Source organism: Sphaerisporangium flaviroseum (genome assembly GCF_039537005.1).
GTDB lineage: Bacteria > Actinomycetota > Actinomycetes > Streptosporangiales > Streptosporangiaceae > Sphaerisporangium > Sphaerisporangium flaviroseum.
This window is the reverse complement of record NZ_BAAAZR010000008.1, coordinates 375084-432754: the sequence shown is the minus strand read 5'-3', so window position 1 is coordinate 432754 and position 57671 is coordinate 375084. Positions and strand designations below refer to the sequence as shown.

At 70.4% G+C, this 57671-nt stretch carries 53 protein-coding genes (1 of these 53 only partly in view); 32 read left to right on the top strand and 21 right to left on the bottom strand.

The features are described from left to right. The 10 genes from ABD810_RS18330 to ABD810_RS18285 all read right to left on the bottom strand — a co-directional run. A protein-coding gene (locus ABD810_RS18330) for an NAD-dependent succinate-semialdehyde dehydrogenase (protein WP_344941142.1) crosses the window boundary here: on the bottom strand, nucleotides 1-247 show its start. The gene continues 1169 nt to the left of window position 1, outside the view; only the first 247 of its 1416 coding nucleotides appear in the window; it begins with the start codon at nucleotides 245-247; its stop codon lies off the left edge, out of view. A 219-nt stretch (nucleotides 248-466) separates the two neighbouring features. After that, nucleotides 467-1609 (bottom strand): iron-containing alcohol dehydrogenase, encoded by a 1143-nt coding sequence (locus ABD810_RS18325; RefSeq protein ID WP_344941138.1) that lies wholly within the window; start codon nucleotides 1607-1609, stop codon nucleotides 467-469. Continuing rightward, nucleotides 1606-2508 carry an NAD(P)-dependent oxidoreductase gene (locus ABD810_RS18320; RefSeq protein WP_344941135.1) on the bottom strand — a complete coding sequence of 301 codons (903 nt, stop codon included), beginning with the start codon at nucleotides 2506-2508 and terminating at the stop codon, nucleotides 1606-1608. Before ABD810_RS18320 ends, ABD810_RS18325 begins: the two co-directional genes overlap by 4 nt. After that, entirely contained in the window at nucleotides 2505-3986 is a 1482-nt protein-coding gene (locus ABD810_RS18315) for an aldehyde dehydrogenase (RefSeq protein ID WP_344941132.1), read from the bottom strand. Before ABD810_RS18315 ends, ABD810_RS18320 begins: the two co-directional genes overlap by 4 nt. A gap of 33 nt (nucleotides 3987-4019) precedes the next feature. Then, on the bottom strand, nucleotides 4020-5129 hold the full coding sequence (locus ABD810_RS18310; protein ID WP_344941130.1) for a mandelate racemase/muconate lactonizing enzyme family protein: 1110 nt from the start codon (nucleotides 5127-5129) through the stop codon (nucleotides 4020-4022). Beyond that, a complete protein-coding gene (gene fae, locus ABD810_RS18305) occupies nucleotides 5126-5629 on the bottom strand; it encodes a formaldehyde-activating enzyme (RefSeq protein ID WP_344941127.1) in 504 nt (167 codons plus the stop codon). Before fae ends, ABD810_RS18310 begins: the two co-directional genes overlap by 4 nt. A gap of 85 nt (nucleotides 5630-5714) precedes the next feature. Beyond that, entirely contained in the window at nucleotides 5715-6686 is a 972-nt protein-coding gene (locus ABD810_RS18300; RefSeq protein WP_344941124.1) for a glycine betaine ABC transporter substrate-binding protein, read from the bottom strand. A gap of 46 nt (nucleotides 6687-6732) precedes the next feature. After that, the gene (locus ABD810_RS18295) at nucleotides 6733-7539 is read right to left on the bottom strand and encodes an ABC transporter permease (RefSeq protein WP_344941121.1); all 807 of its coding nucleotides are present in this window, start codon (nucleotides 7537-7539) and stop codon (nucleotides 6733-6735) included. Further along, entirely contained in the window at nucleotides 7529-8578 is a 1050-nt protein-coding gene (locus ABD810_RS18290) for an ABC transporter ATP-binding protein (protein WP_344941118.1), read from the bottom strand. The genes ABD810_RS18295 and ABD810_RS18290 overlap by 11 nt, the downstream gene beginning before the upstream one ends. Further along, nucleotides 8571-9218, bottom strand: coding sequence for an ABC transporter permease (locus ABD810_RS18285; RefSeq protein WP_425566912.1), 648 nt, complete (start codon nucleotides 9216-9218; stop codon nucleotides 8571-8573). The genes ABD810_RS18290 and ABD810_RS18285 overlap by 8 nt, the downstream gene beginning before the upstream one ends. Nucleotides 9219-9378: 160 nt before the next feature. Here ABD810_RS18285 and ABD810_RS18280 point away from each other — a divergent pair, with 160 nt between their 5' ends. The 4 genes from ABD810_RS18280 to ABD810_RS18265 all read left to right on the top strand — a co-directional run bounded on the left by ABD810_RS18280 (nucleotide 9379) and on the right by ABD810_RS18265 (nucleotide 14761). Next, nucleotides 9379-10173, top strand: coding sequence for an IclR family transcriptional regulator (locus ABD810_RS18280; RefSeq protein WP_344941116.1), 795 nt, complete (start codon nucleotides 9379-9381; stop codon nucleotides 10171-10173). 401 nt (nucleotides 10174-10574) lie between these two features. Continuing rightward, a complete protein-coding gene (locus ABD810_RS18275) occupies nucleotides 10575-11246 on the top strand; it encodes a DUF4352 domain-containing protein (RefSeq protein ID WP_344941113.1) in 672 nt (223 codons plus the stop codon). Nucleotides 11247-11336: 90 nt separating this feature from the next. Further along, nucleotides 11337-12647 carry a vWA domain-containing protein gene (locus ABD810_RS18270; RefSeq protein ID WP_344941110.1) on the top strand — a complete coding sequence of 437 codons (1311 nt, stop codon included), beginning with the start codon at nucleotides 11337-11339 and terminating at the stop codon, nucleotides 12645-12647. Nucleotides 12648-12955: 308 nt separating this feature from the next. Beyond that, nucleotides 12956-14761 carry an N-6 DNA methylase gene (locus tag ABD810_RS18265; protein ID WP_344941107.1) on the top strand — a complete coding sequence of 602 codons (1806 nt, stop codon included), beginning with the start codon at nucleotides 12956-12958 and terminating at the stop codon, nucleotides 14759-14761. A 33-nt stretch (nucleotides 14762-14794) separates the two neighbouring features. Here ABD810_RS18265 and ABD810_RS18260 read toward each other — a convergent pair whose 3' ends face one another. Beyond that, nucleotides 14795-15709, bottom strand: coding sequence for a superoxide dismutase (locus tag ABD810_RS18260; RefSeq protein WP_344941105.1), 915 nt, complete (start codon nucleotides 15707-15709; stop codon nucleotides 14795-14797). A 220-nt stretch (nucleotides 15710-15929) separates the two neighbouring features. Between ABD810_RS18260 and ABD810_RS18255 the strand changes: the two genes are divergently transcribed. After that, on the top strand, nucleotides 15930-16118 hold the full coding sequence (locus ABD810_RS18255; RefSeq protein WP_344941103.1) for a hypothetical protein: 189 nt from the start codon (nucleotides 15930-15932) through the stop codon (nucleotides 16116-16118). Here the strand turns inward: ABD810_RS18255 and ABD810_RS18250 are convergent. Next, nucleotides 16096-16473 (bottom strand): VOC family protein, encoded by a 378-nt coding sequence (locus tag ABD810_RS18250; RefSeq protein WP_344941101.1) that lies wholly within the window; start codon nucleotides 16471-16473, stop codon nucleotides 16096-16098. The genes ABD810_RS18255 and ABD810_RS18250 overlap by 23 nt on opposite strands. Nucleotides 16474-16664: 191 nt before the next feature. Further along, complete coding sequence (locus tag ABD810_RS18245) at nucleotides 16665-17015, bottom strand: winged helix-turn-helix transcriptional regulator (protein WP_344941099.1); 351 nt, start codon at nucleotides 17013-17015, stop codon at nucleotides 16665-16667. Between the two features lie 53 nt (nucleotides 17016-17068). On the opposite strand from ABD810_RS18245, the gene ABD810_RS18240 reads away from it, so the two are divergent. After that, on the top strand, nucleotides 17069-17983 hold the full coding sequence (locus ABD810_RS18240) for an NAD(P)-dependent oxidoreductase (protein ID WP_344941097.1): 915 nt from the start codon (nucleotides 17069-17071) through the stop codon (nucleotides 17981-17983). Nucleotides 17984-18022: 39 nt separating this feature from the next. Continuing rightward, the gene (locus ABD810_RS18235) at nucleotides 18023-18250 is read left to right on the top strand and encodes a hypothetical protein (protein ID WP_344941095.1); all 228 of its coding nucleotides are present in this window, start codon (nucleotides 18023-18025) and stop codon (nucleotides 18248-18250) included. A gap of 48 nt (nucleotides 18251-18298) precedes the next feature. Here the strand turns inward: ABD810_RS18235 and ABD810_RS18230 are convergent, their stop codons facing one another. The 3 genes from ABD810_RS18230 to ABD810_RS18220 form a co-directional block, all read right to left on the bottom strand. Beyond that, a complete protein-coding gene (locus tag ABD810_RS18230) occupies nucleotides 18299-19612 on the bottom strand; it encodes an aspartate aminotransferase family protein (protein WP_344941093.1) in 1314 nt (437 codons plus the stop codon). Between the two features lie 186 nt (nucleotides 19613-19798). Continuing rightward, nucleotides 19799-22630 (bottom strand): ATP-binding protein, encoded by a 2832-nt coding sequence (locus tag ABD810_RS18225; RefSeq protein WP_344941092.1) that lies wholly within the window; start codon nucleotides 22628-22630, stop codon nucleotides 19799-19801. Between the two features lie 1101 nt (nucleotides 22631-23731). Next, on the bottom strand, nucleotides 23732-24592 hold the full coding sequence (locus ABD810_RS18220; RefSeq protein ID WP_344941090.1) for an aldo/keto reductase: 861 nt from the start codon (nucleotides 24590-24592) through the stop codon (nucleotides 23732-23734). A 107-nt stretch (nucleotides 24593-24699) separates the two neighbouring features. Between ABD810_RS18220 and ABD810_RS18215 the strand changes: the two genes are divergently transcribed. The 5 genes from ABD810_RS18215 to ABD810_RS18195 all read left to right on the top strand — a co-directional run bounded on the left by ABD810_RS18215 (nucleotide 24700) and on the right by ABD810_RS18195 (nucleotide 31231). After that, complete coding sequence (locus ABD810_RS18215; protein ID WP_344941088.1) at nucleotides 24700-25599, top strand: LysR family transcriptional regulator; 900 nt, start codon at nucleotides 24700-24702, stop codon at nucleotides 25597-25599. A 189-nt stretch (nucleotides 25600-25788) separates the two neighbouring features. After that, nucleotides 25789-26268: a Fur family transcriptional regulator gene (locus ABD810_RS18210; protein WP_344941086.1), complete on the top strand. Its 480-nt coding sequence runs from the start codon at nucleotides 25789-25791 to the stop codon at nucleotides 26266-26268. Between the two features lie 162 nt (nucleotides 26269-26430). Continuing rightward, complete coding sequence (locus ABD810_RS18205) at nucleotides 26431-27603, top strand: VIT1/CCC1 transporter family protein (protein WP_344941083.1); 1173 nt, start codon at nucleotides 26431-26433, stop codon at nucleotides 27601-27603. A 359-nt stretch (nucleotides 27604-27962) separates the two neighbouring features. Continuing rightward, nucleotides 27963-28982 carry an AfsR/SARP family transcriptional regulator gene (locus ABD810_RS18200; RefSeq protein WP_344941080.1) on the top strand — a complete coding sequence of 340 codons (1020 nt, stop codon included), beginning with the start codon at nucleotides 27963-27965 and terminating at the stop codon, nucleotides 28980-28982. A 47-nt stretch (nucleotides 28983-29029) separates the two neighbouring features. Continuing rightward, nucleotides 29030-31231: an AAA family ATPase gene (locus ABD810_RS18195; RefSeq protein ID WP_344941077.1), complete on the top strand. Its 2202-nt coding sequence runs from the start codon at nucleotides 29030-29032 to the stop codon at nucleotides 31229-31231. A 28-nt stretch (nucleotides 31232-31259) separates the two neighbouring features. Here the strand turns inward: ABD810_RS18195 and ABD810_RS18190 are convergent, their stop codons facing one another. Both ABD810_RS18190 and ABD810_RS18185 read right to left on the bottom strand, forming a co-directional pair. Continuing rightward, nucleotides 31260-32738 carry an eCIS core domain-containing protein gene (locus ABD810_RS18190; RefSeq protein WP_344941074.1) on the bottom strand — a complete coding sequence of 493 codons (1479 nt, stop codon included), beginning with the start codon at nucleotides 32736-32738 and terminating at the stop codon, nucleotides 31260-31262. A 213-nt stretch (nucleotides 32739-32951) separates the two neighbouring features. Beyond that, a complete protein-coding gene (locus ABD810_RS18185; protein WP_344941071.1) occupies nucleotides 32952-34319 on the bottom strand; it encodes an eCIS core domain-containing protein in 1368 nt (455 codons plus the stop codon). A gap of 300 nt (nucleotides 34320-34619) precedes the next feature. On the opposite strand from ABD810_RS18185, the gene ABD810_RS18180 reads away from it, so the two are divergent. The 18 genes from ABD810_RS18180 (at nucleotide 34620) to ABD810_RS18095 (ending at nucleotide 51503) form a co-directional block, all read left to right on the top strand. Then, nucleotides 34620-35231 (top strand): Pvc16 family protein, encoded by a 612-nt coding sequence (locus ABD810_RS18180; RefSeq protein WP_344941068.1) that lies wholly within the window; start codon nucleotides 34620-34622, stop codon nucleotides 35229-35231. A 21-nt stretch (nucleotides 35232-35252) separates the two neighbouring features. Continuing rightward, nucleotides 35253-36491 carry a phage tail sheath family protein gene (locus ABD810_RS18175; RefSeq protein WP_344941065.1) on the top strand — a complete coding sequence of 413 codons (1239 nt, stop codon included), beginning with the start codon at nucleotides 35253-35255 and terminating at the stop codon, nucleotides 36489-36491. A gap of 73 nt (nucleotides 36492-36564) precedes the next feature. Next, nucleotides 36565-37722: a phage tail sheath family protein gene (locus tag ABD810_RS18170; RefSeq protein ID WP_344941062.1), complete on the top strand. Its 1158-nt coding sequence runs from the start codon at nucleotides 36565-36567 to the stop codon at nucleotides 37720-37722. 28 nt (nucleotides 37723-37750) lie between these two features. After that, nucleotides 37751-38194, top strand: a complete 444-nt coding sequence (locus ABD810_RS18165) for a phage tail protein (protein ID WP_344941057.1) — start codon at nucleotides 37751-37753, stop codon at nucleotides 38192-38194. Beyond that, on the top strand, nucleotides 38185-38568 hold the full coding sequence (locus ABD810_RS18160) for a hypothetical protein (RefSeq protein ID WP_344941052.1): 384 nt from the start codon (nucleotides 38185-38187) through the stop codon (nucleotides 38566-38568). Before ABD810_RS18165 ends, ABD810_RS18160 begins: the two co-directional genes overlap by 10 nt. Continuing rightward, nucleotides 38565-38738, top strand: coding sequence for a DUF6760 family protein (locus ABD810_RS18155; RefSeq protein WP_344941047.1), 174 nt, complete (start codon nucleotides 38565-38567; stop codon nucleotides 38736-38738). The genes ABD810_RS18160 and ABD810_RS18155 overlap by 4 nt, the downstream gene beginning before the upstream one ends. After that, on the top strand, nucleotides 38735-39298 hold the full coding sequence (locus ABD810_RS18150; RefSeq protein WP_344941042.1) for a phage tail protein: 564 nt from the start codon (nucleotides 38735-38737) through the stop codon (nucleotides 39296-39298). Before ABD810_RS18155 ends, ABD810_RS18150 begins: the two co-directional genes overlap by 4 nt. Continuing rightward, complete coding sequence (locus tag ABD810_RS18145) at nucleotides 39288-40493, top strand: hypothetical protein (protein ID WP_344941037.1); 1206 nt, start codon at nucleotides 39288-39290, stop codon at nucleotides 40491-40493. Before ABD810_RS18150 ends, ABD810_RS18145 begins: the two co-directional genes overlap by 11 nt. After that, a complete protein-coding gene (locus ABD810_RS18140; RefSeq protein WP_344941032.1) occupies nucleotides 40493-41275 on the top strand; it encodes a CIS tube protein in 783 nt (260 codons plus the stop codon). The genes ABD810_RS18145 and ABD810_RS18140 overlap by 1 nt, the downstream gene beginning before the upstream one ends. A gap of 53 nt (nucleotides 41276-41328) precedes the next feature. Further along, entirely contained in the window at nucleotides 41329-42387 is a 1059-nt protein-coding gene (locus ABD810_RS18135; RefSeq protein ID WP_344941028.1) for a phage late control D family protein, read from the top strand. Further along, nucleotides 42384-43022, top strand: coding sequence for a phage baseplate assembly protein V (locus ABD810_RS18130; RefSeq protein ID WP_344941023.1), 639 nt, complete (start codon nucleotides 42384-42386; stop codon nucleotides 43020-43022). Before ABD810_RS18135 ends, ABD810_RS18130 begins: the two co-directional genes overlap by 4 nt. Nucleotides 43023-43034: 12 nt before the next feature. Then, nucleotides 43035-43436: a PAAR domain-containing protein gene (locus ABD810_RS18125; protein WP_344941018.1), complete on the top strand. Its 402-nt coding sequence runs from the start codon at nucleotides 43035-43037 to the stop codon at nucleotides 43434-43436. Between the two features lie 8 nt (nucleotides 43437-43444). Continuing rightward, nucleotides 43445-43834 carry a GPW/gp25 family protein gene (locus ABD810_RS18120; RefSeq protein ID WP_344941014.1) on the top strand — a complete coding sequence of 130 codons (390 nt, stop codon included), beginning with the start codon at nucleotides 43445-43447 and terminating at the stop codon, nucleotides 43832-43834. After that, the gene (locus ABD810_RS18115) at nucleotides 43831-47385 is read left to right on the top strand and encodes a putative baseplate assembly protein (protein ID WP_344941010.1); all 3555 of its coding nucleotides are present in this window, start codon (nucleotides 43831-43833) and stop codon (nucleotides 47383-47385) included. Before ABD810_RS18120 ends, ABD810_RS18115 begins: the two co-directional genes overlap by 4 nt. A 15-nt stretch (nucleotides 47386-47400) precedes the next feature. Continuing rightward, a complete protein-coding gene (locus ABD810_RS18110) occupies nucleotides 47401-48414 on the top strand; it encodes a baseplate J/gp47 family protein (RefSeq protein ID WP_344941007.1) in 1014 nt (337 codons plus the stop codon). Then, nucleotides 48411-49061: a phage tail protein I gene (locus ABD810_RS18105; protein ID WP_344941003.1), complete on the top strand. Its 651-nt coding sequence runs from the start codon at nucleotides 48411-48413 to the stop codon at nucleotides 49059-49061. The genes ABD810_RS18110 and ABD810_RS18105 overlap by 4 nt, the downstream gene beginning before the upstream one ends. A gap of 10 nt (nucleotides 49062-49071) precedes the next feature. Then, complete coding sequence (locus ABD810_RS18100; protein WP_344941000.1) at nucleotides 49072-51216, top strand: tail fiber domain-containing protein; 2145 nt, start codon at nucleotides 49072-49074, stop codon at nucleotides 51214-51216. 65 nt (nucleotides 51217-51281) lie between these two features. After that, nucleotides 51282-51503 (top strand): hypothetical protein, encoded by a 222-nt coding sequence (locus ABD810_RS18095; protein WP_344940997.1) that lies wholly within the window; start codon nucleotides 51282-51284, stop codon nucleotides 51501-51503. On the opposite strand, the gene ABD810_RS18090 is transcribed toward ABD810_RS18095, so the two are convergent. From ABD810_RS18090 to ABD810_RS18080, 3 genes are all read right to left on the bottom strand, one after another. Next, nucleotides 51497-52234: a sulfite exporter TauE/SafE family protein gene (locus ABD810_RS18090; protein WP_344940994.1), complete on the bottom strand. Its 738-nt coding sequence runs from the start codon at nucleotides 52232-52234 to the stop codon at nucleotides 51497-51499. The two genes, ABD810_RS18095 and ABD810_RS18090, sit on opposite strands and share 7 nt — an antisense overlap. 124 nt (nucleotides 52235-52358) lie before the next feature. After that, on the bottom strand, nucleotides 52359-53201 hold the full coding sequence (locus ABD810_RS18085; protein WP_344940990.1) for a response regulator: 843 nt from the start codon (nucleotides 53199-53201) through the stop codon (nucleotides 52359-52361). Then, the gene (locus ABD810_RS18080) at nucleotides 53198-54469 is read right to left on the bottom strand and encodes a sensor histidine kinase (protein ID WP_344940987.1); all 1272 of its coding nucleotides are present in this window, start codon (nucleotides 54467-54469) and stop codon (nucleotides 53198-53200) included. Before ABD810_RS18080 ends, ABD810_RS18085 begins: the two co-directional genes overlap by 4 nt. A 227-nt stretch (nucleotides 54470-54696) precedes the next feature. On the opposite strand from ABD810_RS18080, the gene ABD810_RS18075 reads away from it, so the two are divergent. Continuing rightward, nucleotides 54697-55299: a hypothetical protein gene (locus ABD810_RS18075; protein WP_344940984.1), complete on the top strand. Its 603-nt coding sequence runs from the start codon at nucleotides 54697-54699 to the stop codon at nucleotides 55297-55299. Between the two features lie 370 nt (nucleotides 55300-55669). Further along, on the top strand, nucleotides 55670-57637 hold the full coding sequence (locus tag ABD810_RS18070) for an N-acetylmuramoyl-L-alanine amidase (protein ID WP_344940981.1): 1968 nt from the start codon (nucleotides 55670-55672) through the stop codon (nucleotides 57635-57637). Nucleotides 57638-57671: the final 34 nt, after the last annotated feature.

Genomic DNA, 57671 nt, shown 5'->3' with positions numbered 1-57671 from the left:
TCGCGAGCCGGGCGAGTTCGTCGGTGCGCTGGACCATCAGCTCGTACGCCCGGTGCAGGATCTCCGAGCGGACCCGGGGCGCCGTCGCCGCCCACGACTCCTGCACGGCTTCGGCGGCGTCGAGGGCGCGGATCGCGTCCGCCGGGCCCGCGTCGGCGACCAGGGCGAGTCGCTCGCCGGTCGCCGGATCGACGACACCGAACGTCGCGGCCCGCCCGGACGCCCCCTCAGAGCGAGGTTCATGCACCGCATCGGACCCGGACGCCCCCTCGGAGCAAGCGCCGGACACCGCCTCAGAGCCAGGTCCGGACACCCCCACGGACCGAGGACCGGACGCCCCCTCGGCTTCCAACCCCTGGCCGGACGCCTCAGACGAGGGCCCGGATGCCGCCTCGGACCAGGAGCCGCCGATGAACACGCCGCGCGGTACGTCCGCCGGGACTGTGTGGGACATGTGCGCTCCTGGTCAGTGGGCGGCGGTGAGGATGGCGTGGACGTCGTCCGCGCTGGGCGGGCGCGGCGTGTTCGCCATCACCTCGTCGTCGAGCGCGTCCCGGGCGAGCAGCGCGAAGTCCATCTCGGAGATGCCGTGGTCGGCCAGGCGGCCGGTGAGGCCGACCCGGGCGCCGAGCGCGGCGACCGCGTCGATGGCGGCGTCCGCGTTCCACTCGTCCGTCCTGGCGGTGTCGCCGACCCCCAGCGCGAAGGCGACATGGGCGGTGCGGGCGAGCCGTACGGGAAGGTTGAACCTGAGCACGTGCGGGAGCAGCATGGTCAGCGCGACCCCGTGCGCGATGTCGAACCGGCCCCCGAGCGGGTGCCCGATCCCGTGGCAAATGCCGAGGCCGGTGGCGGCCATGCCGACCCCGGCCATGTGCGCGGCGAGCAGCATCTGGGCGCGCGCCTGCAGGTCGCCGCCGTCGTCGTACGCCTGGGGCAGGTGCCGGGAGACCATCCTGATGACTTGCAGCGCGATCCCGTCCGACCAGGGGTTCGCCCGGATGGACGAGAACGACTCCAGCGCGTGGGTGAGCGCGTCCATCCCGGTGGCTGCCGTCGGGCCCTTGGGGAGGCCGATGGTCAGTTCGGGGTCGAGTACGGCCGCGCGGGGCAGCGAGGTGGCGTGGCCGACATAGAACTTGCGGTGGGTCTCCACGTCGGTGATCACACCGAAGGCGTTGGTCTCCGCGCCGGTTCCCGCCGTCGTCGGGACCGCGATGATCGGCAGTGCGGGAACGGCGAAGCTGGTGCGGTAGTCCAGGTCGCGGCCGCGTTGCGGGTTCACCGCCGCGACCGCGATCCCCTTGGCCGCGTCCATGGCCGAGCCTCCGCCGAGCGCGATGATCAGCTGTGAGGCCGCCTGCTCGGCGATGTCGGCGCCTACGGCGATGTCCTGGGTGGTGGGGTTGGCGTGCACGCCGGCGTACACGGCGGTCTCCAGGCCGGACAGCGCGTTCCGCACCGTGTCCAGGACGAGGGTGGCCGCGATGCCGGGGTCGGTGACGATCAGCACGCGCTCGGCGCCGGCCTCCCGGGCCAGCACGCCGAGCGTTCCGGCCGCGCCCTCGGCGAGGTGGGCGGCCGGCATCGGGGTGAGGTTCAGGTTCATGCCGTCTCCTTCAGTCGCAGAGGGGTGCCGGTGAGGTCTTCCCACAGCTTGACGGGGGTCATCTCGCCCGCCAGGTCGCCGTAGGCGGCGCGGGCGCGGCGGTACACCTGCTCGACGACGGCGGAAAGCTCGACGGGTACGCCCGTGGCGCGGGCGAGGTCGACGGCCAGCCCGAGATCCTTGCAGGCGAGGGCGATCGCGAACGACTCGTCGTAGTCCCCGTCGCGCAGGACCGACAGCACGTCGCTCTCCAGGAAGTTGCTGTTCGCGGGGCTCGCGATCAGCGCGCGGCGCAGGACGTCCAGGTCGACGCCTGCCTTGACGCCGACCGTGAGCACCTCGGTGGTCGCGACCAGGTGGGCGAACCAGAGCAGGTTGATCATGAGTTTGACCGCGTACCCCGCGCCGTTCGGGCCGACGTGCAGGACGCGTTCCGGGTCGCCCATGACGTCCAGGACCGGGCGTACCCGGTCGAATACGGCCTCATCGCCGCCGGCGAAGATCTGGAGCGTTCCGGCGCGGGCGCCCTTGGCCATCCCGGAGACCGGCGCGTCCAGTACGTGTACGCCGTGCGCGACGGCGGCCGCGCGGACCTTGTCGTCCGGGACGCTGGTCGACATGTCGATCCAGACGGCGCCGGGCACGAGGCCGTCGAGGAGGCCGTCCGGGCCGCCGAGCAGCACTGACTCCACGTGCCGAGGCGTGGGGAGCATGGTGATCACCACCTCGCGGTCCGCCCCGGTCGCCCGGGGGGTCGCCCGCCAGGTCGCGCCCAGGCTCACCAGTTCCGCGGCCGTCTCCTGCCGTAGGTCGTGCACCGCCACGTCGTGGCCGGCGGCGAGCAGATTGCGGCTCATCGGGCCGCCCATGTTGCCGAGGCCGATGAATCCGATCTTCACAGGTTGATCCAAGTCGTCTTGAGAGCCGAGTAGGCGTCGAGCGCGTGCAGGGACTTGTCGCGGCCGTGCCCGGAGTCTTTGAAGCCGCCGAAGGGGGTCATCACGTCGCTGGCGTCGAAGGTGTTGACCCATACGGTGCCGGCGCGCAGGGAGCGGGCGACGCGGTGCGCGGTGGAGAGCCGCGACGTCCAGACGGCGGCCGCGAGGCCGTACCTCGACTCGTTGGCCAGGCGGACGCCCTCCTCCTCGCCGGTGAAGGTGATGGTGGACAGCACCGGGCCGAAGATCTCCTCCTGGCCGACCCGGCCGTCGTTGCGCACGCCGTCCAGGATGGTCGGGGCGACGAAGTAGCCGCCGGACTCCTGCCTGATCCGCCCGCCGCCGGTGACGACCTCGGCTCCTTCGCCACGGCCGATGTCGAGGTAGCCGAGCACGCGGTCGAGCTGGGCGGCGTCGACGATGGCGCCCATCTCGGTGGCGGGGTCGAGCGGGTCGCCGACGGTGATGCCCTCGGCGACCTTGACGACTTCGGCCAGCAGTTCGTCGTGGATCCGGGCGTCCACCACGAGGCGGGATCCGGCGTTGCAGGTCTGCCCCGCGTTGTAGAAGATCCCCCAGGCGATCGCGGACGCGACCGCGGGCAGGTCCTCGGCGTCGGCGAGCACGAGCTGCGGGGACTTGCCGCCGAGCTCGAGGGAGACCTGCTTGCCGTTGGACTCCGCCGAGTAGGCGAGGAAGCGGCGGCCGACCTCGGTGGACCCCGTGAAGGCGATCTTGTCGATGTCGGGGTGGCGGCCGAGCGCGGCTCCGGCTACCGGCCCGAGCCCCGGCACGACGTTCAGCACGCCGTCGGGGACGCCCGCCTCGGCGGCCAGTTCGGCGAGGCGCAGCGCCGACAGCGACGATTGCTCGGCCGGCTTGAGCACGACCGAGTTGCCCATGGCCAGCGCGGGAGCGATCTTCCACGAGGTGATGATGAGCGGATAGTTCCACGGTACGACCGCACCGACCACGCCCAGCGGTTCCCGGGTGATCATCGCGAGTGTGTCTCTGGAGGTGGGCGCGATCTCGTCGTAGGTCTTGTCGAGCGCTTCGGCGTACCACTGGAAGCAGCCGGCGGCGCTCGGCACATCGACCCGTAGTGACTCGCCGATCGGCTTGCCGACGTCGAGCGTCTCCAGCAGCGCGAGCTCCTCCAGGTTCTCCCTGATCAGCTCGGCGAGACGCAGCAGCACGGCCTTCCGGTGGCGGGGCGCGGCGTTCGCCCACCCGCCGTCGTCGAAGGCCGTCCTGGCGGCCGCCACGGCCCGGTCCACGTCGTGGGCCCCCGCCGCGGACACCTCGGCGATGACCGTACCGTCACGCGGGCTCACCGTGGTGAAGGTGGCTCCATCGGCGGCGCCGGTGAACGCGCCGCCGATGAACAACTCGGTTCGCGGCGCGATCGTCGCCGCACTCTCATGCCACTGTCCGGACATGTCCATCCTCTTCTGGAAGCATCCTCATGCGACTCAGGTCAGGGACCAGCGGCGTACCGCGTCGTGGTCGATCCCGACGCCGAGTCCCGGAGCGTCGGGCACGTTCAGGTAACCGTCCGCGTCGACCTCCAGCGAGCGCGTGAGAAAGAAGTCACGGCGCTGCGGGGTCCACCCCGGCGGGTCATAGGGGAACTCGACGTACGGCCCGCCACCCACGCCGGCGACGACGTGCAGGTTGGCGAGCACGCCAAGGCCGTTGCTCCACGTGTGGGGCGTGAACCAGCGGTGCTTGGAGAAGGCGAGCTCCGCCACCGTACGGGCGCGCAGCATGCCGACCGACAGCACCACGTCCGGCTGGTACACATCCAGCGCGTCCGATTCGAGCAGGTGCAGCAGCTCGGGCATCGTGCGTACCATCTCGCCGCCCGCCACCCGGATGCCGGTCTGGGCGCGGACCATGCGCATGCCCGGGATGTCGTACTGGGGAAGCGGCTCCTCCAGCCAGAGCACGCCGAGTTCGGACAGCTCCTCAGCGAGCCGCCGCACGGAGGCGAGGTCGAGCGCCGCGTCGATGTCACCGGCCATCCGCCAGAGCTGGTTGAGGTCCACCATGATCTCGATGTCGTCGCCGACGGCCTCGCGGGTGGCCCGTACCGCGGCGACCCCCTCACCGGTCCGCTCGCGGGCGATACGGATCTTCATGGCCTTGAAGCCCGCCTCTTTGGCGGCGAGCGCGGCCTCCACCCGGGCACCCGGCGGTTTGAGCTCGCCGAACGACGCGTAGGCGGGCAACCGGCGTGCGGCGCCGCCGAACAGCGTGGCCACCGGCTGGCCGCACACCTTGCCGAAGATGTCCCAGAGCGCCGCCTCCAGCGGCCAGTAACGTCCCGCGTGGAAGTTCACGGTCTCCAGCGTCTTGACGTGGTTGACGATCGCGAGGGGGTCACGGCCCACGAACAGGTGCTCGTAGGCCGCGAAACCGTCCATCGTGTCGCCCGACCCGTAGCCGGTGATGCCCTCGTCGGTCTCCACGGTGACCAGGGTCGCGTCGAACCAGGTGCGGGGCACGGGATCCCAGGCCGCGTTGAACGGCGGGTCCAGTGGTAACCGCATCCGGTCCAGGCGGATCTCGGTGATCTTCACATGCTCCCCGAAGCCGTGTAGAAGGGGTTGGCCGGCGCGTGCCGGGCGGCCAGCACCTCGTCGAGCGAGGGTGTACGGCTCGCGCCCGCGCGCAGCGCGGCATGAGTCGCCTCCCGGTTGTTGGCGTAGACGGTGTCGGCGTCGGCGGCCTTGGGATTGACCCACACCGCGGCGACGATTACGAGATCGTCGACCTCGGCCGGCGGGATGACCCCCTCGGCCACCGCGTCCATGACGCCGGCGGCCACGCCTGCCTGTGCGGCGCCCCACGTCAGGTCGGCGTGGGTTTCGGAGTCCACGGCCGCCTTGTTGACGAAGAGCGTCATCGGCTTGGCGGGCAGGCCCGGCCGCAACACGGCGACGAACGGCACGTGGCCGGCCGAGGGGGTGGCGAGGGCGGTGGCCCACGCCGTGCCGGCGGGGCCGTCCCGGTGGCCGATGACCGTGTTGACGTGCGCCGCTTCGGCCCCGTCGCCGATGAAGCTCTCCCCGATGTTCACTTGATCAGCACCTGCCGCTTCTCTCGATGAGACCCTGACGCTTCACTTGATCAGGCCCTGGGCACTTCACTTGATGAGGCTCTGGCTACTTCTTGATGAGGCCCTGCTCGGCGAGCCAGTCGTGGGCGACCGTCCGCGGCTCGAGACCATCGGCGTCGACCTTGGCGTTCAGGCTCTGCATCACCTGGTCGGTGAGCTTCTGTGCCACCGGGGCCATGATCGTCTCAACCTGCGGGTACTTGGCGTTGGTCTCCTGGCGCATGGTCAGGGCCGCGTTGTAGACGGGGAAGAAATGCTCGTCGTCCTCCAGCACGGTGAGGCCGAGGGAGGCGATACGGCCGTCGGTCGCGAAGACCTCGCCGAAGTTGCAGGTGGAACCCTTCTTCGTCTCGGTGTAGATCAGGCCCGTGTCGACGGACTTGACGTTGTCCTTGGGCACGTCGAGCCCGTACGCGGCGGCCACGCCGGGCCAGCCGTCGTCCCGGGTGGAGAACTCACTCTCGATGCAGAACGTCGCCTCGGCCGGCTTGGACTTCACCAGTCCGGCCAGGTCGGAGAGCTTGGTGACGCCGAGCTCGGCCGCCTTCTCCTTGCGGATGGCGAAGGCGTAGGTGTTGTTGAGCGGAGCTCTGGTCCCCCAGAAGACCTTGTTCTGCGCCAGGTCGTCCTTGGCGACCGCGGCGTACTGCTGCTCGGGGTCCGCAAGCGGCTTGGTCTGCTTGAGGTAGGTGACCCAGCCCGTGCCGGTGTACTCCCAGTACATGTCGATCTGGCTCGACGTCAGGGCGGTGCGCGTGTTGGTCGAGCCCTTGATGTTCGTCTTGTCGACGACCTCCGCGCCGTGCGCGCGCAGCATCTCCATGGTGATCTGGCCGAGGATGATCGACTCGGAGAAGTCCTTGGAGCCGACGATGAATTTGGCGTCCTTCAGTTCCTGGCCGAGGCTGCCCTGCTCGGACGCGGACGCGGACGTGCCGCCGCCGCATCCGGCGAGTGCCGTGACCGCGGTGATCGCCGCGATCCCGGCCAGGATCGTGCGCCGGGTGGGTGTGTGCATGGTGAGCCTTCCAGGGGGATCAGGGGGGTTGTGCGGATGTCTTGGGTCAGATGCCTCTGGGGCGCAGGGCATTCTCGGTGACGCTGCCGAGCCAGTCCACGAAGAACGCGATGACCGCGGTCAGGACGCCACCGGTGACCAGCACCGGAGTTCGCTGCAGCTTGATGCCGTTGACGATGATGTCGCCCAGGCCGCCCGCGTTCACGAAGGTCGCCAGCGTGGCCACGCCCACCGCCATCACGAGCGCGGTGCGCAGACCTGCGAGGATCACCGGCACCGCCAGCTTGATCTCGACCCGCCGTAGCACCTGACCGCGGGTCATGCCCATGCCGCGTGCGGCCTCGATCAGCGCCGGGTCCACCTGCTGGATGCCGATGATCGTGTTCCGGAGCACCGGAAGCACCGCGTACGCGATCAGGCCCACCAGCGCGATCGTGAATCCGATGCCGAACTGGATCGTCAGCAGCGCGAGCAGGCCGATCGCCGGAGTCGCCTGGCCGAGGTTGGCGAGGCCGAGCACGACCGGGCTGAGCCACCGCGCTCCCGGCCGGGAGAGGAGTATCCCGACGGGGATCGCGATGATGACGACGAGAAGCGTCGCGACCGCCGTGAGCCGGAGATGTTCCAGGACCCGGGTGTGGATGTACTCCCAGTTCAGGGTCCGCTGCTCGATGCTGTCGAGGGCCAGGCCCGACACCCACAGGTAGAGGACGAGCAGGACGGCCGCGAGCGCGAGCGGGGTGCCGAGGTACCGGAGCACCGGCCGCCGCCGGCCGCCGGGCTCGGCCGCCGTGGCGCCCGGAGAGGAGATGGCCAAGGGGGGAGCGGACGCCGTCCGCGTTTCACCGGACACCGGACACCGGCCATTCCCCGGCGGCGCCGGCCTGCTCCCCGGTGAGGCCGGCCTGCTCGCCGGTGACCGACGCGCAGATCTGGGCGAACGTCACCACTTTCCCGTCGACCGCGATCTCCTGACGGCCGTGGGCGACCATCGCGTCCAGCGCCTGGCGCAGCGTCGCGCTCCCCGCTATCTGGGGAAGGCCGTCGGTCGCGGCCGCGCTCGTGCCTGTGGTCGTGCCCGTGCTCGTGGACCGGGAGAGAAGGGAGACCGGGATCAGGGCGAGCCGTTTCAGCGTGGCGTCGGTTCCGATGAACCCCGCGACGTAGTCGTCCGCGGGGGCCGCGAGGATGCGCGCCGGGGTGTCGTACTGCGCGATCCTGGAGCTCTCCCGCAGGACCGCGATGCGGTCACCCAGCTTGATGGCTTCCTCGAAGTCGTGCGTGACAAAGATGATCGTCTTCTTGAGCTCCCGCTGGAGCCTGAGGAACTCGTTCTGCAGCCGCTCCCGGGTGATCGGGTCGGTGGCTCCGAAAGGCTCGTCCATCAGCATGACCGGCGGGTCGGCGGCAAGTGCCCTCGCCACCCCGATCCGCTGTTGCTGTCCGCCGGAAAGCTGCCGGGGGAAACGGCCGCGGAACGCCGCGGGGTCGAGCCCCACCAGGTCCAGCAACTCGTCCACCCGGCGGGCGATCTTGTCCTTGCTCCACTTGAGCAGCCCAGGTACGAGCCCGACGTTCTCGGCGATCGTCAGGTGCGGGAAGAGGCCGATCTGCTGGATGACGTAGCCGATATGGCGGCGCAGCTCGTCCGGGCGCATGGCCAGCACATCGGTGCCACCGATGCGGATCGCGCCCGAGGTCGGTTCGATCAGCCGGTTGATCATTTTCATGGTCGTCGTCTTGCCGCAGCCGGAGGGGCCGACGAGGACGACCAGCTCCCCCGCGGGAATGTCGAGCGTGACGTTGTCGACCGCGGGATCGGCCTGGCCGGGGTAGCGCTTCGTGAGCCCGTCCAGCTCGATGCGTGCGCCGCTGGAAGTGGTGTCAAACACGGAGACCCCTCGCGGTGGTGAGGCGACGGATGACGACATAGAAGAGGTCGAAGAGGAGGGCCAGGACGACCACGCCGAGGGTGCCGGCGAGCGCGGAGTTGAGCGCGTTGACCGAGCCGAGCCGGGAGAGCCCGTCGAAGATCTGGTTGCCCAGGCCGGGACCCGCGACGTAGGCGGCGATGGCCGCGATACCGATGATCATCTGGGTCGAGACCCGGATGCCGGTGAGGATCACCGGCCAGGCCAGCGGGAGCTGCACCCGGGTCATCACTCCGGAGGCGCTCATCCCGACGCCGCGCCCCGCCTCCACGATCGCGGGATCGACGCCCTTCAGGCCGACGACGGTGTTCCGCACGATCGGGAGCAGGGAGTAGAGGACGAGCGCGACCACCGACGGTCCCCAGCCGAGGCCGAGGAACGGGATGAGCAGGCCCAGCAACGCGAACGAGGGGATCGTCAGGAACCCGCCGGACGTGCCGATGGCGAACGCCGCCCAGCGTGGGCTCCGGTAGGTCAGCATTCCGATCCCGACCCCGATGATCGTCGCGATGACCAGCGAGATGGCGACGACGACCGCGTGCTCAAGCGCCGCCTGGGTCAGCAGATCCCATCGAGAGGCGATGTATTCGCTGAGGCTCACAAGCTCCTCCTCCCGGTCGTTGGTAACGGAACGGTAGGACGGAGTTCTTGTGAGTGCAATACTAGTTGCGGTGAATGCAAGCGATTATCCATGGTCGAATAGACGGCCAGCGGCTAGCCTGCCTCCCATGGCACCTCCCGCATCGAGTGAACCAGATCGTTTGCGCAGCTCACGGACCCAAGCCCCCTCCGCGGGGCTGCGAAGGGACCTGGAGATCCTCGAGTTGCTGGCCAACGCCGACCCACAGGGCGGGCTGGGAGTGAGCCGGATCGCCGAGATCCTCGGCCGCGAGAAGAGCCAGATGTCCCGCGCGCTCAAGGCGCTGGAGGCCGAGGGCATGGCGGAGCGCGACGGCGAGACCCTCGAATACCGCCTCGGTTGGCGGCTCTACGCTCTCGCGGCGCGTGGCGGGGAGACCCGGCTGGTCCAGATCGCCACGCCCTACCTTCGCCGCATGGTGGGTGCGCTCAACGAGACCACCCATCTTTGCGTGCTACGCGGCTCGGCGGTGCTGACCTTGCGCTCAGTGTCGCCTTCGCACGCCTTCCGCGGTCTCGGGTGGGAAGGGGTGACCGTGCCGGCGCCGATGACCTCCGCGGGGCGGGTGCTGGTGTCGGACTGGGAGCCCCAGGCGCTGCGCTCGCTGCTGGCGGAGGCCGGCACCCTGCCGGCCGGGCCACGCGCACGGGCCGCCGACGATCTGCTGGCCGAGATCGCGGGCATCCGCAGGCGTGGTTACGCCGCGGTCAACGAAGAGTTCGAGGAGGGGCTGGTCGGCGTCTCGGCGCCGGTACGGGACTTCAGGGGCGCCATTGTCGCCGCGATCAACGTTTCGGCGCCGAAAGGCCGTCTTGGAAGCCGGCTCGACGACGCGGGACGGCTGACACTGACCGTCGCCCAGGAGCTGTCCGCCGAGCTCGGGTTCCACCCCTCCGGCGGACGGCCACTCCGGTAGCGGTCACCCCGGGGCAACGCACAGCCCGCCGGAGCATCTCGGAACGCGCCACGAGAGGCCGGCGATCTTGACGCGGGCGCAGGTCCGGATGAACGATCAGGACATACGCCTCCCAAGCGGCGATAGCCATAACACTTGTGCACTCGATTCACATATGATTCACTAGGTGCGTACGTCAGATTGATGGAAGCCGCCGTGACGCACGACAGATGACTCTGGAGCGTTCCAGCTCCTGTCATCGGTCGCGAAGATCGCGACGGCACCCGACCGCACCGCGGAACCACCACGCATGGTCGACATGCGCGTGAACCCCTGTTCGCCGTCACTTCCTGCCCGCACGTCTCCCGTGTGCGGCCCGCCGACCACCTGATCACCTGATTCCCTTCACCAGGAGTTTCGTCATGCACGGAAACCAACCGCCCGACGGTCCACCGCAGTACGGCTACGCGCAGCCGTACCCGCAGACCGTCATCGTGCGAAAGCATGGCGGCGGCTGTCTGCGGGCGTTCCTCGTCGGCGCCGCTGTGATGGCCGGGCTGATAATCCTCGGCACCCTCATCAGCGGAGGGGGTTCGGACGATGCGTCGTCCGACGGCGGTCGCAGCGACACCACCGCCTCGACGTCCGCGAAGAACACGGAGAAGGGGAAGAAGCAGGAGCAAGCCAAGCCAAAATCGCCCGGCATCGGTGACGTCGTCAAGGATGGCAGGTTCGCCTTCAGGGTCACCAAGGTCGAGAAGGGCCTGTCCCAGGTCGGTGAGGGTTTCACCATCTCGAAGGCGCAGGGGCAGTACGTGCTCATCCACCTCACTGTGAAGAACATCGGCGACGAGGCTCAGCTCTTCACCGACTCCGGCCAGAAGCTTCTCGACACCGAGGACCGTCAGTACGACGCGGCCACGGGAGCCGCTGCACTCGCACTCGACGACTCCAACGCCTTCCTCAACAACATCAACCCCGGCAACTCCGTACGCGGCATCCTCCTCTTCGACGTGCCGAAGGGTTTCCAGCTCAGGGCGGTGGAACTCCACGACTCCGTCTTCTCCGACGGCGTCACCGTCGCCCTGTCCTGACGTTCCGGCCCACCGCGGCCGGCCCCCCATCACCTCGCCGTGAAACCACGTGGTCCCCAGCGGGACCCGGACACCGACAGGACATGTGCCATGCACGTCACCGCCTACCTGGATCTCGACGTGGTCCCGTTGGACCAAGAAGACGAAGTCACGATCCTGGTACAGATGACCGCCCCGCCTCCGGCAGGCTCCGGCAAGCGGTCCCCCGCCACCCTTCAGGTCGTCCTCGACCGCAGCGGCTCCATGAGTGGCGACCGCCTCCAAGGCGCGCAGCGCGCACTGTTCACGCTGATCGACCGGCTGGACCCCACCGACAACTTCGGCCTGGTCAGCTTCGACGACACCGCCAGGGTTGAGGTTGCCACCGGCCCGCTGACCGGCAAGGCCGCAGCCAAGGAAAGGGTCGCCGCGCTCCGGCCCGGCGGGTCCACGGATCTGTCGAGTGGTCTGCTACGCGGCATCCAGGAGGCCCACCGGAGCGCGGCCGGCCGCGGCGCGACACTCCTACTGATCTCCGACGGGCACGCCAACATGGGCATCACCAACCCGGCGCGGCTCGCTGTGGTGGCCATGGCCGCCCAGCGGCAGGGCATCTCCACCACGACCCTGGGATATGGCCTCGACTACGACGAGGCTCTCATGGCCGCCATCGCCGATGGAGGAGCCGGCAGCGCCCTGCACGCCGAGGACCCGGACACGGCGGGACGGCTCATCGCCGACGAGGTCAGCGGCGTCCTTGCCAAGGCGGCTCAGGCGGCTTCGCTGACCGTCACCCCTCTCGTCCCGGACACACAGCTGATCGTCTACGGCGGGTTGCCCGGGCATCGGCTGCCAGACGGGTCGATCATGACCGAGCTCGGTGATCTCTACGCGGGCGAGACACGCAAGGCGCTGCTCCGGCTGATCCTCCCCGGCATTGCCTCCCTCGGCCCGGCCACCGTCGCGCGGCTCGTCTTCACCTACGTGGAGACCGAGACGCTGACGACGTACAGCGTCACCGTTCCGGTCACGGTGAACGTCGCCGCTGGGGATGAGGCCGCGAGCCGTACGCCGGACCTCGTCGTGCGGGCGGAGCGTCTCTTTCAGGACGCCCAGGACGCCAAGCGGCAGGCCGCCGAGGCCATGGGCCGGGACGACGTCGCCGAGGCCGAGCGACTCCTCACCTCCGCTCGGGAGGAGCTTGAGAAAGGACTGGCCTGGGCGCCGAACGCCGCAGAGCTGGCCGCCGAGGTGAAGGAGCTGAAGGAGTACGCCCGCGACGCCCACCTGCACCGCAAGCGGGTCTCCAAGGAGGCCCTCGCGAGCTGGCACCGCGGATCCCGCAAGCGCGGCCGCCACTCCCCCGAGCCCGAAGACTCCTCCGATGCCGCCCCCTCCAGCGACCCGTCCGATCAGAACTGAGCACAAGCCACCGCCCGTGGACGCTGGTCCGTCGCCGAGACCTCCTGAGCACCTCAGTGGAAGTACAGGACGATGATCCGGTGGGCTGGATCTCGATGCCTCCGCCGGTGGATGGCATGTCGTGTTCGCAGGCCGCAGCGTGAACCCCGTACACGTGTTACGGGCGCTGAACCCGCCTCCTTCGGCGTCCTAGACTAGGTTTGCACTCACACAAGACGTGTCGACGCGGGAACGCGTCGGAATGGCAGACCAGGAGGCCGGCGATCAGCGGAGAAGAGGCGACCATCACCTCGGCTGACATCGCACGCATGGCAGGTGTCGGTCGTGCTGCCGTCAGTAACTGGCGGCGGCGGCATGAGGACTTTCCCGAGCCCGTCGGCGGCACGGCGACCAGCCCGACCTTCTCCCTCAAGGACGTCGAGGCGTGGCTGCTCGGCCAGGGCAAGGTCGAGGAACTGCCCTTGCAAGAGCGGGTCTGGCAGCAGATCAGGGCGGCCACCGATGAGATCCGGCTCGGCGAGGTGGTAGCCGAGGCGACCGAGCTGCTGCGTGGCCATGGCAAGCCGTGGCTGGTCCCCCGGCCCACGTGGAAGCTCATCGAGCAGTACGCCGAAGAGCAGGGCGCCATCGAGGCGATCCGGTTTCTGCTGGACCGCTTCGCCGACGTTCATTCACGCCGGCTGGCGGAGACGCCTGCCGAGGTGGCGGACTTCATGGTCAAGCTGGCCGGCCCAGACGTCCGGACGGTGCTGGATCCCGCCTGCGGGCTGGGGATACTCCTGGCCGCGACGAGCGGGGCGGAGCGCGCGTACGGGCAGGAGAGCGAAGGCGCGCTCGCCCGGCTGGCGCAGGCGCGCCTCTCGCTGGCCGAGATCGACGGCGTGGTCAAGACCGGTGACTCCCTCCGCCAGGACGCCTGGCCGGGCGTGACCGTGGACGCCGTGGTGTGCCACCCCCCGTTCAACGAGCGCAACTGGGGATACGACGGGCTGACGAGCGACCCGCGCTGGGAGTACGGCCTGCCGCCCAAGTCGGAGTCGGAGCTTGCCTGGGTCCAGCACGCGCTCGCTCACCTGAACCCCGGCGGTATCGCGGTCATGCTGATGCCCGCCATCGCCGCCAACCGCCGGTCCGGTCGGCGGATCCGCAGCAACCTGCTCCGCCGCGGCGTCATCCAGGCCGTGATCGGGCTCCCGCCGAAGATGGCGTCGGGCACCGGTCTTCCCGTGCACGTCTGGGTTCTGCGCAAGCCCACGGGCGACAGCCGTACCCCTTCGCGCGTGCTGATGTCGGAGGCCGAACCGGCCACATTCGGCACCATCGTCGAACACTGGCGAGAATTCCAGGCCGATCCCGATGGTGACATGGACCGACCCGGCGTGAGCCGCACCGTCCCGATCATCGAACTGATCGACGAGGACATCGACGTGACCCCGGCACGGCACGTGAGCGTGGCGGACGAGGCGGGAGGCGACTATCCATCCATCCGCGACCAGTTCGTCCGCCGCCTCGAACGCCTCTTGACGCTCGTCCCCGAGGCGCTCCCGGGCAGGGCCCGCGAGATGCCGATGGTCCCCCTCTCCGAGCTGGAACGGACCGGAGCGCTCACGATCCACCAGGCCGGCCGGTACGACATCGACGGTTCGGGTGAGCGGGTACTCGAAGCCGGACTTCTGTTCACGGGAGGGCCTGTCGTGGCGCGCACGCAGCCCGCGAACAGGATCGTGATCCAGCCGGGTGACGTGGTCGTCGCGACGCGCGATCGGGAGGTCGCGGCCGAGGTGGTGGAGGATACCGGCCTGATCCTCGGCCCACGACTCACCCTTCTCAGGCCCGATCCGGACCGTCTCGATCCATACTTCCTCACCGGCTTCGTGCGGACCTTGTCGGTGTCGACGGGCGGCACCCAGTCAGGCCTGACACGGTTCGAACCAAGGCGCTCCCAGGTGCCCCGGCTGCCCCTGGACGAGCAGCGGCGGTACGGCGAGGCCTTCCGGAGGCTTTTCGCTTTCGAGGCCGAGTTGAGAGAGGTGAACGGTTCCGGGGTGTTGGCCGCGGTGTCGGTCGCCATGGGGCTCGCCAGCGGCGCGCTCGATCCTGCGTCACCGGCGTAGCCCCGTGAGGCGACAGTTCGTCCGAGCCTTGGCTCAGTGGCGGCGGATCGCCACCACGTCGTACGGCGTGGTCGGGGTGGGGGGCGTGGTGAAGCGGGCGTTGGGGAGGTAGAGCCGGCCGTGGAACGCCGCGACGGTGGTCGGGACGTCGAAGCGCGGGTCGGTCAGTTTCCGCAAGAGCTCTCCCGAAGTGCCGTCCCGGCTCAGCCGGAAGACCGCCACGGTGTTGAGCCGGTTCTGGACGACGTAGAGCGTGCGCCCTTCCAGCAGCAGGCCATCGCCGTTGGTCAGGACCTCACCTCCCAGGTCCACCAGCGTCGCCGCGCCGGTCGACGGGTTCACCCGGAACAACTTGCCGGCGTTGGACTGGACGACGAGCAAGGCCTTGTGGTCCGGTGTCGGCGCGATGCCGTTGGCGTTCGTACCGGTGGCGTACGCGATGTCCCCGCTCAGCGGCACCCGTACGGCCTCCTTCGGCAGCGTTCCCGCGACTCCGAGTGGCAGCTTGTACAGGGCGGGGTTGGCCGAATCGGTGAACCACGCGGCTCCCGCCGTGAGCACCACGTCGTTCACGAAGGAGGTGCCGGTGACGAGCGGGTAGGTGGCGAGCACCTCGCCGGTCCGGGTGTCGATCACCCGAGCGTTGCCACCCGAGCCGCCGGCGACGAAGAGGCGCCCACGGGAGTCGGTCTTCATGCCCAGCGACGGAGTGCCCGGCCCGGGGTTGATGATCCGGCCTTCGCCAGTGCGGAGGTTCGCCTGGTAGATCGCCCCGGTCGCGCGTGAGCCGAAATAGGCCACAGGCCCTGGCCCGATCGCTATCCCTTCAGGCTGGAATCCGTCGGGCAGCGAAAACCTGTCCGGGTAAGTATGGGCGCCGGTCTCCGCATGCGCGGGCACTCCAACGAGCACGAAGAGCAGTCCGAGTAAGACAGCTGCCACTTTCATGGGCAAATATCCCATCTGTATCGAGCGTCCTGATTAGCCGGAATGCCCGCTTGGCTAGCCGCTCTAACGCATGAAGCCTTGCCAGGTTCCCCTAGGAGACGGCCGCGTCCGCCGCCACGGGCGACCGCCAGGGTCCCCCGGCTCGGGTTCACCTCCTTGATCGTGAGAACCTAATCAAGATCATCGTCCTGTCATCGTCGCTCGCTCACATGGAAGACCCGTGCTCGCGCCGCTGAAGGATCTCGCCCAGGTTGTAGAGCGCGTCCGCCTCCCCGGCACGGTCGCCGCTCTGGCACGTCCCGCCGACGCCCTCACCCTTCACACCGCCCGGCCGCTAGGCGCCACCTTGACACCACGCAAGCTGACTCCGGAAGGGTCTCTCCGCGTCATCCGCCGTACGGACGGGTGATGATCTCCAGGTTGTGGTCGTCGGGGCCGAGCCAGTACAGGCCGCGGCCGCCGTCGTTCGTGTTGATCTCGCCGGGCCGGCGGTGGTAGGGGTCGGCCCAGAACTGCAGCCCTCGTTCCCTGATGCGGCCCCATATCTGGTCGAACTCCTCCTCACCGACCAGGAAGGCGTAGTGCTGAGGGTGTACGGGACCGTCGGCCTGGATGACGTCGAGCGATATGTCGTTGTCCAAGTTCACGACACGGAACGGCCCGAAGATCGGCGCCGGCGGGAGCCCGAGTATCTCGACGAGGAAGCGGGCGGTCAGCTCGCGGTCACGAGCCTCGACGATGGTGTGGTTCAACTGCACGGACATGTCCTGTTTCCTCTCAGGAGGCCAGTGGGTCAGGTGGATACCGCGTCCGCGCGGCGGTGAGCCGGGCACACGCCGGCCGGTGGCCACCTTTTTGTGGGTACTTGCCCGCCGCGCCGGAGCGGCGTGAAGCTTGGTCGCGGGCGGTCGAAATGGCCGTCCGGTCCATATCAGACGGGCGGGTCGGCGGTGTATCAGGAGACCGATCGGGACTCGGCCAGCTTCTCCAGGCGCCGGTGGCCCCAGTCGGAAAGCGGCTCCAGCGCTTCGGAGAGATCGCGGCCGAACCCGGTCAGGGAGTACACGGTCTTCAGTGGCCGCACATCGTGCACTTCCCGGTGGACCAGCCCGTCGGCCTCCATCTCGCGGAGCGTCTGAGTCAGCACCTTCTCGGTGAGGCCTGGCAGCCGCCGGCGCAGCTCGCCGGGACGATGCGGGCCGGATTCCAGGAGCCAGAGCAAAAGCGTCTTCCACTTGCCGTCGATCACGGCGACCGCGGCGGTCACTCCGCAGACGTCCGGGTCCTGGGCACGACTGCGCGTCATCTGCATCCCATCCGTCGTCGTTCGTCATTTCAGGATATTTCAGGAGCTGAACCATGATCTCGCACACTGACCAGTCTGCCGTCACCGTGCTCGGCCTGGGGCCGATGGGCCGGGCCCTGGCCGGCGCCTTTCTGGACGCCGGACTGCGGACCACGGTCTGGAACCGGACGCCGGGCAAGGACCGGGAATTGGTCGAGCGGGGCGCGGCCGGCGCCCGATCACCTGAGGAGGCGGTCGCCGCGAGCAGGTTGGTCGTGGTCTGCGTGGTGAACCAGGACGCCGGGGACGCCATCATGCGGCACGGCCCGGTCACCGACGCCCTCAAAGAACGCACTGTCGTGAACCTGACCGCCGACACCCCCGACCGGGCGCGGGACACCGCGACCTGGGCGGCCGAGCATGGCATCGAGTACCTGGACGGTGCGATCATGACACCGGCCACCACCATTGGAACACCGGCCGCGGTGTTCCTCCACAGCGGCGCCTCGGAGCTCTACCGCCGGCACCGGCCGGTGCTGGACGCCCTGGGCGGGACCCACACCCACCTCGGTGAGGACATCGGCCGGGCCGCCGCATACGACATCGCGTTGCTCGACGTCTTCTGGACCGCGATGGCGGGCTACGCGCACGCCATCGCCCTGGCCAGAGCCGAGGGGGTCACCGCGCGGGAGCTCGCACCGTTCGCCAAGGGCATCGGCACGATCCTTCCGGCGATCTTCGAGCGAGGCGCGGAGGAAGTGGACAGCGGCCGGTTCTCGGGCGAGGACAACCCGATCACCTCGGCGGTGTCGTCCATGGCCCATATCGTCCACACCTCCGAGGCCCATGGCATCGACGCGGGGGTGATGCGCGCGGCCGAAGGCCTGGCGCGGCGCGCCATCGGACGGGGCCACGGCACCGACGGGTTCCTCCGGATCACCGAGATCCTGAACCCCGACGCGCCGGGAAGGCCTGTAGCGACCTTGTAAGGCCGCGGCGACCTCCTTGCGGTCGCCGCCCACGATCCTGTGCACGGCAGCCGCCACGACTACACCGCTGTTCGGGGCGACCACTACATTCGCCTGGCCGGGCAGCTCGCGGACGTGGACCGGCCTGCCCTGAAAGCGGCCCTGGCCGGTGCGCGACCGGCCACGGGCACCGGCACGCCCTCTCCGCCGCCGCGCCCCGTGGAGCGCGGCGACCTGCCGACCAGCGGCGACGGCGCACCCGACAACGAGGTCGGCCCCGGCGGCTGATCGCTCGACATGGCAGGAAAGCATATGAGGGAGGACGGCTCCGTCTGTTCAGGACAGGAACTTGGGGGCGATGTCGCCGATCGCCGTTTCCAGGATCTCCAGGCCCAGGTCCAGCTCGCCGATGGTGGAGGTGAGCGCGGGGGCGATCCGGAACACCCCGCCCATGCCGGGGAGCTGGACCACGTTCATGTGCAGGCCCAGCTCCAGGCAGCGCCGGGTGACCGCCGCGCCCAGCTTGTCCGAGCCCTCCTTGGTCTCGCGGTCCAGGACCAGCTCCAGGCCGACCAGCAGGCCCCGGCCGCGCACGTCCCCGATCACCTCGTGCCGCTCCGCCATCGCGATCAGGCCTTGCCGCAGGTGCGCGCCGAGCTCGGCGGCCCGCCGGTCCAGCCGATCGCGTTCCAGTACGTCCAGCACGGTGTTGCCGACCGCCGCGACCAGCGGGTCGGAGACGTGCGTGGTGAAGAACAGGAAACCGCGCTCGTGCGCGGCCTGCTCGATCTCCTCGCTGGTGACCACCGCGGCCAGCGGCAGTCCCGCGCCCAGTGTCTTGGACAGCGTGATGATGTCCGGTACGACGCCGTCACGCTGGAAGGCGTACCAGTCGCCGGTGCGACACAGGCCGGTTTGCGCCTCGTCCAGGATCAGCAGCATGCCGCGCTCGCGGCATTTGTCGCGCAGCGCGGCCAGGTAGCCGGGCGGTAGGTCGAGCACACCACCCGAGCTGAGGATCGGTTCGACGATGCAGGCGGCCAGGCCGCCCACCGACTGCACGTCGACCAGATCGAAGGAGAAGTCGAGCTGCCGCCGCCAGTCCAGTTCACCGCTCGGGGTGAGGAAATCGGGCCGGTACGGGTTCGGGGCGGGAATCGCGAAATTACCGGGCGTGGCCGGACCGTACCCCTTCCGGCCCGAGCTGTAGGTGGCGTTCGCGGCGGCCTGCGTCATCCCGTGCCAGGAGCGGGTGAACGACACGATTTCATGCCTGCCGGTGACCAGCTTGGCCATCCTGATCGCCGCCTCGTTCGACTCGGCGCCGGTGCTCAGCAACAGCACCTTGCTCAGGGGATCGGGCAGCGAGCCGGCGAGGCGGCGGGCCAGGTCGACGACCGGACGGCTGAGCATGCCGCTGAACAGGTGGTCGAGTGTGGCGGCCTGGCGCTGGACGGTGGCGACGACGTCGGGATGCGAGTGCCCGAGGATCGCGCTCATCTGCCCGGAGGTGAAGTCGAGGATGCGACGACCATCGGCGGTGAACACGAAGCCGCCCTCGGCTCGTTCGATGATCTCCGGGACGAAGCTTCCTGCTCCGGAGTAACGGACGAGGTGACGGTCGGCGTCCGACCAGAAGGTGTCAGTCATGAGTTCACGGTAAGAAGTCGCCGAGCATCACGTCCATGCGGGCGAGACCGGTCAGGGCAGGATTGCCGAGGGCGCGGCGGGGAGGTCGCCGGCTCCGAAGGCCTGGACGGGCAGGCCGCCCGGCTCTTGGTCAGGTACCGGTTGCCGCTGATTCATCTAGACCGGTGCGCACGAGGTGCATGGCCGTCATGTAGGAGGCCCGTGGTCGTGAAGCGCGGTCTGTACGCGGTGAGCCTCGGGGGCTCCGATTCGCTGGTAGGCATGTAGGGCTTGGCCGAGGCGTTCCATTCCCTCGGTGAGGGCTCCGGTTCTGATGAGGCAGTGCCCGATGCCCTCCAGTGCTCGCGCCTCCTCCAGTGAGGCGCCTATCTCGCGGGCGACCTGCAGTGCCTCTTCGTAGCGCGCCATCGCCTCCGCAGGAGCGGGCTGCTGGAGGATCTCGCCCAGGTTGTAGAGCGCGTCCGCCTCCCCGGCGCGGTCGCCGATGTCGCGGTAGAGGGCCAGCGCGGATTCCTCGCTTTCGACGGCCGCGCCGCGGTCACCCAGAGAGGACTGGACGAGTCCGAGTTCGTTGAGCGCGTTGGCCACCCCGAGCCTGTTGCCGATCTCGCCGAAGATCGCCAGTGCCTCGCTCTGGTGGTCGGCGGCGGCGGTGAAGTCGCCCGTCAGCCTCTTCACGAGACCGAGGTAGTTGAGGGAGTTGCCTTCGCCGAGTTGGTTGCGCAGCTCGCGGAAGATGACGAGGGCCCGTTCCAGGTTGGCGGCGGCGGCCTCGTGCTCTCCTGTCGAGCGCTGCACCAGGGCGAGGTAGTTGAGCGCGTTGGCCTCCCCCAGGCGATTGCCCAGCTCGCGGTACAGCTCCAGCGCACGCGAATGGCCGGAGACGGCGGCGGGATAGTCACCGCTGAGCCGCTGGACCAGGCCGAGGTAGTTGAGCGCGTTGGCCTCCCCCAGGCGGTTGCCCAGCCGGCGGTAGAGCTCCAAGGCTCGCGTCTGACTGACCGTCGCAGCCGGATAGTCATCCGTCACGTACTGCACCATGCCGAGCTCGTTGAGCACATTGGCTTCGCCCAGGTCGCTTCCGGCTTCGCGGTACAACTCCAGAGCCTTGGAGTAGACGGACGCGGCGGCGGGATAGGCGTCCGTCAGATACCGCACGATGCCCAGGTTGGTCAGCGCGCCGGCCTCCCCGTGCCGATCATGTATTCGACGCGCGGTGGTGGCGGCCATGCGGTGGACGTCGGCGGCCTCGTGCCAGTACCCCCGGATGCGCAGGAAGTCGGCGATCGCCGCGGGGATGGCGATCGCGTGGGCCGGACTCCCGTGCGTGTCGGCGTAGTCGACCGAGGCGATGAGGGTGGGACGCTCACTCTCGAACCACTCCCCGGCCTGCCCCGGACCGGAGAAGCCGGGCATGGACGCCGGCGGCTCCCCAGGCGGCGCATCGGCGCCGGATGAGCGTCCGGCCACCGGAGGCAATGGGCCCTGGCCACTCACCCACCCCAGATTCCCCGCCGGTAGGGCGTCCGGGATGCGGCGGGCGACGTGCACACCCGCGGCACGCGCCGTGTGCAGGTAGTACTCCAGCACCCGGCCCACGGCGGCCTGCCCTGCCTCGGCAGGGTCGGTGCCCGCCAGCGCACGAGCGTAGTCGCGGAGCAGGTCGTGGAAGCGATACCGGCCGTGCGTGGGCTCGCTGATGAGGCAGTCGAGGTAGAGCGCTTCCAGCCCGGCTCTGGCCGCCTCGAGATCGATACCGGCGAGCGAGGCGGCGGCGTACGCGTCGATCTCCGTACCGGGGTGCCTGCCGAGATGGCGGAAGAACTCCTGGCGCGCAGGGGGAAGGTGGTTGTAGGACAGATCGAAGGCGGCGCTGATCGGCTCGTCCACTGCGCCGATCCGGGCAGACCTGTCGCGTGCGGCCGCCAGTTCCTCTACGAGATGCGGGACGGCCAGGCTCCGATTGTGCGCGAGCCTGGCGGCGAGGAGCCGAATGGCCAGGGGCAGGTGGCCGGCGAGTCGCACGACTTCGGCGACGGCTTCGGAGTTCGGGTCGAGATCCGCACGGCCTGTCGACCGCTGGAAGAGCCGGCCTGCCTCCTCGGGCGGCAGCACGTCAAGGGGGATCGGCGTGGCCCCTTCGAGCGAGGTGAGCCTTCGGCGGCTGGTGACCAGGACCGCGCAGCCGGAGACCCCGGGGATGAGAAGCTGGATCTGGTGGGGACCGACGGCGTCGTCGAGAACGAGCAGGATGCGTTTGCCGGCTATCCGGTCCCGCCACAACCGCGCCTTCTCCTCCGCTTCCGCGGGAGCCTGACCTGAGTCCAGGCCTGTCTCCCGCAACAGGGAGTCGAGAGCGTCCCCCGGTTCGACAGGCCCTCGGCCGGCGGTGTGCGCATGGAGAGGCAAGAAGAGCACTCCGTCGGGGAACCGCGACGTGAGCCGATGCGCCGCGTGAACGGCGAGCGCCGTCTTGCCCACCCCCGCCATCCCGTCGATCGCGTGGATGATCACCGGGTGGCCGCTCACCGTCCCCCGTTCCACCGCCGCCAGCAGCGCTCGTAGTTCGTCGCGGCGGCCGGTGAAGGTGGAGATGTCCCGTGGCAGGGTGTTGCGGACCACCGCCGCGGACGCGATCCCCTTACGGGGATCCGGCCGCGACGCCTTCATCATCCGGGTGGTCTCGCCGACCTGGACCACGACGTCATCGTCACCGGTATGGGCGACGATCACCCCGTCGACGATCGTGTTACGCGTGCCGAGGGGCATAGAGGTTCTGCGGACCAGGGTCTCGGTGGCGTCGTCCGTCGCGAGTGATCCTCTGGTCGCGTGCAGCGTCTTCGCAGCCAGGAGGGCCGCCCACGCTCCCATGGCGGTGGCTATCGCGCTCAGCGGGAGCCCGAGCACCGAGGCCCACAGGCTGGCCCTGTCGAGCCCCTGGCCGACCAAGAAGAATCCGAGCCAGGCGCCGCTGAGGAACACACCGCACCCGGCCACGAATTTCGCCCAACCGCGCACAGCCTTCACCAGCCGGCATCGAGACAATTCTCCCGATGACAAGTCTCACCTGATACGGCCACGCGCGAACCGGAACGGAGCAAGGAATTCCGCCCGGGACCGTGATTCACATCCTAAAACGAGGATTTCGGATCGCCCACGGCATCAGAATCGTCAGACGGCCACGCTGAAACCGGCCGCTCAAACCGTGGCGGTCTAGTGGAAGGCGATGAAATACCCAATGCGAGGCGACGGTCATTGGTCCAGTACAGCGGTCGGGAGAACTCACCACATGAAAAGTCACCCACAACTCCGGGCACCGGAGGCGATGCGCCGAGATCACCGCGTCCCCGACCGCGCCGGCGCCGCAATTCACCATCGGGCCACCAGAGGTGATCCGAACCCGTCCCCCCACCCCACCAGCACCAAAACCCACAATCCAGCCACCAAAGGCGAACCCAACCCGTCCCCCCACCCCACCAGCACCACAATCCACAATCCAGCCACCGGAGGTGATCTGAACCCGTCCCCTCGACCTCACCACCAAGAGCTCACCACAATCCAGCCCGATGGCCGCCTCCAGGTTCCGTGCTGGCGATCGTGTTTGGCCGCGATGGGCCTGCAGCCGCAACCCCCGTCACGGGTGGCACTTCTCAACCGGCACGCGGTGAGCCTTTAACCGGCGCCGAGGCGGTGGGAGGCGGGGCGGCGAATCCGGCGCCGTCGTACGGCGGGCAACCCGGGGCGGGTGGGTGAGCCGGGGCCCCTACTCGCCGAACCACGACCACCGGATTCATGCCCGCTGATGCTCAGATCGACAGGCCCCGGGCACAGATGACCCCGGTACCGGACTCGTGGGTTGCGGCACCGAGACGGCGGGAAGCGGCGCGGCCAATCCGGCACCGTGGTACGGCGAGCCACCCGCAGCGGGCGGGCGAGCCGGGAGCGGGCGGGCAAGCCAGGGTGGGTGGGCGAGTCGGGGCCATTCTCGCCGCACCATTGGCACCGAGTTCATGCCCGCCGCTCAAAGGGCTCGACGACATCCTCGCCCGGCACCGCCTGGCCGCTTCGAGCGTCCAGCGCCTGGAGTGACGTCGCAAGCCCGCCCCGGAGCGCGCGTCGTCAGGACTTGTCGAGGCGGGCGATCTCCTCGCCGGACAGTTTCAGGTCGGCCGCGGCCACCGAGTCGCGGATGGTCTCGGGGCGGGACGAGCCCGGAATCGGGATGACCACCGGCGACTTGGCGAGCATCCACGCCAGGCACACCTGCTGCGGGCTCACCCCGTGCGCCTTCGCCACGTCCGCGAACGCGGTGAACCGCGAGCCCAGCTCGCCGGAGCGCGTGATGCCGCCGAGCGGGCTCCAGGGCAGGAACGCGATGCCCAGCTCCGTGCACAGCTCCAGCTCAGGCTCGCTGGAGCGGAACGCCGGGGAGAACTGGTTCTGCACGCTGACCAGCCGCCCGCCGAGGATCTCGTTGGCCTGCCGGATCTGGCCGGGGTCGGCGTTCGAGATGCCCGCGAAACGGATCTTGCCCGCGTCCAGCAGGTCGCGGACGGCGCCCACCGATTCCGCGTAGGGAACCTTCGGGTCGGGCCGGTGGAACTGGTAGAGCCCGATGGCCTCGACGCCGAGCCGCTTGAGCGACGCGTCACATGCCTGCTTGAGGTAGTCGGGCGAGCCGTTCAGGGTCCACGAGCCGTCGCCCGGGCGCAGGTGGCCGCCCTTGGTCGCGATCAGCACGTCGGAGGTGTCGCCGTCGTAGGCGGCCACCGCGCGGGCGATGAGGGACTCGTTGTGCCCGACGTCGTTCGCGTACAGGTGGTAGGCGTCCGCTGTGTCGAACAGCGTCACGCCCGCCTCCAGCGCGGCGTGTATCGTCGCGACCGAACGCTGCTCGTCGGGACGTCCCTCGATCGACATCGGCATCCCGCCGAGCCCGATCGCGCTGACCTGAACGTCGCCGATGCGGCGAGTCTGCATGGGAAATCCTCCTCGAAGATGAGTTCGTGCCTCTACAGTCTCGGCCTTCACGATTAAGCTGTCCAACAGAAGATACTGATCCCATTGAGCAGCCCCGGTGATGAATCATGGAACTCCGGCAACTCGAGTACTTCGTCGCCGTCGCGGAGGAGTGCCACTTCACGCGGGCGGCCAAGCGCATGCGCGTCGCCCAGTCCGGCCTGTCGGCCTCGATCCGCTCCCTGGAGCGTGAGCTGGGCGCCCCGCTGTTCCTCCGCAGCACCCGTCAGGTCGAACTGACCCCGGCCGGCCGGGCGCTGCTGGCCGAGGCCCGGCGCGCCCTTTCGGCCACCGACGCCGCCAAGGACGCCGTCGCCGCGGTGCAGGGCCTGCTCCGCGGCAGCCTGGCGATCGGCTCCCTGCAGTGCCTGCACGCGGTGCACCTGCCGGCCGTGCTCGCTCGCTTCGTGGCCGTCCACCCCGGCCTGGAGATCCAGCTGCGCCAGGGGGGTTCGGGAGAGCTCATCGAGCAGGTGCGCGCGGGACGGCTGGACCTGGCGTTCGTGTCGCGCCCGGCGCGGTGCCCCGACGACGTCCTGGTCGGGCCGCTCGCCGACGAGCCGCTCGTGCTCGCCTGCACCCCCGAGCATCCGCTCGCCGTACGGGAGAAGGTCGCGCTGGAGGAGTTGCAGGCGGAGCGGTTCGTGGACTTCACCCCCGACTGGGGCACCCGGGACCTGGTCGACAACGTGCTCGCCGCGGCGGGTGTCGAACGCCGCGTCGCGCTGGAGGTGACCGACATACATTCGCTGCTCGATCTGGTCACCTTCGGCCTGGGCGTGGCGCTGGTACCGCAGTCGTTCGCGGCCAAGACCGATCGGGTGCGCTTCGTGGGGCTCGCCGGGGTCGTACCGGCCTGGGAGACCGTGACCGTCACGGGTGATCCCACGAGCGCGGCCGCGGCCGCGCTGCTGCGCGAGGTCCACGAGGCGAAGAGCGGCGCCCGACCCGCCGCCGTGAGCGCCTGACGGTCACCGGCGCGACATGGCCGGATACGGGCCCGGCCCGCCGCCCTGACCGTGACCGGCGCGAGATAGCCAGGAACGGTGCACGGCCCCCGCCGTGATCACCTGACCAGCACCGCCCCCCTCATGAACAGCGCCATGACGGCTGATAAATTTGTACATTGTCCATGTACAAATAGCCAAGGACGGGCAGTGGCGGGCAAGCTCCCCGATGACATCGTGACGCGGTTGCGGGAGGCCGGGCTGCGGGCCACCCGCCCCCGGCTCGCGGTGACCGAGGCGCTGCGGGCGATGGGCGGGCACCACACGGCCGACGATGTGCACGCGCACCTGGCGAGGCACGGCACCGCGCTCCCCCGCACCAGCGTCTACAACTCGCTGGTCACGCTGGCCGACCTCGGCGTCGTGCTGCGCGCGGAGGTCGGACCGGGTGCGGCGGTCTACGAGGTCGCCGACAGCTGGCATCACCACTTCGTCTGCCGGCGGTGCGGCGAGGTCGGTGACGTGCCCTGCGTCGCCGGCGCGAAGCCCTGTCTCACCCCGGGCGACGACGTGGGGCAGGTCGACGAGGCGCAGGTCATCTTCCGCGGGACCTGCCGCCGCTGCCTCGCCGCAGGCGACCCGGCCGACCCAGCGGCCCCAAAAGACCCGGCGGACCCAAATGCCGCATAGGACCCGACGACCCGAGTGCCGCAGGCGACCCGGCGGCGGCCCCAAAGGACCCGGCCGACCCGAGTGGCCCGACTGCCGCACCGGACCCGACCGACCCGGCCGGCCCGCCACGATCGACACCGACCGGCCCCGCGCATGGTGACCAGGCAGGAGGTTGACGTCATGAGCACCGATACCCACGACGCCGATACCCACGACGGCGGCCCCCGCAAGAACCGGCGAGCGGTCGCGCACTACCGTGACGCTCTCGAGTCCGAGCGTCGGAGCGCGGCCCTCTACCGGGGGCTCGCCGCGGGTGCCACCGGCGAGCGGCAGCAGGTCTTCCTGGAGCTCGCCGCGGTGGAGGACCGCCATGCCGCGCACTGGGCGGGCAAACTGGCCGATCTCGGCGAGCGCGTCCCCGAGCCCGGGCGTCCGGGCCTGCGTAACCGGCTGCTGTCCTGGCTGGCCCGGCGGTTCTCGGCCGACTCCGTGCTGCCGTTCCTGGAGCGGGCCGAGCATGCCGACGCCGGCCTGTACGACGGCGACCCCCATGCCGCGCCGGGCATGGCCGTCGACGAGCGGTCGCACGCCCGAGTGATCACCAGACTGCGCGAGGGGGAACCGGCCGGCGCCGACAAGGGCGGCCGGGGTATCGCCCGCCGGGAGCGCTGGCACCGCAGCGACCGCTCCGGCGCGCTGCGCGCCGCCGTGTTCGGCGTCAACGACGGCCTGGTCTCCAACACCTCCCTGGTCATGGGGTTCGCCGGATCCGGCGCGGTCGGCTCGACCATCCTGTTCGCCGGGCTCGCCGGGTTGCTCGCCGGCGCGTTCTCGATGGCCGTCGGCGAGTACATCTCCATGCGCAGTCAGCGGGAGGCCTACGAACGCGAGATCGCCCTGGAAGCCGAGGAGCTACGCGACGATCCCGAAGCCGAGGCCGAGGAGCTCGCGCTGATCTACCGGGCCAAGGGCCTGGACGCGAAGGAGGCCGAGCGCGTCGCCATGACCATCATGAAGGACCACGACACCGCGCTGGACACCATGGCCCGCGAGGAGCTCGGGCTCGACCCCGGGGAGCTCGGCTCGCCGTGGCTGGCCGCCGTCTCCAGCCTCATCTCCTTCGCTCTCGGGGCCATCGTGGTCGTCATCCCCTACCTGTTCGGTGCCGGCACCGCCGCCCTGGTCACCGCGATCGCCCTGGCCGCCGTCGCCCTGTTCACGGTCGGCGCCGTCATCGGACTGCTCAACGGCAGGGCACCTTTGCGCTCCGGCGCACGCCAGCTTCTCATCGGTGGCGGCGCCGCGCTGGTCGTGTACGTCATCGGGCACGCGATCGGCACTGGCGGCGCCTGACCCCTGACCCGCCCGGCCTCGGGGCTCCGGCCTCGGGCTCGGGCTCGGGCTCGGGCTCGGGATAAGGCGGCCACGCCGCGACCGACCCATCGCTTCAACGCTGATTTCGGCTGATAACTATTTATAACCTGCGAAGAACCTAATATACGGTGATTTATCCGTGCAGCCCGGTAGCGCCAAGCGGGCGAGCCGAGCGGAGTGCCGCCCGGTCGGCGGCATCCATATTGGGCCCATATAGCGGGAAATAGCCCCTGTTCAGGGGTGGGGTGGGTCATTTAGGCTGTGCCGGGTGCGCGGCAGAGATCGCTGCGTAACTCCTGTCCGTTTGATGGGAGAAAGCACCGGTGCACGATTTATCCGTGAGATTGTTCGGATTCGTATCGATCGATCAGGGCAGCCGACCACTTCCGGCGCTCCCGACGAAGGCGCTGGAGCTGCTGTGTTATCTCCTCATCTACCGGGACCGCGCGCACACCCGTGACGGGCTGGCCGAGGTCCTGTGGCCCGAGGGCGACGCCGCCGTCTCCAAGCGTTACCTGCGCCAGACCCTGTGGAAGCTGAACAGCTCGCTCAGACGCGGCCCCGTCACCGGGCCGGACGAGGAGTCGGCGCTCGTCGTCGACCGTGACCGGGTACGAGTCGATCCCACCTCCTCTTGGGTCGACGTTGGAGCGTTCGAAAGCGCCCGCGCCGCGACCCGCGACACCCCCGGCCACCGGCTGACCGAGACCCAGGCACGGCTGGTGGAGTCCGCGGTCGGGCTGTACCGCGGCGACCTGATGGAGACCTCCCCCTACGACTGGTGCGGGTTCGAGCGCGACCGGCTGCGGGTCACCTACCTGGCCATGCTCGAACAGCTCATGGACTATTGCGAGGCGTGCGGTCTCTACGCCAGGGGGATCGCCTTCGGGCAGGTGATCCTGCGGCACGACCTGGCCAGAGAGACCACCCACCGCCGGCTGATGCGCCTCCACCTCGGCGCGGGCGACCGTACCTCGGCCGTACACCAGTACGAGCAGTGCCGAACGGTGATGGCCGGTGAGCTGGGCATCCGGCCCTCGTCCTCGACCGTGTCGCTGTACGACCAGATCCGCGACGACCGGTTGCCTGATCTGTCCGGGCCGGTGCCCGTGGCCGACGCGCGGGCGCCGTCGGCCGGCGCGGAAGCGCCCCCGTCTGCGATGGCCGACGCCCTGGCAAGGCTCAACGGCAGGCTCGACCAGATCCAGGCGAGCCTCGCGGCGCTCCAGCGGACCATGCACCAGGCCAGGCACGGGTCCTCGGCCGACGCCGGGCACGGCCCGCCGTCCGGTGATCCTGGAACGCTCCGGCCTGCGAAGATCCGGTCTGAGGAGATCCGGTCTGAGGAGATCCGCTGAGCCGCCCGCGGGAGAACCGGAACCGACGTCCAACGGGAGGCCAGTCCATGGAAGACGACGTGGCGGCGTACGAGACCACCCTTCAGCATGTGCTGGCCGAGCTCGCACGCCTCGACCTCCTCCTCCGGCTGCGCATGAGGGAGAGAGCGGCGGACGACGGTGCGCACGGGGCGTGGGAGAAGGGCCTACCTGAGGACGTACCCGCGCAGAACGCACGCGCGGACGGCCGCACCGAGGACGTACCCGCGCACATCGCACGCGCGGAAGACGGCCGCACCGAGGACGTGCCCGCGGAGGAGGTGCACAAGGAGGTCGAGCGGCTCGCCGGGGAGATCAGGGAGCGGTCGGCCGCCGGGCTCGATCAGGGAGCCTTCCTGCGGCTGGTCGTGCTCGGCCGGCTGTTCGGGCTGACCCGGTTCGACGTCGACGTCGTCGTGATCTGCCTGGCCCCCGAGATCGACCGCCGCTACGAGCGCCTCTACGCCCACCTGCAGGACGACATGGCGCATCCGGCGCCCACGGTCGAGCTCGTGCTGGGCCTGCTGTACGACGACCTGCGGGTACGGGTCGCCGCGCGCGAGCGGTTCGGGCTGGGCGCGCCGCTTCTCCGGCACCGCTTGGTCACCCTCGCCGACGGCACCTCCCCGCCCGGTGGCTCCCTGCTGACGCGGAGCGTGCGCCTGGATCCGCGCGTCGTCCGGTTCCTGCTGGAGGACGACGAGCCCGACCCTTTCCTGCGCCCCTACGCGCGGCTCGTTCGGCCCCGCACGCCGCTGGACCGGCTGGTCTTCCCCGCCGGTCTCGCGTCCCGGCTCGCGGGCCTCGCCGGGCACCTCGACTGCGACCTCGTCCTGCACTTCCACGGCCCCGAAGGCACGGGGAAGCACACGGCCGCCGAGGCCCTGTGTCACGCCTGGGGCGCCGACCTGCTGGCCGTGGACGCCGAGCCGACGGCCGATCTCCAAGCTGAGGAGTTCGCGGCGCTGCTCGCACTCGCCGACCGCGAGGCGCGGCTCCAGGGCGCGATCATGTACTGGGAGAACGCCGACGCGCTGCTCGCCGGTGACCGGCCGCGCAAGGCCGCCCCGCTGCTGGCGATGCTGACGGAGTCCCCCTGGCCGGCGTTCCTGGCCGGAGCGGCGGCGTGGGAACCGGCGGACGCGCCGGACGGCCTGACCTTCGCGAGCGTGGAGTTCCCCGTCCCCGGCACCGCGGAGCGGCTGCCGCTGTGGCGGGCGGCGCTCGACGGGATCGGCCAGGGCGCGTCCGGGATCGACCTGGCCGCGCTGTCCGGCAGGTTCCGCCTCACCGGCGGTCAGATCGCCGGCGCCGCGGCGACCGCGCGCGGCCTGGCGTACGCGCGCACGCCGGGCGCGCCCGTGGTGACCGAGGACGACTTGGAGGCCGCCTGCCGGCGCCGGTCCGCACCCGGCCTGGCGGCGCTGGCCCGGCGGGTGCCCGCACGGCACACGTGGGACGACATCGTGCTGCCCGGCGACCGGATGCGGCAGCTCCAGGAGATCCGCGACCGCATCCGGCACCGCTCCACGGTCCACGAGACGTGGGGGTTCGGCGGCAAGGTGGTGGGGGGCCAGGGGCTGAGCGTCCTGTTCGCCGGGCCGCCCGGCACGGGCAAGACGATGGCGGCCGGGGTCCTGGCCGGCACGCTGGGGCTCGACCTGTACAAGATCGACCTGTCGACGATGGTGAGCAAGTACATCGGCGAGACCGAGAAGAACCTCGCCCGCGTCTTCGAGGAGGCCGAGAAGGGCGAGGCCGTGCTGTTCTTCGACGAGGCGGACGCGCTGTTCGGCAAACGCACCCAGGTGCGCGACGCGCACGACCGGTACGCCAACCTGGAGACGAGCTACCTGCTGCAGAAGATGGAGGAGCACGAGGGGGTGGTCATCCTGGCGACGAACCTCGGCAAGAACATGGACGACGCGTTCGTCCGCCGGCTGCACTTCACGGTGGACTTCCCGGTGCCGGACGCCGGCGACCGGCTGCGGATCTGGACCCGCATCTGGCCCGAGCGCGCGCCGCTGGACCCCGGGCTCGACCTGGAACGGCTCGCCGGGGAGATCGACCTGCCCGGTGGCAACATCCGCGACATCGCCGTCGCCGCCGCGTTCCTCGCCGCCGCCGACGGGGGGACGATCGCCATGACCCATGTCCGCCGGGCCGTGTCCCGCGAGTACCAGAAAATGGGCAAGATCCTCCCGGCCGAACGGTTCACCGGCGTCCACTGACACCCCGGAGCCGAACGGCCAGGTCTCATCACACGTTGCGCAGCTCGTCCGGCAGGACGTCGAGAAGAGCCCTTCCCCTGCCCAGAAGTTTGTCCGCTCCGCCACGGTCGAGGGTCATCGTGTTCTTGGTGCGGTCGTGCCATTCGCCCTTCGCGGGCACGCGCGGCCCCGGGCCGTTATTCGGCGACTTCACGCCCTTGGGGTGGTCGATGAGGGTGCCGTTGACGTTCACCCGGAAACCGAGGTAGTCGTAGATCGACTTGACCTTGTTGTTGAGCGCCCACAGCTCGATGCGATCCTTACCCGACTTCCTGCCCTCGAGCACGGTGAACACCAGCGACGCCTCGGCGACCTTCTTGACGGGCGTCGCGGAGTCGATGTTCTCGGGATTCGCGGCCAGGTTCGACAGATATACGTGGTCGCTGTATGCGGAGACCATCAGTTCGACCACGCTCTGGATCTTGCGGGTCGAGTCACGCAGTACGCCTATGACCTTGGAGTCGCTCCCGCCCACCAGTGCTTTCTTCACCTGCTCCGCCTCGTTCAAGGCACCGCTCATGTGCACGGCACGAGCACGCGCCTCTTTGTACTTCTTACGGAACGCCTCGGCGTCAGCGTACTTCGCGACATTCTGGTCGATGGGATAGTAGGCGGCTTCGCCGCTTCTCTGTTCCCGCTCGGATCGCAGGCGCCAGTGGGTCTGCGACAGGACCTTCTGGTGATCGGTGGCATAGTCGATCCAGTTCCGGAGAGTGGCACGCACCTCGGCTTTGTTGGACGCGCCGAGATATTCGACGGAGAAGTTTCCGGCGGCCACCTGCGCGGGCGCGGGGGGCATCTGCGGCGCCACAGGGCCGGGGGGTGGCGGGGCGTTCCCGAGTCCCACGCCCTGCGGTTGCCCTGTGAGAAGCTCGGCCAGTTTCAGGACATGGTCCTTGTTCCTGAGATCGAACCTGCCGTGGTCCACCAGATCGGTCTTCAGCTCGTCGATGCGCTTCTCGAGCATCGTCCCGTTGACACCCATCTGAGGATCGGTCCATTCGATGGGCATCGGCGGTCCCTTGCTCTTCAGGGCCACGCGTACGGAGCGCCAGTCCTCCCAATTCGGATTCCCGTTGACGAACTCCACTTTCCGCTGGACCGGATGCCCGGCACCGGAGCGAACCGGTCCGGCGTGGGCGCCATCGTGGGACAGCGGTCCGGCGAGTCCGTGGGCCACCTGGTCGGCCTGCCGCTCATACCCGTCATCGGCCCGGCCCACCGACCCCTGCGGCCCGACTCGACCATGGCTCTGCTGCACCACATGCGTCAACTCATGCGCCAGCAACCGCCGCCCCTCACCGGTCGAGGGCGCATAACGACCACGACGAAAGAACACATCATTACCCGTGGTGAACGCCTGCGCGTTCAACGACTCCGCCAAACGATCCGCCCGCGCATCGGTATGCACCCGCACCCGACCCAGATCAGCCCCAAGCCGCCGCCCCATCATCTCCGCCACCCCCACCGGCAACCGCCTTCCACCGACCCGAGCCCCCTCGATCTCCCGACGCGACGCCGCGTCCAACCCACCACCCTCCGGCCCCACACCCACCGACCGGCCACCGGAGAACTCGACCTTTCGCTGAAAACCGGGCACGCGACCCACGGCCGTACGATCGGTCAACTCACGCCGACGAGTCATCAAACGCCCTCCCATGCCGATGCCGCCGATCAGAAGTCACACCACATTGCGAAGCTCGTCAGGAAGCACATCGAGCAAGGCCCTTCCCCTGCCCAGCAGCTTTGTCCCATCATCCTGGCGAAGGGTCATCTTCTGCTTCGTGTGCCATATGGGGTGCTTAGCGGGATAACGAGCCCCGGAGGGCTCCTGCTCCTTGAGGCCCTTAGGGTGCGGGACGGGCACACCTTTGTCGTGCACCCGGAAACCGAAATAGTCGTAGATCGACTTCACCTTGTTGTTGAGGGCCACCAGTTTGACGCGGTCCTTCTGGGACTTCCTGCTCTGCAGCACCGCGAACACCAGCGCCGCCTCGGCGACCTTCTTGACCGGATTCGCGGAGTCGATGTTCTCGGGATTCGCGGCCAGGTTGGACACGTATACGTGGTTCTCGTATTTGGAGTCCATCAGTTCCACCACGCCCTGGATCTTCCCGGAAGAGTCACGCAACACGCCGATGACCTTGGAGTCGTACATGGTCGTCAGCGCCTTGGCCACCTGCTTGGCCTCGTTCAGGGCACCGCGCATATGGACGGCACGGTTGTGCACCTCTTTGTATTTATCGCGGAAGGCCTTGGCGTCCGAGGAGGCGGCGAAATTCGTGTCCCCCGGATAATAGGCTTGGTCACGGCGCCTGCGCTCCCGCTCGGCGTACAAGTCCCAGCGGGCGGTCGACAGGCCCTTCTCATGGTCGGCGGCATAGCGCACCCAGGCCCTGAGGATGGTCCTCACCTCGGCCCTGTTGGACTTGTTGAGATATTCGACGGAGAAATGGCCTGGAGCCACCTGTGCCACCGTGGGCGCGAGCGGCGGCGGGACATCTCCCGGGCCGCTCGCCTGCGGCCGGCCGGTGATCAGCGCGGCCAGCCTCCGGAGATCTCCCTCGTCGTCGAGGTCGAACGTGCGCTCCACCGAATCGCCCACGAGTTCTCCGACGCGCCGTTTCAGAGCATCCTCGGTGGCCGCGGCGTGGAGGTCTTCCCATCCTGAAGGCATCGGTATTTCCTCCCGCCCCAAGGCGAGGCGTATGGCGCGCCAGTCCCGCAGATTACTTCGGACGTTGAGGAGCGTCATCTTCCTCTGGACCGGATGCCCGGTGCCGGAGGAGCCGGGGCCCGCATGGGGGGCGTGCCCCGTGGTGAACGCCTGCGCGTTCAACGACTCCGCCGACCGATCGGCCCGCGCGTCGGTATGCACCCGCACCCGACCCAGATCAGCCCCAAGCCGCCGCCCCATCACCTCGGCCACCCCCGGGGGCAACCGCCGCCCACCGACCCGAGCCCCCTCGATATCCCGCCGCGACCCCGCGTCCCACCCGCCCCCCTCCGGCCCCACACCCACCGACCGGCCACCGGAGAACTCGGTCACCCGCTGGACACGCGTCCCCGAAGCGGGCACGCGGCCCGCGGCCGTACGGCCGGTCGTGTCGAACCGCCTCATGACGTGGCCCCTCCGGAGACGGACGTCACCGTCCCCGCACTCCCGTGGCCGGCGCGTCCCTCAAGTCCGTATATCGCGCGACCGTCTCGGGGAGCGGCTGCGGCCGCGTCTGCCGGGGCGTCACCGCCCGGGAGGCGCGGTGGAGACGTTCGGGCAGACGCACCGGCGATGGGCACCCGGTACACCTCGATCTGCGGGGTGGAGAAACGGGCGTGAGGGGGGTCGTCGGTGTTCCAGGATCTGGACGCGACACTCGCGGCTCTGGTGCGGGCCGAGTTGTCGCTGCGCGACGTCGCCATCAGCTTCGCCGGGCCCGACGACCAGTTCCCGCCGTCCAGCGTGACCCTGCCGGCCGTCGCCTTCTTCCTCTACGACGTCCGGGAGAACTTCGAGCTGCGCGACACCTTCTGGCCTACGGAACGGCGGCCGGACGGGGTGACGATGCGCACGCACCCACCGGCGCGGGTCGACTGTTCGTACCTCATCACCGCGTGGCCGAGCGCGAGCACTCCCACCCCGGCCGAGGACGAGCACCGGCTGCTGGGCGAGGTGCTCAGAGTGCTGCTCCGCCACCGGACGATCCCGGCGACGTACCTGCGCGGCGAGCTCACCGAGCAGGAGCCGCCGGTGCCCACGAAGATCATCGCGGAGAACCAGCTCCAGAGCCTCGGTGAGTTCTGGCAGGCCATGGGCGGCAGGCCCAAGGCCACCCTGCACTACGGGGTCACCCTCAGCGTGGACGTCGCCAAGCCGGCCGAGGTCGGCCCGGCGGTGACGGAGAAGGCCATCACCATCGGCCAGGGCCTCGACCCGTCGGCCGGCGAGCACAAGCCGTCATGACGAACGAAGGGAACGCCAGCGATGCCCCAGTACTTCACGCCGGGCGTGTACGTCGAGGAGGTCCCGTCGGCGATCAAGCCGATCGCCGGGGTCGGGACCAGCACCGCGGGTTTCATCGGCGTGGTCGCGGACGGCGTCGAGATGCCCCTCATCCCCGGCCGCACCGGCTTCAAATCGGGCGGTAAGACCGTCGAGCCCGCCGACTACTACCCCCTCGCCCCCGTCGGGGTGCCGCAGCTCGTCGACGGCTGGGAACGTTTCAAGACCCTGTTCGGCGACGGCGTCAAGGCCGGGAACCGGACGCTCGCCCAGGCGGTGTACGGATTCTTCAACAACGGCGGCGGACGCTGCTGGGTGACCCGGCTGGCGCCGGGGTCCGGCGACGGGAAGCAGGGTGGTCAGGTCGACCTCCTGCCCGAGGACGAGACGGTGGTCGGGGCGCTGGAGGCGTTCGCGGTGATCGACGAGATCGCCCTGGTGGCCGTGCCGGGCGCCACGAGCGACGGGGTTCAGTCGGCGCTGCTCGACCACTGCGAGAACGAGTACCTGCGGGACCGGTTCGCGATCCTTGACGGCCGCAGGACGGCCGCGCTGACCAAGACCGACATCCGGGGCGGCACCCGCGACAGCTCCTATGGAGCGATCTACTACCCGTGGATCGACGTGGGCGCGAAGGGCGCCGACGGAAAGCCGCTGTATATGCCGCCGAGCGGGCACGTCGCCGGCGTGTACGCGCGGGTCGACTCCGAGCGAGGCGTGCACAAGGCGCCCGCCAACGAGGTCATCCGGGGCGCGCTCGGCGTCGAGACGGCGGTCGGCAAGCAGGCACAGGCGGGGCTCAACCCCAACGACGTCAACGTCATCCGCCGTTTCGACGGCAACGTGACGATCTGGGGGGCGCGCACGCTGGCGGGCGCCAAGGCGACCGAGTGGCGCTACATCAACTCCCGGCGGCTGTTCAACTATCTGCGGGAGTCGATCGACCAGGGCACCCAGTGGGTCGTCTTCGAGCCCAACGCGCCCGAGTTGTGGTCGAAGATCAGGCGGAACGTGAGCGCGTTCCTCACCACGGTGTGGGCCTCGGGCGCCCTGTTCGGTGCGACCCCCGAGCAGGCGTTCTACGTGCGGTGCGACGAGTCCACCAATCCCCGGGAGGCGCGGGAGCTCGGCCAGGTGGTCGCCGAGATCGGCGTGGCGCTGGTGAAGCCGGCCGAGTTCGTCGTCTTCCGCCTCAGCCAGTGGGACGGCACGGCCCGGTGACCGACCGCCAGCGAACGGCGTCCGGCGGCGACCGGCCCGCCGGAACCGGAGACGCGTCCGTGAGGAGGCCCCGGTGCCAGGTCGGCTGACGCCCGGCGTCTACCCGGTCGACGTCATCCCCGCGCCGGCGCCGGGTTTCCTGACGGGGGTGCCCGCCTTCATCGGCCGGGCGCCCATGGGCCCCGCCACCCCGAGGCGGCTCACGCTGTGGCCGGAGTTCGAGGCGGCCTTCGGCGGCCCTGGGGCCGGGTTCCTGTACGACGCCGTGCGCGGCTTCTTCGAGAACGACGGCGCCGCCTGTTACGTCGTGCGCCTGGACGAGACCGGCCGGGAGACGCCCTCCCCTGACGTTCTGGAACGTGCCCTCGCCACGCTGGACGACGTCGACGACGTCGACCTCGTCTGCCACCCCGACCTCGCCGCCGAATGGCCGTCCGGTGCCGACCTCGACACCGTGACCGGCCCGCAGCGGGCGCTGCTGCGCCACTGCCGGGACCGGGGAGACCGCTTCGCCATTCTGGACTGCCCGCCGGCCGACGATCCCGAACTGGCCGCCCGGCAACGGGCCGTGCTCAACGGAACCGACGGCGCGGCCGGCTCGTACGGCGCCCTGTACTACCCGTGGCTGCGGGTGGGCGACCGCGACCGCCGGCCGAGGCACGTGCCGCCGTGCGGCCACATCGCCGGCGTGTACTCAAGGGGCGACCGGCGGGTGGGCGTGCACAAGGCCCCGGCCAACGAGGTCGTGGAGGGCGCGCTCGACCTGCGGAGCGACCTGACCGCGGCGCAGGCGGGCGAACTCTACGCGCGGGCGGTGAACTGCGTGCGCGCCCTGCCCGGCCGGGGCATCCGCGTGTGGGGAGCGCGGACCCTCAGCGACGACCCGGCGTGGCGCGACGTGAGCGCGCGGCGCGTCGTGGTGAGCGTGCACCGGTGGGTCGAGCGGTTCATGCGCGGCCTGGTCTTCGAGCCCAACGACATCCGGCTCTGGGTGCGGATCATGCGCGAGCTGACCGCCTACCTCGACGGGCTGTTCCAGCGCGGCGCGCTGAAGGGCCGGACGGCGGAGGAGGCGTTCTTCGTCAAGTGCGACAGCGAGACCAACCCGGCCGAGGCCATCGACGCCGGGATGGTCGTGACGGAGATCGGCGTGGCGCCCAGCGCTCCCGCCGAGTACATCGTCGTCCGCGTGATCCACGGCGCCAGCGGAGTGACGATCAACGCGGTGTGACACCCCCGACAACAGGTACTGGAGGTCGATGATGGCGAACAGGGTGGATCCGTACGCCGGTTACAACTTCGCGGTGGAGCTGGACGGCATCACGCGGGCGGGCTTTCGCGAGTGCTCGGGGCTGGAGAGCAGCCAGAACGCCAGCGAGTACCGGGAAGGCACCGACCGGAGCCTGAGCGTGCGGAAGATCCCGGGGCTCAACACCTACGGCGACATCACGCTCAGCCGCGGGCTGACCCTGGACAGCAAGCTCTGGGAGTGGCGTGACAAGGCCGCGAAGGGATCGGTGGAGCGGCACGACATCTCGATCACCCTGCTGGACCACACGGGCAACGCCAAGATCACGTGGAACCTCTTCGCGTGCTGGCCGAAGTCGTGGACGGGACCGAGCCTGTCCGCCGCATCCGACGAGATCGCCGTCGAGCAGCTCACGCTCGCCTACGAGAGGATCGAGGTCGACAAGTGGAGTTAGGCGACGGCGCGGCCCAGCGGACCGAGTTCCCCTTCACCCTCCCCCGCGGGCTGGTGACCCCGGACGGCGCCGTGCACCGCGAGGGCACGATGCGGCTCGCCACGGCCTTCGACGAGATCGAGCCGATCAAGGACCCGCGGGTCCGTGCGAACCCCGGATACCTCGTCATCATCCTGCTCGCCAGGGTGATCACCCGGCTCGGGACGCTCGACCACATCAACACCGCCAGCGTCGAGAACATGTACTCGGCGGACCTCGCCTACCTCCAGGACCTCTACCAGCGGGTCAACCTGACCGGCCACACCCGGATCCTGGTCGACTGCCCGCACTGCGAGCAGGCGTTCGAAGTGGAGACCGCCGGCCCGGGGGAATGACGCGCTACCCCGCGGACCGGCTGCACGAGGAGGTGGCGTACTTGGCCTATCACTTTCACTGGGCCTACCAGGAGATCATGCGGCTGGACCACCGTGAACGGCAGCGGTGGGTGACCGAGGTGGCCCGCCTCAACAGGCGGCTCAACGAACAGGGAGGTGACCGGCCATGACGTCCACGGGAGTGCCGCTCGGCCTGAGCTGGCTGCCGACCGCGGCCGGGAACTGGGCCCCGGCGCGGCCCCTGCTCGAGCCCTTCCCCGCCTTCAACTTCGCCGTCGAGATCGAGGGGCTCCTGCTCGGCGGGTGCAGCGAGGTGAGCGGCCTGGAGAGCAGGGTCGAGACCGAGGACTACAGGGAGGGCGGCGTCAACGGTTACGTGCACAGGCTGCCCGGCGTGACGAGCCACTCGAACCTGGTGCTGACCCGGGGGCTCACCGCGAACAGCGTGATGTGGAACTGGCACTACAACGCCGTGCGGGGTGTGATCCACCGCAAGAACGGCACGATAATGCTGCTCGACGCGCGCCAGACGCCGGTCATGTGGTGGAACTTCCGCAACGCCCTGCCGGTGCGCTGGACCGGGCCCACCTTCGACGCGCGCGGCGACCAGGTCGCGTTCGAGTCCTTGGAGCTGGCGCACGAAGGGCTGACCAAGCCGCTGCTCGGCCAGGCCGCCGCCCTCGCGCACGGCGCCGTCCAGGTGGCGCGGGAGGCCGGGAATGCGGGCTGAGCACCTCGCCGAGCCGCCCTGGGATCCCGCGCTGGTCCGCAGGCTGGGGCGGCGCGCCCTGCGTCCCGGTGTGATCGACCCCGGTCCGGCGCGGGAGATCCTGGCACGCCATCGCGGGATGATGCCCGATCTGCCGCTGGTGGAGCGGGTCGCGCGTCACGCGGCGCCGGAGCCCGGCGACGCCACCCCGCCGGTCGTGTACGGGACCCCGGTTCCGGCCGATGTCACCGCTCCGGCCGCCGGTCACCCGGCCGAGCCGCTGGCGGCCGTCGTCCGCGCCCCAGCCGCGTACGAGGTCAGCACCCCTCCGACGTACGTCGTCAGCGCCCCCGCCGCGTACGACGTCAGCACTTCTCCGACGTACGACGTCAGCGCCGCGGTGACGTACGGCGGGCAGGGGACCGCCGGTTCCGGGGCGACCGGCGGCCTGCCTGTCGTGCAGCGAAAGCTCGCCGCCCCGGCCGCGGCCGTGTCCTCGCCGGTACGTGCGGCGCGCCCCCTGCCGGTGGCCGTCCCCCGGGCACGTGCCCGTTCTCACCAGGGCGGCGCGGCGGGTCACGCGCGGCCGTTCCACGAACGCGCGGGCTCGCCGCCGGTCGTCACGCCCATCGCACGCGACCACGCGGGCGGGCCGCCCCTCGTCGTACCCGTGGCTCCGGGTCGCGCGGGCGGCCCGCGCATCGCCTCACCCCTGACGCCCGATCCCCCGGGCGCGCTGCCCGTGGTCTCCCCCCGGGTCCGCCGCTCACCGGACGGCTCCTTGACGTCGCCGGCCGCCACCCGTACGGACAGCCTGAGGAGCACGGCGGAGCTTCCACCCCTGGTCTTCCCAGCCCGCCCGGTGCTCCGGGCCGGTGAGCCGCTGCCCCTGGCCGGCCCACCGGCCCGCGGGACCGCGCCGGCCGGCCCCAGGAACGGCCCGCCCGCCCCGCCCCCGGCCGCGACCGGTCGGATCGTCCGTCCAGGGACGGGACGAGCGGCCCCGGCGCGTGCGGAAATGGCACCGATGGGGACGGTCCCCACGGGAACGGCGCAGCGGGGGACGGCACCGCGGGACGAGGGCGCGACCGCCGCGCGAGTACCCGTACGGCCGCCCTCCCCCGCGCCGGTGGACATCGAGCAGATCGTCGAGACCGTGCACCGCCGGTTCGCGCGGCGGCTCGCCATCGAGGCCGAGCGCAGGGGGGCCCGCTGATGGCCGTCAACAAGGCCGGAGCGGCCTCCGAACTGCTCGGCTTCGGCCCAGGGGCCGGCGGGCTGAAGAAGCTGCGCATCACCTACGACAAGAACGGCGCTTGGGACGGCGACTCGGTCGAGGCGTTGTTCAACCCGCACGAGATCAGCCGGTCGCGTTCGGTCGGCTGGTACGAGCGCCGGGTCGCCCACCAGAGCAGCGGCTGGACCTGGGCCGACACCGAGCAGCAGTTCCTGTACGTCGGGGCGGAGACGCTGTCGATCGAGCTCTTCTTCGACACCTACGAGTCGAGGTCCGAGGCGTCGGCCCTCCAGCGGGCCGCGTCCTTCGTGCTCCCGGAGAACCCCTTCCAGGGCAGCGACGCGACCGACGTCAGGCGGCTCACCGACCAGGTGGCCAAGCTCGCCGAGGTCGACAGGCAGACGCACCGGCCGCCCATCTGCCGCCTGGTCTGGGGCGCGACGTACATCTTCACAGGCGTGCTGACACAGCTCGACCAGCGCTTCACCCTCTTTCTCGCCGACGGCACGCCGGTGCGGGCCACGCTGTCGTGCGTCTTCCTGGAGTTCCAGACGAAGGCGCACTACAGGGCACGCGAGCTGAACTCCGCGGACGTGGTGAAGACCTGGACCGTACGGCGGCACGACACCGTGCAGAGCATCGCGGCGGAGGAGTACGGCGACCCGGGACTGTGGCGGCACATCGCCAGGGCGAACGGCATCGCCAACCCGCGCGGCCTTTCGCCCGGCACCGTTCTGACGATCCCCAAACTGGACTCCTAGGAGGGCGGCCAGGTGACGACGTCCGGCATGGCGCCCTTGGGAAGGCGGGCCAGGTGACGACCTCAGGCATGGTGCCCGCCATCGACATCCGGGTGGACGGCGCGCGCCTGCCACTGGACGCCAGGACCGACATCGAGTCGGTCATCGTCGTCGACGACCTCAACGCCCTCAGCATGTTCGTGCTGGTGCTCTACAACTGGGACCAGGAGCGACTCAGGGTGACCTGGTCGGACTCGTCGCTGTTCGCGCTCGGCGCCGAGGTCCAGATCGCGCTCGGCTCCGCCGACGCCCCCGAGAAGGTCATCACCGGCGAGGTGACCAGCCTGGAGCCGGCCTTCGGCCCCGACCGGCCGCCCATGCTGACGGTCAGGGGGTACGACCTGCGGCACCGCCTCGCGCGTGGCCGCAAGACGCGAACGTTCTCGCAGGTGAAGGAGAGCGCGATCGTCCGCACCGTGGCGCGCGGCGCAGGGCTGCGCGCCGAAGTGTCCGACAGCGGGCCCGTCTTCGACTACGTGCTCCAGCACGACCAGACCGACCTGGAGTTCCTGCGCGCCCGCGCGGACCTGATCGGGTACGAGGTCTACGCACGGGACAAAGTGCTCTACTTCCGGCCGCCGCAGCACACCAGGCCGGCCTCGGCCACGCTGCACATCGGCCAGGACCTCACCGAGTTCACCCCCCGGCTGCGCTCGCTGAACCAGGTGGACGAGGTGACCGTGCGCGGCTGGGACATGAGGAACAAGAGCGAGATCGTGGGCACCGCCGACGGCGGGCGCGCGGCGGCGGCGATGGGGGGCGGATCCCTGGGGCCGCGCCGCTCCAAACGGGCATTCGGCGCGGCGGGCACGACGCAGGTCGACGTACCGGTCGAGTCCAAGGCGCAGGCGGACGACATGGCGCTCGGGCTGTTCGACGCGATGGCGCTGTCGTTCGTCCAGGGAGAGGCCGCCTGCCCGGGACGGCCCGGCCTGCGCGCCGGCACGGTGGTCGGCGTCGAGGGGGCGGGCGAGACGTTCAGTGGCGCCTACTACCTCACCTGCGTCACCCACACGGTGGTGCCGGGCGAGGGGTACCGCACCTACATGAACATGAGAAGGAACTCGGCATGACCGACTTCGGCGAGCTGTTCGGCCCCGCTGCGGCGAACGGCCGGTTCTACGGGGTGGCGTCCGGGATCGTGACGAACAACAAGGACCCTGACGGGCTCGGGCGCGTCAGGCTCAAGCTGCCCTGGCTTTCCGGTGAGCTGGAGAGCGCCTGGGCCCGGGTCCTCGCGCCGATGGCGGGCGCGGGCCGCGGCGTGTACTTCCTGCCCGAGGTCGACGACGAGGTGCTGGTGGCCTTCGCCCACGGCGACCCAGCGTCCCCGTACGTGCTCGGCGGGCTGTGGAACGGCAAGGACCACCCGCCCGAGGCCAACGACGACGGCAAGAACGACGTGCGCGTGATCAGATCGCGCAACGGCCACGTGATCCGGCTGGTCGACACCGACGACGACGAGCGCATCGAGATCGTGGACAAGAGCGCGAAGAACAGCATCGTGATCAGCACGAAGGACGGCACGATCACGATCAGCGCGGACGCGGACGTCGTCATCGGGTCCGCGCACGGGAAGCTCTCGCTGAGCGGCCAGGGCGTGGAGATCACCTCGAAGGCGGACGTGAAGATCCAGGCCGGCACCGACCTCGCGCTGAAGGCGGACGCGCGGTTGTCGGTCAAGGGCCAGACCGTCAACATCAACTAGGAGGGGACCGCAGTGGGACAGCCGGCGGCCAAGCAGGGCGACAGGATCGTCGCCACCGACGTGCACGTCGTGATGGTGCCAACCCCGGGCAAGGACCCGACCCCGACGCCGCTGCCGCACGCCTTCAGCGGTGTGCTCAACGGCGGGCTGAGCACGGACGTGCTCATCATGGGCAAGCCGGCGGCGGTGGCAGGAAGCACCGCCGGCAACGTCCCCGCGCACTTCCCGACGGCCCCCGGCACCGCCTTCCAGCGCCCCCCGTCCAACCGCGCGACGGTCCAGGGCGGCAGCGCGACCGTCACGATCAACGGCAGGCCCGCAGCGCGCTCCGGGGACACCGCCCTGACCTGCAACGATCCATCGGATCTTCCGCAGGGGACGGTGGTCGCGTCCGGCACCGTACTGATCGGATGAGCACCCCGATGGACCAGGGATTCCTCGGCCGGGGGTGGGACTTCCCCGTCCGGCTGGACGAAAGCGGCGGCATCGCGATGACCGTCACCGGTGACGACGCCATCCGCCTGTCGATGCTGACGATCCTCGGCACCGCGCGGGGCGAGCGGTTGATGCGCCCGGACTTCGGATGCCAGATCCACGACTTCGTGTTCGGCGTCCACGACGCCGCCACCGTCGGCGCCGTCGCCGAGGCGGTGCGCGAGGCCCTGGTCGATTGGGAGCCGCGCATCGACGTGCTGGACGTCTACGCGGTCGCGGACGACAAGGACCCGAACCGCCTGCTCGTAGAGATCAACTACCAGGTGCGATCGAGCAACAGCCGATTCAACCTGGTCTACCCCTTCTACCTCACATGACGCTCCAGCCGCCGCCGGTGGACCCCCGCGACCGGCAGGACATCGCCGCGGAGACCGCGGAGCTCGCCTCCAGGTACACCGGATGGCGGGCGAGGAAGGACGGGCCGCGCGACGCCGGCGAGGCGCTGATCGGCGTCTTCGCCCACTTCGCCGAGCTGGTGATCCAGCGGGTGAACCGGGCTCCGGACCGCGACTACCTGGCGTTCCTGAACCTGATCGGGACCAGGCCGCTGCCGCCGTCGCCCGCGCGCGTGCCGCTCACCTTCACCCTCGCCGAGGGCAGCCCCGCCGACGCGGTGGTCCCCGTGGGCACCCGGGTCGCCGCGGACCCCGTGGAGGGCGAGGACCAGGAGGTCGTCTTCGAGACCGAGGACAGCCTGGTCGTCACCCGGGCGGCGCTGCGGGCGGTGTTCGTCGGCGACGCGGAGGGCGACACCTACTTCGACCGCACCGCGTGGGCGACCGGAGAGCGGGACGCCCCGTTCCCCGCGTTCACCGGAGAGCTGCGCGTGCCGCACGAGCTGTTCGTCGCCTGTGACCCGGTGCTGCGCGCCCCCGGCGACAAACAGGTCACGCTGCTGATCCGCACTCAGGACCCGGCGCGGCTGGACGGCTGGCCGATCACCTGGAGCTGCTGGGACGGCGCCGCGTGGCGGCGGATCGCCCACACGACGGCCATCGAGGACGGCACCTGGGCCGTGACCCTTCCCGGACTGCCGAGCCTGCCCCCGGTGGCGGTGAACGAGATCCCCGCCGGGTGGGTGCGCGGCCGGCTGGGCATGCCCCTCGCCCCCGGCCGGTCCGGCATCCCTCCCGAGGCCGTGGCGGTGGGCTCCACGGCCCCGCGCGAAGAGATCTCCGGCGTGTACCCCTTCGGCGAGACCAGCCAGGTCAAGTGGTTCTACATCAGCGCCGACGACGCCATCGCCGCGGGCGGCGGCACGGCGCACCTGGACTTCGTGCTCTCCCGGCCCGGGACCCGGCGCGACCCGTCCGCGCCGGTCCGCCTGGTGTGGTCGTACCGGCTCGCCAGCGGATGGCGGGAGCTGGGACGATCGGGCTCCACGGCGAGCGGGCCGTCGTCACCCGGCCTCCGCGACACCACCCTCGCGCTGACCCGTGACGGCCGCGTCAGCTTCGAGATGCCCGTCGAATGGTCGCCCCAGCCGTTCTACGGGCGCCTCGGCCGGTGGCTCAGAGTGGAGCTGGACGACACCGGCGGCTCGTACGGGACGCTGCCGCGGATCGACTCGCTGACGGCGGGCTACGGCTGGGAGCTGCCCGAGGTGACCGGGATCGGCCTCAGGGTGGACACCGCCCCCCAGTCGATGCCCTCGCCCGCCGCCTTCCTCGACGTGGCCCCCGTGGACCTGGGCAAGGACTTCCTGCCGTTCGGCGAGCGCCCGGCCTTCAACGACACGTTCTACTGCGCCTGCCCCGACGAGCTCGCCCGGCCGGGCGCCGTGCTGGATCTGGCGGTGACGCCGACCAACGCCTCGACCGGCGGTCCGGTGCCGCGGGTGCGCACCGACGGCCACCCGCAGGTCGCCTGGGAGACCTGGAACGGCAAGGAGTGGCAGGAGGCGGCGGTCGTGCCGGCCCGCTACGCGTTCACCCAGGACGCCGTGCTCCAGATCACGATGCCGGACGGTCTGGCACCCGTCACCGTCAACGGTGACACGCGCCACTGGGTGCGGGCCCGCCTGGTCGGCGGCGACTACGGCACGCCCGCGCACTACATCCCACCGGCGAAAGGGGACCCACCGGGTGCCGGATACCGGCTGGTCGACGCCACGTTCGCACCGCCCATGGTCAAGACGCTCTCGTGGCGGCCCGGCGGGGACCACCGGACCGAGGTGCCGGCCGAGGTGTGCGTCAGCCACAACGCCTTCACGTACGCGACGCCCGTACGCGACGGCGTGGGCGCGCCGTTCACCCCCTTCGCACCCGGCGACGATCGTGACCCCGCGCTCTACCTGTGCTTCGACAGGCCGTTCGCCACGCGTCCTGTGACGTTGTACCTCCAGGTCGAACCGCCCGCGCCCGAGGACGTCGGGGCCGACCGGCTGGCGCGGGTCGCGCCCGGTGACCCGCCGCGCATCGTGTGGGAGTACAGCGGTCCAACGGGCTGGCGCACGCTGGCCGCGGCCGACGAGACCGGCGGCCTGTCCGGCGGCGGGCTCGTCCGGTTCGTCGGACCGGACGACTTCGTCGCCCGCTCGTGCTTCGATCGGGACGGCTGGTGGATCCGCGGCCGGTGGGAGCGGGGCCGGTTCCCCTATCCCCCGAGGCTGCGCCGGGTGATGCCGAACACGACCTGGGCGGCGCAGGCCGTCACCGTCGAGGAGAACCTCGGGTCGGCCAACGGCGAGCCCGGCCAGACGTTCGTGGCCGCGCAGACCCCCGTACTGCCGGGACAGCGGCTCGTGGTGCGTGAGCCCGAGCCCCCGTCCCCCGCGGAGACGGCGGCCCTGCGCGCCGCCGTAGGGCCGGACGCCGTCACCCCGGCCGCCGACGGGATGGGCCGGCCCGAGGAGACCCTGGTGCGCTGGCAGGCCGTCCCCGACTTCACCGGCTCGGGGCCGCTCGACCGCCACTACACCGCCGACCCGCTCACCGGCGAGTTCCGGTTCGGCGACGGAGAGGCGGGGCGGCTGCCCCCGCGCGGGGACGGCAACATCAGCGTCACCTACCTCACCGGCGGCGGAGCGGGGGGCAACCGGCCGGCGGGGACGATCACCCGCCTGCAGTCGGCGGTCCCCTACGTCGACGGGGTGACCAACCACGAGGACGCTCACGGGGGAACGCCGGTGGAGCCGGAGGCGCGGCTGCGGGAACGCGGCCCCAAGGTGCTGCGGCACCGAGGGCGGGCGGTCACCGCGCAGGATATCGAGGACCTCGCCGTGGAGTCCACGGCCGAGGTCGTACGGGCGCGCGCGATCCCGCCCGGCGGGTTCAACCCCTACGCCCTGTGGCTCGACCCCGCGGCCCCCAGACCCACGCGGGAGCACCAGAACGTGACCGCCGGCGTCACCACGGTGATCGTGGTCCCGGAGTCGGCCGAGGCCCGCCCGATCCCCGGTCTCGGCCTGCTGCGCCGGGTCGAGGACCGTCTGCGCGCCCGCTGCCCGGCGACCGCCGACATCAGGGCCGCGGGACCTGAGTGGATCGAGGTCGTGGTCGCCACGACCGTGGTCGCCGCGTCGGCCGAGGAGGCCGACCCGCTGGTGGCGCGGGTGGCGACGGCCCTGCGGGACTACCTGCATCCTCTGACCGGCGGCCCGCGCGGCGACGGCTGGGACTTCGGCCGCAGACCCCATCCTTCCGACTTGTACGCGGTTGTGGAGGCACTTCCCGGCGTCGGCCACGTCCACTCGCTGGACATCGCCCTGTCCCCCCTCGCCGTGTCCGACGAGCAGTTGGCGGCGCTGCTGGCGCGGGAGCTCGGGCGCAGGCTCGGGTCGGCCGAGTCGGCGGCGGCGGAGGTGTGGGACTGGCTCGATCGGGCCCTCGTCTGCCCGGGAGACCACACGATCACCGTGAAGCTGTGAGACAAGGAACAGGCCATGCCCATCCCCCTGCCGAACCTGGACGACCACACCTTCGCCGACCTGGTCGCCGAGGCCAGGTCGCTCATCCCCGTGCTGGCCCCCGAATGGACCGACCACAACCCGAGCGACCCGGGAATCGCCCTCGTCGAGATGCTCGCCTGGCTCACCGAGGCGGCGCTGTTCCAGGTCGACCAGGTCACGCCCGCCCACACCGAGCGGTTCCTCGACCTGCTGAACGGGCCGCCTCCGCAGGAGCCGCTCCCGCAGAGGACACAGACCACCCCCATGAGCCTCGCGGAACGCGTCCGCGCGACGACGCGCGAGCTGCGCGAGCCGTACCGGGCGGCCACCCCGGCCGACTTCGAGCGTCTTGTGCTCGGCGGCGCCGGCCTGCCGTCGGGGCCGCGGATCCTGCGGGCGCGCTGCGTGCCACGGCGTGACCTGTCCGCGGCCGACCCCGCCGTCCGCGCGTCGGACGCTCCCGGGCACGTGAGCGTGGTCGTCGTGCCCGAGCCTGCCGACCGCCTCGCGCCGTACCCGCACCCGGCCCTGGAACCGGCCGCCGCCGCGGTGCTGTGGGAGTTCCTGGACGTTCGGCGCCTGCTGGCCACCCGGCACCACGTCGTCGGGCCCGCCTACGTCGAACTCGGCGTCGAGGCGGTGGTCGCGCTCGGCCAGGACGCACCGCCGCAACAGGCGTTCGACGACATGGTGGACCGGCTCAGGACCTTCCTCGGCCCCGTCACCGGTGGCGCCGAGAAGAGCGGCTGGCCCTTCGGACGGGACGTGTACGCCTCAGAGGTCTACACGCTGCTCGGCCGCTCGCCCTTCGCCGACTACGTCGAGGAGGTCGTCCTGCACGGCCGTGATCCCATCCCCGGTGATCGGGGCGAGGTGGCCGGCATCGCGCTGGACGCCCACGAACTGGTCGAGCTGACCTGGGTCCGCCTCACCTGCCACCAGGCCCTGCGGACCCCCGCGCGGCTCGAATGGCGGGCCGGGACGCCGGCCACGGGTGAGGCGTCGTGAACCCTGCCGTGGCGCCGCCCACCAGCGGCTACCTCGACCTGCTGCCCGCCGCCATGCGCGACGACCTCCTCGGCGCCTTCCTCGCGGCCTTCGAGAAGGTCTTCACCGGCCTGGAGGACACGATCGAGGGTCTGCCGGGCTACCTGGACCCGCAGCGGACCCCGGAGGAGTTCCTCCCCTGGCTCGCGGGATGGGTGGCGCTCAGCCTGCGCGCGGACTGGCCCGTCGCGACCAAGCGCGACTTCATCAACGAGGTCGTGCCGCTGTACCGGGAGCGGGGGACTCCCGCGGGGCTGCGCAAGCTCCTGGAGATCTACGTCAGGCCGATCAACGGGGGCCGGTCGGGTGACGTCGTCGTGTTCGACGACTTCGACGAGCCCGCCCACTACTTCCAGGTGCGGCTGACTCTGAACGAGGTCGACCCCGTCCGACTGCGCGCGCTCCAGGAGACGGCCAGGGCCATCATCGACAGCGAGAAGCCCGCGCACACCTTCTACGCGCTCAAGATCCTGACTCCCACCATGCGCCTGGTGTCGGAGGAGTTCATGGCCAAGAACCCCGGCACCAAGCCGCTGCTCCTCGGCCGCAACACCATGCTCGGCACGAACGAAGCGCCGATCCCGCCCGTGCCGGGCGAATCAACATGAAAGGACCGTTGTGAGCAAGTACGACCAGCCCGACGTGGTACAGCGACGAGTCCGCTTCTTCGACGGGCAGTTCCTCCAGGACGTCGACTTCATCGACGAGCAGCATTACCACCTCGACCGCGAGCGCGCGCTGGCGAAGGCGCTCCGGGTCAGCGGCGTCTCCCGCGGCCTGGAGGTCACGGTCACCGGTCAGAACCAGATCACCGTGTCGGCGGGCGCGGCCATCGACCGGCTCGGCCGGCCGATCGTGCTGCCCACGGCCGTCGACGTCCACCTGCCCGAGCGGTTCCGCGGCAAGGGCGGCACCGTCCTGATCGCCTACCTCGAGTCCGAGGCGGCCCTCGCGACCTCGGAGGGGAGCAAGGAGAACACCCGGTGGGACGAGACCCCCATGCTCGTCGTCCTCCCGTCCGGCGAGGAGGCGTTCGCGATCCGCGCCGACCAGGCCGAGGCGCAATGGGACGAGGCGAACGCCGCCTCCGTGCTGCTGGCTGAGTGGGCGGTGAGCGCCGGCGGCGCCGTCAGCGTGAACTCGACCGTCATCGAGCGTACGGGGCTGCGTCTGCCGGGCACCCTGGGTGTCGGCACCGACGATCCGGCGGCGAAGGTGCACATCGCCGGGGAGAACCCGTATTCGATCGACTTCCGGGTCGACGGCCGCATGCACTCCGCCAGCGCCGACGGCGGCCTGTGGATCGGCGCCCAGCTGAACGCCTTCGTCGGCGGCGTCGTCGGCGGCGACATCGGCTTCTGGAACAACGGCACGTGGCGTCTGCGCGTCGGCGATCAGGGCACCGTCTCGATCGGCCCCACCACGCCCGACCCCACGGCGAGGCTCACCGTCAGCTCGGCCGGCCATCATCTCCTCCTCCGCCGGGAGCCGACCGAGAGCACCGGCGGCAATCAGCTCTTCCTGGAGCTCTACCAGGACGATTCCGGCCCGGCGCAGGTCCCCGAGGTCGCCCAGAGCATCCGTTTCCACCACTCCAACAGGTTCTGGCACCGCATCGAGGCACGAAGCGACGGATTCCACCTCAAAGACGGCTACCTCGGCTCGGACAGCTACCGCAACCTGACCCTGCAGACCCTCGCCGCCACCCAGAACGTCACCGCGAGCCAGAACGTCACCGCGAGCCAGAACGTCACCGCGAGCCAGAACGTCACTGCGGACCAGGACCTCACCGCCGGCCGGGACCTCGGCGTCGGCCGCGACGCCGCGATCTCCGGAGCTCTCACGGTGAACGGCAAGGCCGGTTTCGGCGGCCCCCGTACGGGCGACTCCGCAGCGAGGCTCAGCGTCAGCGCCGGCGGCCAGCACCTGCAGCTCCGCCGCGAGCCGACCGAGACCACCGGCGGCACGCAGATGTTCCTTGAGCTCTACCAGGACGATTCCAGCCCGGCGAAGGTCCCCGAGGTCGCGCCGAGCATCCGCTTCCACCACTCCAACAGGTTCTGGCACCGCATCGAGGCACGAGAGGACGGATTCCACCTCAAAGAGGGCAACCTGGGCTCGAACGGCTACCGAAACCTCACCCTCGGAACGCTCTTCGCCCGTGACATCCGCGCGAGCCACGACATCTACGCGGACGGTCAGATCTACTTCCATCCCGGGTACGAATGGGGCTTCGAGGGACCCGACCGCACCCAGCGCTACTGGTTCATCTTCCGCCCCCGCTGGAACATCAACAACTTCAGCGACGGCGGCGCGGTCCTCCGGGCCAGCGGCATCACCTATCCCTCTGACGCACGGCTGAAAGAGGGCGCCACGGTCGTGCCGGACGCCTTGCGAGCGATCGAGGCGCTTCGCGGCCTCCGGTTCACGTGGAACGACGAAGGGCTGCGCCACCTGGTCGGCGACGTCGAATCCTCGGTCACCGCGGGCCCCGAGGCCAGCGACGAGGACAACCGGCGCGTGTGGGAGACCGTACGGAAGGCACGCATGGCCGAAGCGGACCGGCCGGAGATCGGCGTCCTCGCGCAGGACGTCGAGCGTGTGCTGCCCGAACTGGTGCACACCGACAGCGCGGGCTTCAAGTCCGTGGACTACGGCAAGCTGTCCGCCGTGCTCGTCGAGGCGATCAAGGAACAGCAGACCCTGATCCGCGCACTCGACACCCGCCTCGGCGCCCTGGAGACCGGCGCCCCCGGCCGGTGATCGACCGCCCATACCCGGGGAGACGCCCTCCCCGGAAATGACGCCCTCCCAGAAATGGAGTACAGATGCGAGAACTGATGGAGAAGCGGGTCGAGGCGCTCCGCGAGGAGCTCCGCTCCGGCCAGGAGATGCTCGCCTCCCTGGACGCCAAGCGCGGTGACCTGCAGCAGACCCTGCTCCGCATCAGCGGGGCGGTCCAGGTGCTGGAGGAGATGCTGGACGACCCCGCCGCGGGGAGCGACGAGACGTCCGCGGGGCGCGACAGGGCCGGGCGGCCGGATCAGTAGAGGAGGCGGAGGGCGGCCAGGAGGGTGAGGGCCAGCGTCACGCGTTCGAACCAGGTCCTGTCGATATGAGCGATGATCGCCCGCCCGGCCGCGGCGCCGGCCAGGACGGCCGGAGCGGTCACCGCGGCGAAGGCGAGCGTGGCGGGGGTGATGAGCCCGAGCGCGACGCTGAACGGCACCTTGAACGCGTTGATCGTCAGGAAGAACCACGCGCTGGTGCCGAGGAAGCCCAGCATCGGCAGCCCCGCCGCCAGCAGGTAGAGGGCCATGATCGGCCCCGCGGCGTTGGCCGTCATGGTGGTGAAGCCGGCGAAGATCCCAGCGAGGGCCGCCACCGGCCAATGGTGGGCGAGCGAGGCCCCGGGTCCGCGGCGCCGGTTCCAGAAGTGGACGGCGATGATCACCAGCAGGATCGCGCCGATGAGCCTTCTCATCTGCGTGTCGTCGGCCCAGCGGACGACGACCGCTCCGGCCACGACTCCGATGGCCACCCACGGAAGCAGCCTCAACAGCCTCGGCCAGTCGGCGTGACGGCGATAGGAGGCCACCGCGACCACGTCGCCGACCAGCAGCAGCGGCAGCAGCGTGCCCGTGGAACTCTTCGTCGGCAGCACGAGCGCGAACAAGGCGACCGCCACCGTCCCCGTGCCGGAGACCCCGGTCTTGGAGAAACCGACGAGCACCAGAGAGAAGAGCAGGACCGCCCACTGAACGAGGTCGAGGGACGGCATCACCCTTCCCCACAGGCGTACCGCTCGTGGCTCGCGGGCCTGATCAGCATGGGCGTCGACTCGGCATCGCCGCATGATACGGCGGCCGCGTACCCCTGCTGACGGCAGGTCACCCGGTACGACCTCAGGTAGCGGGGCGGCGGCGTTCGTCCGCTGGCAGGGAGCGTTGTAGCAGTCCGTGGTCATGGGCGTAGACGGCGGCCTGAGTACGGTCGCGAAGGCCGAGACGGGTGAGTATGCGGGACATGTGGTTCTTCACCGTGCCCTCGCTGAGGTACAGGCGAGCGGCGATCTCCCGGTTGGTCCATCCCAGTGCGACCAGCCGCAGGACGTCGATCTCGCGATGCGTGAGGACCTCGACGGGCTGCCGCCGCGACTCCGGAGGCATGTCAACGGCCGGCGGCGAAGCGGCCGGAGGGGAAGGGGCGGGCGGGGCGGGGCGGGCGAGGGCATCGGCCAGGCGGGCTGTGGCGGCCGGGTCGAACTGGGCGATGCCCGCGTGCGCCAGGCGCACCGCCTTGGCGAGCTCGCGGGCGGGGAGGTCCTTGAGGAGGTAACCGGCCGCTCCCGCCCGCAGCGCCTGGACCACGTACTCCTCGTCGTCGAACGTCGTCAGCATGACGACCCGGCAGGCGGGTGCTCGCCGGGACAGGACGGTCACCGCCCCCACCCCGTCCAGCTCCGGCATGCGGACATCCATGAGGATCACGTCGGGACCTAGCGTCACCGCCCGGTCGATCGCCTCTCTCCCGTCGGCCGCCAGGCCGACGACGCTGATGCCGGGCTCGAGGTCCAGCAGTGAGGCGATGCTCTCCCTGATGAGCCGCTGATCGTCGGCGATGAGCACACGTACGGGCTCCTCGATGGGCGCGTGTGCGGGCGTGGAGATGGTGTGGTCGTCGGCGAACACGAGCTCCGGTTCGCCGCCCATGTCGTCGACGCGGACCGGGACGGGTTCGCCGTTCATGGGGTGGCCTGGAGGGCGTGTCCGTGGGATGAGGCCACGCGGGTCGTGCCGGGGATCGTGACGGTCAATCGGGTGCCCGCGCCGGGCTCGCTCACAAGCGAGACGTCGCCGCCGAGGAGCTGGACCCGTTCACGCATGCCGGTCAGCCCGAACCCCTCTCGTCTCCCGTCCACGCCCCGGCCGTCATCGGACACGACCAGCTTCGCCTCCGGGCCGTCGAAGGTGAGCCGGACCCATACCTGCCCGGCGCGCGCGTGACGGCGGGCGTTCGTCAGGCCTTCCTGCGCCGCCCGGTACAGGGCGGCGCGCGCCGGCATGTCGCAGGCCGTCTCGTCCCCGGTCACCTCCAGCCCGATGGCGGGACTGCCGCTGTCCGCGTCGCGGACCAGCTCGGTGAGCGCGGCGGTGAGTGAGAACGGTTCCTGCTCGGGGGTGCGCAGGGCGCGGACCGACCGGCGTACGTCGTCCAGGGCCCGCCGGGTGGAGGCACGCGCGTCGGTGAGCGCCTGGCCGGCGACGGCGGGGTCCCTTGAGCTGAACGCCGAAGCCTTCTCCAGGAGGACCGAGATGGCCGTGAGGTGGTGGCCGAGGCCGTCGTGGATGTCACGTGCGACCCGGACGCGTTCGGCCGTGGCCGACAGCTCGGCGACCTGGGCGGCGTAGGCGGAGAGCCGGGCGTTGGCCTGCTCCAGCCGGGTGCGGCTCTCCCGCTCGCCCACGGCCACCGCCGCCATGGTGACGGTGAGGACCAGGCCGGCGCAGAACATGAGCAGGTCGGAGACGTACGCGGCCTCCACGTACCAACGCGGGGCCGTCAACGAGTAACCGGTGACCACGACTGCGACGCACGCCACGGCCAGGGCCACGCTGACCTTCCGGCCGAAGGCGAAGTACGCCGTGAAAGGGACGAGGACCAGCAGGATCCGCGACAGGCCGGACCCGTCGAGCGCGGCCACCGTGATGACCAGGGACAGACGCAGGCACAGCAGCACCACCGCGGGTCCAGGTGGTGTACGGACCGGATAGCGCCGCCCTTCGACCAGGTCGAGAGCGAAGAGCGCCGCCATGCCGCCGAGGAACCCGGCCACGGGCGGCAGCGGGCGGGACGGCCCGAGATGGACGAGGTCGTAGTAGAGGCCCGAGACGAGCACCGCGCCATAGAGGATCGACGAGACCCACCGGAGGATCCGCGAGGACGACACCCCTGGAGCGTACGCCGCGGGCCCGCGAACCACCCAGAATGACGAGCGGATCTGGCCGACCGTCACCTGCCGATCGGCACATGCCGGCGCCGAACCGAAGCCGCCGGCCATCTGACCGCTACGTGCCGGTCGGGCTTCTGAGGGCCGGACCGAGTGATGGTCTGGCCGGTCGGCACTTATCCCGATAGGCGTGCCGCTCCTACCGTCGGCCTCGGACCACCCTTCGTCGATCGGCCGACCTGGATGAGGACGCGGGCCAGGAGCCCGCTTCGTCCAGGTCGGGAGGAGTTCTCATGACCCCTTTCATGCGTTTCAATGCGATCAGCGGCGTGCTGTGCGGGCTGCTCATCGCGGTGCCCGGCGCCGTCGAGGCCTTCACCGGTGAAACCGCACCGACCAGCTTCGCCCTCGGTGTCGCACCCGCCCCGGCCACTGCCCTGCTCACGGCCCTGTACCTGACCCAGCGCGCACACGCCGGGCGGTTCGGGCTCGTCGCCTACGCCGTGAACCTCATCGGACTCGGCCTGTTCGGCGGCGCCGCGTACACGCTGAACATCGCGCTGTTCTATCTCGATGAAACGGCCCTCACCGCACTGCTGCGTGGGCCGACCCGGACGGTGTTACTCGGCAGCGCCATCGTGTTCGCGCTCGGGTCGGTCCTGTTCTCGATCTCGATGGCGCGGGCGAAGGTACACCCGCCGCTCCCCGCTTGGGGCTACGGCATCACGCTGGCGCTCTTCGCCCTGCTCGCCCCGCTGCCCGACACCGTTCTGACAAGCGCCCTGCACGTGCTGGCGGGCGCATGTCTCGTCTGGCTCTCGCTGTCGCTCCAGGCCGCGGCCGGCGACCTGGCACCGGCCGCCGACCGCGTCCTGGCGGAGCGGGGGAAGGCCTGAGCGATCGGCCTCGCACGGACCTGGAGGCGCCTCAGGCGCGCTGGATGGCCACGACGGTGACGGCGTCTCCGGGGTCGGCGGGGTGGTGAAGCGGGCGTTGGGGAGGGACGAACAGCCGCCCGCGAGCGTCGGTCTTCATGCCCAGCGCGGGGGATCCGGACCCCGAGCCGCCCGCTCGGGGCCGATACTCCCTGACACGCCGCATTACAAAGATGGGAACGTGCCGCAAGAACCCGTAGGGTGACCGTCGTGATCCCGGGCTGGGACTTCTGCGTGGAGCCGCTGAAGCAGCGAAGTGCCGAGGCCCACGACGAGCCGCAGACGCGAGCCGTATGCCAAGCGTGCGTGCTCGATCGAGAAAGGGTCTCTGATGCGCAGAATGCCGGCGGTCGCCGCCTCGCTGGCGGTGTCGTCGCTCATCACCTTCCCCCCCGCACATGCCGGTCCGGCGAGTACCCGAGCCACGCAGGCACCCTCCCGCCAGGAGGCCTTCACGGCGGCCGCCGCCACGTACAGGGTGCCGGAGAGCGTCCTGCTCGGCGTGTCTTACTTGGAGTCGCGCTGGGACGCCAACCGGGGGCTCCCCAGCGTCACGGCGGGGTACGGGCCGATGCACCTCACCGACGCGCGTACGGCCCTGACGGGCGCGGTTCCCCATCACGGCGACGGCGCCGAGAACCCGCGCGGCGACGACGCGCGACCACTCAAGCTCCCCGCGCAACCCGAACCCGCGCAGCCCGAACCCGCGCCACCCGCGGCGTCCTCCGCCCCGGTGTCCCAGACGGCCGACGAGGCGGCGCGTCTCACCGGTCTCCCGGCCGCCCAACTGGTCAAGGACCCGAACGCCAACGTGCTCGGCGGAGCGGCGCTGCTCGCCGAGTACCAGAAAGAGCTGGAACTTCCCGCGAGCGCCGACGCCGCGGACTGGTACGGCGCGGTCGCCCGGTACTCGGGCGCGCAGGACGCCGAGACCGCCCGGCGGTTCGCCGACGAGGTGTTCTCCCTCATCAGGGACGGCGTGAGCAGGGTCACCGACGACGGCCAGCAGGTCTCGCTGCCCGCCTCGCCGGAGATCGCTCCGCGCATGGATCAAGTGGACCGCCTTGGCCTGCGCGAAGCCGGGGGCAAGAGCGTCGAGTGCCCGAAGAGCCTGGCCTGCGAGTGGTTCCCGGCGCCCTACCAGAAGCTGTCCGACAAGCCGCGCGGCTACGGCAACCACGACCTGTCCGAGCGGCCGCGCAACCAGCGGATCCAGTACATCGTCATCCACGACACCGAGGAGACCTACGCCAAGACCCTCAAGCTGGTCTCCGATCCGACCTACGTGAGCTGGCACTACACGATCCACTCGGCCGACGGGCACATCGCCCAGCACGTCAGGGCCAAGGACGTCGCCTGGCACGCCGGCAACTGGTACGTCAACGCCAAGTCGATCGGCATCGAGCACGAGGGCTTCCTGGCGAAGGCCGGCGCCTGGTACACCGAGGCGATGTACCGCAGCTCGGCCCGGCTGGTGCGCTACCTCGCCAAGCGGTACGACATCCCGCTCGACCGCGCGCACATCCTCGGCCACGACAACGTCCCCGGCACGGTCCCGGGGACCGTGGCCGGCATGCACGTGGATCCCGGGCCGTACTGGGACTGGAGCCACTATTTCGAGCTCATGCACCGGTCGTTCACGTCCACGGGCGGCGCGTACGCCGGCCTGGTCATGATCAGGCCCGACTACGCCCGCCACCGGCCGCGCTACACCGGCTGCGAGAAGGCCGGCGCCGACTGCCCGCCGCACGGTTCGGCGTCGGTCTGGCTGCACACCGAGCCCGCCGAGGGCGCGCCGCTGGTGAAGGACATCGGCCGCAGGCCCGGTGGGGAGTCGACGTACGACGTCTACGACCACGGAGCCCGCGCGACCACGGGCCAGCAGTACGCCCTCGCGGGCAGGAAGGGCGACTGGACGGCCATCTGGTACCTCGGCCGGCTCGCGTGGTTCCACAACCCCCACGACAACCCGACCGCCGTCAACGCCACCGGGTTCGTCGTCACCCCCAAACCGGGCCGCGCCTCGGTGCCGGTGTACGGCAGGGCGTACCCGGAGGCGGAGGCGTACCCGGCGGGCGTGCCGGTCCAGGACATCGTCCCGCTGCAGTACACGATCCCCCAGGGCCAGCGGTACTCGGTCGGCCTGGCCACGCGCGGCGAGTACTACCACGCGGTCACCTTCGAGCAGGCCACCCACCGGGTGGTCACAGGCCGCACCCTCTACTACCAGATCCAGCTCGGCCACCGGATCGCCTTCGTCAAGGCCGACGACGTGAACATCCTCCCGTCCCGGGTCTGAGCACCGCGATCAGAAGTGGGAAAGCCGACGGGGC

Excerpts from the sequence above, each read along its gene's own strand:
- ABD810_RS18325 (WP_344941138.1), bottom strand. The coding sequence starts at position 1,609 with ATGAACCTGAACCTCACCCCGATGCCGGCCGCCCACCTCGCCGAGGGC.
- ABD810_RS18315 (WP_344941132.1), bottom strand. The coding sequence starts at position 3,986 with ATGTCCGGACAGTGGCATGAGAGTGCGGCGACGATCGCGCCGCGAACC.
- ABD810_RS18300 (WP_344941124.1), bottom strand. The coding sequence starts at position 6,686 with ATGCACACACCCACCCGGCGCACGATCCTGGCCGGGATCGCGGCGATC.
- ABD810_RS18275 (WP_344941113.1), top strand. The coding sequence starts at position 10,575 with ATGCACGGAAACCAACCGCCCGACGGTCCACCGCAGTACGGCTACGCG.
- ABD810_RS18270 (WP_344941110.1), top strand. The coding sequence starts at position 11,337 with ATGCACGTCACCGCCTACCTGGATCTCGACGTGGTCCCGTTGGACCAA.
- ABD810_RS18265 (WP_344941107.1), top strand. The coding sequence starts at position 12,956 with ATGGCAGGTGTCGGTCGTGCTGCCGTCAGTAACTGGCGGCGGCGGCAT.
- ABD810_RS18260 (WP_344941105.1), bottom strand. The coding sequence starts at position 15,709 with ATGAAAGTGGCAGCTGTCTTACTCGGACTGCTCTTCGTGCTCGTTGGA.
- ABD810_RS18250 (WP_344941101.1), bottom strand. The coding sequence starts at position 16,473 with ATGTCCGTGCAGTTGAACCACACCATCGTCGAGGCTCGTGACCGCGAG.
- ABD810_RS18245 (WP_344941099.1), bottom strand. The coding sequence starts at position 17,015 with ATGACGCGCAGTCGTGCCCAGGACCCGGACGTCTGCGGAGTGACCGCC.
- ABD810_RS18240 (WP_344941097.1), top strand. The coding sequence starts at position 17,069 with ATGATCTCGCACACTGACCAGTCTGCCGTCACCGTGCTCGGCCTGGGG.
- ABD810_RS18230 (WP_344941093.1), bottom strand. The coding sequence starts at position 19,612 with ATGACTGACACCTTCTGGTCGGACGCCGACCGTCACCTCGTCCGTTAC.
- ABD810_RS18220 (WP_344941090.1), bottom strand. The coding sequence starts at position 24,592 with ATGCAGACTCGCCGCATCGGCGACGTTCAGGTCAGCGCGATCGGGCTC.
- ABD810_RS18215 (WP_344941088.1), top strand. The coding sequence starts at position 24,700 with ATGGAACTCCGGCAACTCGAGTACTTCGTCGCCGTCGCGGAGGAGTGC.
- ABD810_RS18205 (WP_344941083.1), top strand. The coding sequence starts at position 26,431 with ATGAGCACCGATACCCACGACGCCGATACCCACGACGGCGGCCCCCGC.
- ABD810_RS18195 (WP_344941077.1), top strand. The coding sequence starts at position 29,030 with ATGGAAGACGACGTGGCGGCGTACGAGACCACCCTTCAGCATGTGCTG.
- ABD810_RS18175 (WP_344941065.1), top strand. The coding sequence starts at position 35,253 with ATGCCCCAGTACTTCACGCCGGGCGTGTACGTCGAGGAGGTCCCGTCG.
- ABD810_RS18165 (WP_344941057.1), top strand. The coding sequence starts at position 37,751 with ATGATGGCGAACAGGGTGGATCCGTACGCCGGTTACAACTTCGCGGTG.
- ABD810_RS18155 (WP_344941047.1), top strand. The coding sequence starts at position 38,565 with ATGACGCGCTACCCCGCGGACCGGCTGCACGAGGAGGTGGCGTACTTG.
- ABD810_RS18150 (WP_344941042.1), top strand. The coding sequence starts at position 38,735 with ATGACGTCCACGGGAGTGCCGCTCGGCCTGAGCTGGCTGCCGACCGCG.
- ABD810_RS18145 (WP_344941037.1), top strand. The coding sequence starts at position 39,288 with ATGCGGGCTGAGCACCTCGCCGAGCCGCCCTGGGATCCCGCGCTGGTC.
- ABD810_RS18140 (WP_344941032.1), top strand. The coding sequence starts at position 40,493 with ATGGCCGTCAACAAGGCCGGAGCGGCCTCCGAACTGCTCGGCTTCGGC.
- ABD810_RS18130 (WP_344941023.1), top strand. The coding sequence starts at position 42,384 with ATGACCGACTTCGGCGAGCTGTTCGGCCCCGCTGCGGCGAACGGCCGG.
- ABD810_RS18120 (WP_344941014.1), top strand. The coding sequence starts at position 43,445 with ATGGACCAGGGATTCCTCGGCCGGGGGTGGGACTTCCCCGTCCGGCTG.
- ABD810_RS18115 (WP_344941010.1), top strand. The coding sequence starts at position 43,831 with ATGACGCTCCAGCCGCCGCCGGTGGACCCCCGCGACCGGCAGGACATC.
- ABD810_RS18110 (WP_344941007.1), top strand. The coding sequence starts at position 47,401 with ATGCCCATCCCCCTGCCGAACCTGGACGACCACACCTTCGCCGACCTG.
- ABD810_RS18095 (WP_344940997.1), top strand. The coding sequence starts at position 51,282 with ATGCGAGAACTGATGGAGAAGCGGGTCGAGGCGCTCCGCGAGGAGCTC.
- ABD810_RS18090 (WP_344940994.1), bottom strand. The coding sequence starts at position 52,234 with ATGCCGTCCCTCGACCTCGTTCAGTGGGCGGTCCTGCTCTTCTCTCTG.
- ABD810_RS18085 (WP_344940990.1), bottom strand. The coding sequence starts at position 53,201 with ATGAACGGCGAACCCGTCCCGGTCCGCGTCGACGACATGGGCGGCGAA.
- ABD810_RS18075 (WP_344940984.1), top strand. The coding sequence starts at position 54,697 with ATGACCCCTTTCATGCGTTTCAATGCGATCAGCGGCGTGCTGTGCGGG.
- ABD810_RS18070 (WP_344940981.1), top strand. The coding sequence starts at position 55,670 with ATGCGCAGAATGCCGGCGGTCGCCGCCTCGCTGGCGGTGTCGTCGCTC.